At 41.9% G+C, this 56,600-nt stretch carries 64 protein-coding genes, 2 tRNA genes and 2 pseudogenes (1 of these 68 running past the window's edge); 35 read left to right on the top strand and 33 right to left on the bottom strand.

Translation table 11 applies throughout. The annotated features are described in order from the left end of the window. On the bottom strand, positions 1 to 985 hold the 5' portion of the coding sequence (locus NWE91_00865; GenBank protein ID MCW3984954.1) for a hypothetical protein. Its footprint begins 17 nt before the window's first position; only the first 985 of its 1,002 coding nucleotides appear in the window; the start codon lies at positions 983 to 985; its stop codon lies off the left edge, out of view. A gap of 100 nt (positions 986 to 1,085) precedes the next feature. Between NWE91_00865 and NWE91_00860 the strand changes: the two genes are divergently transcribed. After that, positions 1,086 to 1,469 (top strand): transcriptional regulator, encoded by a 384-nt coding sequence (locus tag NWE91_00860; protein ID MCW3984953.1) that lies wholly within the window; start codon positions 1,086 to 1,088, stop codon positions 1,467 to 1,469. A 19-nt stretch (positions 1,470 to 1,488) separates the two neighbouring features. Here the strand turns inward: NWE91_00860 and NWE91_00855 are convergent, their stop codons facing one another. The 3 genes from NWE91_00855 to NWE91_00845 are packed head-to-tail and all read right to left on the bottom strand — an operon-like array spanning position 1,489 to position 5,403. Further along, positions 1,489 to 2,658, bottom strand: a complete 1,170-nt coding sequence (locus NWE91_00855) for a hypothetical protein (GenBank protein MCW3984952.1) — start codon at positions 2,656 to 2,658, stop codon at positions 1,489 to 1,491. A gap of 20 nt (positions 2,659 to 2,678) precedes the next feature. Next, positions 2,679 to 4,202: a hydroxymethylglutaryl-CoA synthase gene (locus tag NWE91_00850; GenBank protein MCW3984951.1), complete on the bottom strand. Its 1,524-nt coding sequence runs from the start codon at positions 4,200 to 4,202 to the stop codon at positions 2,679 to 2,681. A gap of 1 nt (position 4,203) precedes the next feature. Further along, the gene (locus tag NWE91_00845; GenBank protein MCW3984950.1) at positions 4,204 to 5,403 is read right to left on the bottom strand and encodes a hypothetical protein; all 1,200 of its coding nucleotides are present in this window, start codon (positions 5,401 to 5,403) and stop codon (positions 4,204 to 4,206) included. 494 nt (positions 5,404 to 5,897) lie between these two features. Here NWE91_00845 and NWE91_00840 point away from each other — a divergent pair, with 494 nt between their 5' ends. The 6 genes from NWE91_00840 to NWE91_00815 all read left to right on the top strand — a co-directional run bounded on the left by NWE91_00840 (position 5,898) and on the right by NWE91_00815 (position 13,071). After that, positions 5,898 to 6,437 (top strand): hypothetical protein, encoded by a 540-nt coding sequence (locus tag NWE91_00840; protein ID MCW3984949.1) that lies wholly within the window; start codon positions 5,898 to 5,900, stop codon positions 6,435 to 6,437. A gap of 57 nt (positions 6,438 to 6,494) precedes the next feature. Beyond that, positions 6,495 to 7,685, top strand: a complete 1,191-nt coding sequence (locus tag NWE91_00835; protein MCW3984948.1) for a nicotinate phosphoribosyltransferase — start codon at positions 6,495 to 6,497, stop codon at positions 7,683 to 7,685. Between the two features lie 138 nt (positions 7,686 to 7,823). After that, positions 7,824 to 8,351, top strand: a complete 528-nt coding sequence (locus NWE91_00830) for a universal stress protein (protein MCW3984947.1) — start codon at positions 7,824 to 7,826, stop codon at positions 8,349 to 8,351. Between the two features lie 205 nt (positions 8,352 to 8,556). Further along, positions 8,557 to 10,485: a PKD domain-containing protein gene (locus tag NWE91_00825; GenBank protein ID MCW3984946.1), complete on the top strand. Its 1,929-nt coding sequence runs from the start codon at positions 8,557 to 8,559 to the stop codon at positions 10,483 to 10,485. Between the two features lie 84 nt (positions 10,486 to 10,569). Further along, positions 10,570 to 11,856: an FAD-binding oxidoreductase gene (locus tag NWE91_00820; protein MCW3984945.1), complete on the top strand. Its 1,287-nt coding sequence runs from the start codon at positions 10,570 to 10,572 to the stop codon at positions 11,854 to 11,856. Between the two features lie 9 nt (positions 11,857 to 11,865). Beyond that, a complete protein-coding gene (locus NWE91_00815) occupies positions 11,866 to 13,071 on the top strand; it encodes an aminotransferase class I/II-fold pyridoxal phosphate-dependent enzyme (protein ID MCW3984944.1) in 1,206 nt (401 codons plus the stop codon). Between the two features lie 21 nt (positions 13,072 to 13,092). Here NWE91_00815 and ilvE read toward each other — a convergent pair whose 3' ends face one another. The 4 genes from ilvE to NWE91_00795 form a co-directional block, all read right to left on the bottom strand. After that, on the bottom strand, positions 13,093 to 13,983 hold the full coding sequence (gene ilvE, locus NWE91_00810) for a branched-chain-amino-acid transaminase (protein MCW3984943.1): 891 nt from the start codon (positions 13,981 to 13,983) through the stop codon (positions 13,093 to 13,095). A gap of 68 nt (positions 13,984 to 14,051) precedes the next feature. Then, positions 14,052 to 15,917, bottom strand: a complete 1,866-nt coding sequence (locus NWE91_00805) for a threonine--tRNA ligase (protein MCW3984942.1) — start codon at positions 15,915 to 15,917, stop codon at positions 14,052 to 14,054. A gap of 108 nt (positions 15,918 to 16,025) precedes the next feature. Beyond that, positions 16,026 to 16,238 carry a hypothetical protein gene (locus tag NWE91_00800; GenBank protein ID MCW3984941.1) on the bottom strand — a complete coding sequence of 71 codons (213 nt, stop codon included), beginning with the start codon at positions 16,236 to 16,238 and terminating at the stop codon, positions 16,026 to 16,028. Positions 16,239 to 16,251: 13 nt separating this feature from the next. Next, complete coding sequence (locus NWE91_00795) at positions 16,252 to 17,178, bottom strand: PfkB family carbohydrate kinase (protein MCW3984940.1); 927 nt, start codon at positions 17,176 to 17,178, stop codon at positions 16,252 to 16,254. A gap of 147 nt (positions 17,179 to 17,325) precedes the next feature. Between NWE91_00795 and NWE91_00790 the strand changes: the two genes are divergently transcribed. Next, on the top strand, positions 17,326 to 17,616 hold the full coding sequence (locus NWE91_00790; GenBank protein MCW3984939.1) for a 30S ribosomal protein S26e: 291 nt from the start codon (positions 17,326 to 17,328) through the stop codon (positions 17,614 to 17,616). Here the strand turns inward: NWE91_00790 and pgsA are convergent. Further along, positions 17,613 to 18,215 carry an archaetidylinositol phosphate synthase gene (gene pgsA, locus NWE91_00785; protein MCW3984938.1) on the bottom strand — a complete coding sequence of 201 codons (603 nt, stop codon included), beginning with the start codon at positions 18,213 to 18,215 and terminating at the stop codon, positions 17,613 to 17,615. The two genes, NWE91_00790 and pgsA, sit on opposite strands and share 4 nt — an antisense overlap. Positions 18,216 to 18,268: 53 nt before the next feature. Continuing rightward, positions 18,269 to 19,075, bottom strand: a complete 807-nt coding sequence (locus NWE91_00780; GenBank protein MCW3984937.1) for a hypothetical protein — start codon at positions 19,073 to 19,075, stop codon at positions 18,269 to 18,271. Between the two features lie 105 nt (positions 19,076 to 19,180). Between NWE91_00780 and NWE91_00775 the strand changes: the two genes are divergently transcribed. Next, positions 19,181 to 19,384: an AbrB/MazE/SpoVT family DNA-binding domain-containing protein gene (locus NWE91_00775; GenBank protein ID MCW3984936.1), complete on the top strand. Its 204-nt coding sequence runs from the start codon at positions 19,181 to 19,183 to the stop codon at positions 19,382 to 19,384. Positions 19,385 to 19,516: 132 nt separating this feature from the next. On the opposite strand, the gene NWE91_00770 is transcribed toward NWE91_00775, so the two are convergent. Continuing rightward, entirely contained in the window at positions 19,517 to 20,206 is a 690-nt protein-coding gene (locus tag NWE91_00770; protein ID MCW3984935.1) for a BsuPI-related putative proteinase inhibitor, read from the bottom strand. Positions 20,207 to 20,374: 168 nt separating this feature from the next. Here NWE91_00770 and NWE91_00765 point away from each other — a divergent pair, with 168 nt between their 5' ends. Beyond that, entirely contained in the window at positions 20,375 to 20,668 is a 294-nt protein-coding gene (locus NWE91_00765) for a DUF1805 domain-containing protein (protein MCW3984934.1), read from the top strand. A gap of 7 nt (positions 20,669 to 20,675) precedes the next feature. Here NWE91_00765 and proS read toward each other — a convergent pair whose 3' ends face one another. From proS to NWE91_00740, 5 genes are all read right to left on the bottom strand, one after another. Beyond that, positions 20,676 to 22,118 carry a proline--tRNA ligase gene (gene proS, locus NWE91_00760; protein ID MCW3984933.1) on the bottom strand — a complete coding sequence of 481 codons (1,443 nt, stop codon included), beginning with the start codon at positions 22,116 to 22,118 and terminating at the stop codon, positions 20,676 to 20,678. A 95-nt stretch (positions 22,119 to 22,213) separates the two neighbouring features. Then, positions 22,214 to 22,510 carry a DUF211 domain-containing protein gene (locus NWE91_00755; protein MCW3984932.1) on the bottom strand — a complete coding sequence of 99 codons (297 nt, stop codon included), beginning with the start codon at positions 22,508 to 22,510 and terminating at the stop codon, positions 22,214 to 22,216. Between the two features lie 84 nt (positions 22,511 to 22,594). Next, positions 22,595 to 22,720 (bottom strand): hypothetical protein, encoded by a 126-nt coding sequence (locus tag NWE91_00750; GenBank protein MCW3984931.1) that lies wholly within the window; start codon positions 22,718 to 22,720, stop codon positions 22,595 to 22,597. A 111-nt stretch (positions 22,721 to 22,831) separates the two neighbouring features. Then, positions 22,832 to 23,176 (bottom strand): hypothetical protein, encoded by a 345-nt coding sequence (locus tag NWE91_00745; protein ID MCW3984930.1) that lies wholly within the window; start codon positions 23,174 to 23,176, stop codon positions 22,832 to 22,834. A 172-nt stretch (positions 23,177 to 23,348) separates the two neighbouring features. Beyond that, complete coding sequence (locus NWE91_00740) at positions 23,349 to 24,020, bottom strand: HAD family hydrolase (GenBank protein ID MCW3984929.1); 672 nt, start codon at positions 24,018 to 24,020, stop codon at positions 23,349 to 23,351. A gap of 200 nt (positions 24,021 to 24,220) precedes the next feature. Here NWE91_00740 and NWE91_00735 point away from each other — a divergent pair. Next, positions 24,221 to 24,427, top strand: a pseudogene (locus tag NWE91_00735) (hypothetical protein). A gap of 308 nt (positions 24,428 to 24,735) precedes the next feature. On the opposite strand, the gene NWE91_00730 reads toward NWE91_00735, so the two are convergent. Continuing rightward, entirely contained in the window at positions 24,736 to 25,128 is a 393-nt protein-coding gene (locus tag NWE91_00730; protein MCW3984928.1) for a hypothetical protein, read from the bottom strand. Positions 25,129 to 25,289: 161 nt separating this feature from the next. Here NWE91_00730 and NWE91_00725 point away from each other — a divergent pair, with 161 nt between their 5' ends. After that, entirely contained in the window at positions 25,290 to 25,580 is a 291-nt protein-coding gene (locus NWE91_00725) for a DUF167 domain-containing protein (GenBank protein MCW3984927.1), read from the top strand. 33 nt (positions 25,581 to 25,613) lie between these two features. Here the strand turns inward: NWE91_00725 and NWE91_00720 are convergent, their stop codons facing one another. Then, positions 25,614 to 25,835 carry a hypothetical protein gene (locus NWE91_00720; protein MCW3984926.1) on the bottom strand — a complete coding sequence of 74 codons (222 nt, stop codon included), beginning with the start codon at positions 25,833 to 25,835 and terminating at the stop codon, positions 25,614 to 25,616. Positions 25,836 to 25,898: 63 nt separating this feature from the next. After that, positions 25,899 to 26,144, bottom strand: coding sequence for a hypothetical protein (locus tag NWE91_00715; protein MCW3984925.1), 246 nt, complete (start codon positions 26,142 to 26,144; stop codon positions 25,899 to 25,901). 188 nt (positions 26,145 to 26,332) lie between these two features. Between NWE91_00715 and NWE91_00710 the strand changes: the two are divergent. Beyond that, positions 26,333 to 26,734 (top strand): annotated as a pseudogene (locus NWE91_00710) (SAM-dependent chlorinase/fluorinase). Then, a complete protein-coding gene (locus NWE91_00705; GenBank protein ID MCW3984924.1) occupies positions 26,718 to 27,080 on the top strand; it encodes an SAM-dependent chlorinase/fluorinase in 363 nt (120 codons plus the stop codon). The pseudogene NWE91_00710 and the gene NWE91_00705 overlap by 17 nt, the downstream one beginning before the upstream one ends. Here the strand turns inward: NWE91_00705 and NWE91_00700 are convergent. Both NWE91_00700 and NWE91_00695 read right to left on the bottom strand, forming a co-directional pair. Next, the gene (locus NWE91_00700) at positions 27,071 to 27,598 is read right to left on the bottom strand and encodes a nicotinamide-nucleotide adenylyltransferase (GenBank protein MCW3984923.1); all 528 of its coding nucleotides are present in this window, start codon (positions 27,596 to 27,598) and stop codon (positions 27,071 to 27,073) included. The two genes, NWE91_00705 and NWE91_00700, sit on opposite strands and share 10 nt — an antisense overlap. A 211-nt stretch (positions 27,599 to 27,809) precedes the next feature. Then, positions 27,810 to 28,391: an MGMT family protein gene (locus tag NWE91_00695; GenBank protein ID MCW3984922.1), complete on the bottom strand. Its 582-nt coding sequence runs from the start codon at positions 28,389 to 28,391 to the stop codon at positions 27,810 to 27,812. A gap of 181 nt (positions 28,392 to 28,572) precedes the next feature. On the opposite strand from NWE91_00695, the gene psmB reads away from it, so the two are divergent. Next, the gene (psmB, locus tag NWE91_00690; GenBank protein ID MCW3984921.1) at positions 28,573 to 29,199 is read left to right on the top strand and encodes an archaeal proteasome endopeptidase complex subunit beta; all 627 of its coding nucleotides are present in this window, start codon (positions 28,573 to 28,575) and stop codon (positions 29,197 to 29,199) included. 87 nt (positions 29,200 to 29,286) lie between these two features. Further along, complete coding sequence (locus tag NWE91_00685) at positions 29,287 to 30,024, top strand: ECF transporter S component (protein ID MCW3984920.1); 738 nt, start codon at positions 29,287 to 29,289, stop codon at positions 30,022 to 30,024. Here the strand turns inward: NWE91_00685 and cofE are convergent. Beyond that, positions 29,992 to 30,780 (bottom strand): coenzyme F420-0:L-glutamate ligase, encoded by a 789-nt coding sequence (cofE, locus tag NWE91_00680; protein ID MCW3984919.1) that lies wholly within the window; start codon positions 30,778 to 30,780, stop codon positions 29,992 to 29,994. The two genes, NWE91_00685 and cofE, sit on opposite strands and share 33 nt — an antisense overlap. Positions 30,781 to 30,888: 108 nt before the next feature. After that, positions 30,889 to 30,991: transfer RNA gene (locus tag NWE91_00675), tRNA-Leu, on the bottom strand. A 167-nt stretch (positions 30,992 to 31,158) separates the two neighbouring features. Between NWE91_00675 and NWE91_00670 the strand changes: the two genes are divergently transcribed. The 4 genes from NWE91_00670 (at position 31,159) to NWE91_00655 (ending at position 36,878) form a co-directional block, all read left to right on the top strand. After that, entirely contained in the window at positions 31,159 to 33,267 is a 2,109-nt protein-coding gene (locus tag NWE91_00670) for an ArsR family transcriptional regulator (protein MCW3984918.1), read from the top strand. 365 nt (positions 33,268 to 33,632) lie between these two features. After that, a complete protein-coding gene (gene nrdD, locus NWE91_00665) occupies positions 33,633 to 35,603 on the top strand; it encodes an anaerobic ribonucleoside-triphosphate reductase (GenBank protein MCW3984917.1) in 1,971 nt (656 codons plus the stop codon). Positions 35,604 to 35,978: 375 nt separating this feature from the next. Then, positions 35,979 to 36,332, top strand: coding sequence for a hypothetical protein (locus tag NWE91_00660; protein ID MCW3984916.1), 354 nt, complete (start codon positions 35,979 to 35,981; stop codon positions 36,330 to 36,332). A gap of 469 nt (positions 36,333 to 36,801) precedes the next feature. Then, a tRNA-Val gene (locus tag NWE91_00655) sits at positions 36,802 to 36,878 on the top strand. Positions 36,879 to 36,998: 120 nt separating this feature from the next. On the opposite strand, the gene NWE91_00650 is transcribed toward NWE91_00655, so the two are convergent. Both NWE91_00650 and NWE91_00645 read right to left on the bottom strand, forming a co-directional pair. Continuing rightward, positions 36,999 to 37,604, bottom strand: a complete 606-nt coding sequence (locus tag NWE91_00650; GenBank protein ID MCW3984915.1) for a 50S ribosome-binding GTPase — start codon at positions 37,602 to 37,604, stop codon at positions 36,999 to 37,001. Positions 37,605 to 37,658: 54 nt separating this feature from the next. Continuing rightward, positions 37,659 to 38,003, bottom strand: a complete 345-nt coding sequence (locus tag NWE91_00645; protein MCW3984914.1) for a hypothetical protein — start codon at positions 38,001 to 38,003, stop codon at positions 37,659 to 37,661. 233 nt (positions 38,004 to 38,236) lie between these two features. On the opposite strand from NWE91_00645, the gene NWE91_00640 reads away from it, so the two are divergent. Further along, complete coding sequence (locus NWE91_00640; GenBank protein ID MCW3984913.1) at positions 38,237 to 38,791, top strand: hypothetical protein; 555 nt, start codon at positions 38,237 to 38,239, stop codon at positions 38,789 to 38,791. 129 nt (positions 38,792 to 38,920) lie between these two features. On the opposite strand, the gene NWE91_00635 is transcribed toward NWE91_00640, so the two are convergent. The 3 genes from NWE91_00635 to NWE91_00625 form a co-directional block, all read right to left on the bottom strand. Next, positions 38,921 to 39,121 (bottom strand): cold shock domain-containing protein, encoded by a 201-nt coding sequence (locus NWE91_00635; GenBank protein ID MCW3984912.1) that lies wholly within the window; start codon positions 39,119 to 39,121, stop codon positions 38,921 to 38,923. A 206-nt stretch (positions 39,122 to 39,327) separates the two neighbouring features. Continuing rightward, a complete protein-coding gene (locus tag NWE91_00630) occupies positions 39,328 to 41,508 on the bottom strand; it encodes a right-handed parallel beta-helix repeat-containing protein (protein ID MCW3984911.1) in 2,181 nt (726 codons plus the stop codon). A gap of 324 nt (positions 41,509 to 41,832) precedes the next feature. Then, on the bottom strand, positions 41,833 to 42,024 hold the full coding sequence (locus NWE91_00625; GenBank protein ID MCW3984910.1) for a hypothetical protein: 192 nt from the start codon (positions 42,022 to 42,024) through the stop codon (positions 41,833 to 41,835). A gap of 532 nt (positions 42,025 to 42,556) precedes the next feature. Between NWE91_00625 and NWE91_00620 the strand changes: the two genes are divergently transcribed. Next, a complete protein-coding gene (locus NWE91_00620; GenBank protein MCW3984909.1) occupies positions 42,557 to 42,880 on the top strand; it encodes a hypothetical protein in 324 nt (107 codons plus the stop codon). Positions 42,881 to 42,984: 104 nt separating this feature from the next. On the opposite strand, the gene NWE91_00615 is transcribed toward NWE91_00620, so the two are convergent. Together NWE91_00615 and NWE91_00610 are read right to left on the bottom strand one after the other, a co-directional pair. Further along, on the bottom strand, positions 42,985 to 45,246 hold the full coding sequence (locus NWE91_00615) for a right-handed parallel beta-helix repeat-containing protein (GenBank protein ID MCW3984908.1): 2,262 nt from the start codon (positions 45,244 to 45,246) through the stop codon (positions 42,985 to 42,987). Positions 45,247 to 45,281: 35 nt separating this feature from the next. Then, complete coding sequence (locus NWE91_00610; protein ID MCW3984907.1) at positions 45,282 to 45,470, bottom strand: hypothetical protein; 189 nt, start codon at positions 45,468 to 45,470, stop codon at positions 45,282 to 45,284. A gap of 272 nt (positions 45,471 to 45,742) precedes the next feature. On the opposite strand from NWE91_00610, the gene NWE91_00605 reads away from it, so the two are divergent. The 3 genes from NWE91_00605 (at position 45,743) to NWE91_00595 (ending at position 47,505) form a co-directional block, all read left to right on the top strand. Continuing rightward, entirely contained in the window at positions 45,743 to 46,297 is a 555-nt protein-coding gene (locus tag NWE91_00605) for a nitroreductase family protein (protein ID MCW3984906.1), read from the top strand. 201 nt (positions 46,298 to 46,498) lie between these two features. Next, positions 46,499 to 47,215 carry a hypothetical protein gene (locus NWE91_00600; protein MCW3984905.1) on the top strand — a complete coding sequence of 239 codons (717 nt, stop codon included), beginning with the start codon at positions 46,499 to 46,501 and terminating at the stop codon, positions 47,213 to 47,215. Between the two features lie 131 nt (positions 47,216 to 47,346). Beyond that, positions 47,347 to 47,505 carry a hypothetical protein gene (locus NWE91_00595; protein ID MCW3984904.1) on the top strand — a complete coding sequence of 53 codons (159 nt, stop codon included), beginning with the start codon at positions 47,347 to 47,349 and terminating at the stop codon, positions 47,503 to 47,505. A gap of 162 nt (positions 47,506 to 47,667) precedes the next feature. Here the strand turns inward: NWE91_00595 and NWE91_00590 are convergent, their stop codons facing one another. Next, positions 47,668 to 48,165: an emp24/gp25L/p24 family protein gene (locus NWE91_00590; GenBank protein ID MCW3984903.1), complete on the bottom strand. Its 498-nt coding sequence runs from the start codon at positions 48,163 to 48,165 to the stop codon at positions 47,668 to 47,670. A 515-nt stretch (positions 48,166 to 48,680) separates the two neighbouring features. Here NWE91_00590 and NWE91_00585 point away from each other — a divergent pair. The 5 genes from NWE91_00585 to NWE91_00565 all read left to right on the top strand — a co-directional run bounded on the left by NWE91_00585 (position 48,681) and on the right by NWE91_00565 (position 52,764). Continuing rightward, on the top strand, positions 48,681 to 49,403 hold the full coding sequence (locus NWE91_00585; protein MCW3984902.1) for a lactate utilization protein: 723 nt from the start codon (positions 48,681 to 48,683) through the stop codon (positions 49,401 to 49,403). 11 nt (positions 49,404 to 49,414) lie between these two features. Then, a complete protein-coding gene (locus tag NWE91_00580; protein MCW3984901.1) occupies positions 49,415 to 49,930 on the top strand; it encodes a GNAT family N-acetyltransferase in 516 nt (171 codons plus the stop codon). A gap of 137 nt (positions 49,931 to 50,067) precedes the next feature. Then, the gene (locus NWE91_00575; protein ID MCW3984900.1) at positions 50,068 to 50,343 is read left to right on the top strand and encodes a hypothetical protein; all 276 of its coding nucleotides are present in this window, start codon (positions 50,068 to 50,070) and stop codon (positions 50,341 to 50,343) included. A gap of 15 nt (positions 50,344 to 50,358) precedes the next feature. Next, entirely contained in the window at positions 50,359 to 50,673 is a 315-nt protein-coding gene (locus NWE91_00570) for a uracil-DNA glycosylase family protein (protein MCW3984899.1), read from the top strand. 240 nt (positions 50,674 to 50,913) lie between these two features. Then, on the top strand, positions 50,914 to 52,764 hold the full coding sequence (locus NWE91_00565) for a hypothetical protein (GenBank protein MCW3984898.1): 1,851 nt from the start codon (positions 50,914 to 50,916) through the stop codon (positions 52,762 to 52,764). 202 nt (positions 52,765 to 52,966) lie between these two features. Here the strand turns inward: NWE91_00565 and NWE91_00560 are convergent, their stop codons facing one another. Further along, positions 52,967 to 53,989 (bottom strand): hypothetical protein, encoded by a 1,023-nt coding sequence (locus tag NWE91_00560; GenBank protein ID MCW3984897.1) that lies wholly within the window; start codon positions 53,987 to 53,989, stop codon positions 52,967 to 52,969. 202 nt (positions 53,990 to 54,191) lie between these two features. Here NWE91_00560 and NWE91_00555 point away from each other — a divergent pair, with 202 nt between their 5' ends. From NWE91_00555 to NWE91_00535, 5 genes are read left to right on the top strand one after another with little or no spacing between them, the layout of a single operon-like run. Continuing rightward, positions 54,192 to 54,326: a hypothetical protein gene (locus NWE91_00555; protein ID MCW3984896.1), complete on the top strand. Its 135-nt coding sequence runs from the start codon at positions 54,192 to 54,194 to the stop codon at positions 54,324 to 54,326. Further along, entirely contained in the window at positions 54,301 to 54,681 is a 381-nt protein-coding gene (locus NWE91_00550) for a hypothetical protein (protein MCW3984895.1), read from the top strand. The genes NWE91_00555 and NWE91_00550 overlap by 26 nt, the downstream gene beginning before the upstream one ends. Further along, positions 54,678 to 54,836, top strand: coding sequence for a hypothetical protein (locus tag NWE91_00545; GenBank protein MCW3984894.1), 159 nt, complete (start codon positions 54,678 to 54,680; stop codon positions 54,834 to 54,836). The genes NWE91_00550 and NWE91_00545 overlap by 4 nt, the downstream gene beginning before the upstream one ends. Further along, complete coding sequence (locus NWE91_00540) at positions 54,836 to 55,054, top strand: hypothetical protein (GenBank protein MCW3984893.1); 219 nt, start codon at positions 54,836 to 54,838, stop codon at positions 55,052 to 55,054. The genes NWE91_00545 and NWE91_00540 overlap by 1 nt, the downstream gene beginning before the upstream one ends. Beyond that, positions 55,051 to 55,179, top strand: coding sequence for a hypothetical protein (locus NWE91_00535; GenBank protein ID MCW3984892.1), 129 nt, complete (start codon positions 55,051 to 55,053; stop codon positions 55,177 to 55,179). Before NWE91_00540 ends, NWE91_00535 begins: the two co-directional genes overlap by 4 nt. 371 nt (positions 55,180 to 55,550) lie before the next feature. Here the strand turns inward: NWE91_00535 and NWE91_00530 are convergent, their stop codons facing one another. Beyond that, positions 55,551 to 56,474 (bottom strand): SPFH domain-containing protein, encoded by a 924-nt coding sequence (locus NWE91_00530; GenBank protein ID MCW3984891.1) that lies wholly within the window; start codon positions 56,472 to 56,474, stop codon positions 55,551 to 55,553. Positions 56,475 to 56,600 lie beyond the last annotated feature (126 nt).

The following is a 56,600-nucleotide window of genomic DNA, read 5'->3' as shown; positions in this document are numbered from 1 at the left end:
TTTCTTCCAAAAACTCGGCTATTGCCCTTCCCTTCATCGTTAACTCATATCTAATCGGCACACACCGTCTGAAAACCAATTTCTTCCCCCTCAAACTTCGCAAATACTTGTATGTTCTACGTAAATTAATACAAACAACTTTAGATAAGTGGTGGGCAGAAATGCCGGCTTGCGGAATCGCGTCGCAAATTCTCTTCTGCGTTGACGAAAGCCGCTCTAAAGACAACGCCCTCTTCGTACGGAAGTAGAAAACGCGATCTGAAGGAGAATTATTAAATATCAGCTCACGCTCCTGTAGACGCTTCAAAGTCCTGGATAAGCTCTTCGTAGAAGCAACATCGAATAACTCGCCACGAGTCTTCGCGCAATCAATAAGACTTCTGAGTATTTCTTCCTCATAACCGCCAGAGTGGATTGGCAGTTGTCCTGAAAAACAATGTCTAACCATGGCATCGTGAATCTTTCCACCATACAATGTAAGCCCAAGGCGTTTGTTTCTTTCTTTCACTAGGCATGCTTTAAATAAAGGTTTTAAATAGTCATCAATTGTCTTCTGACTGTGATGGAATCCATGGTTTCTAAGTTTTTTCTGTAGATCATCAAGCGATAAGGATCGTTCACGAAGAATGCCAAGTATTGCGAGTCTTCTCTGGTTTTTAATGGCATTCAGCAACTTAAGCTCATGATTGTTCTCTGATAGAACCTTGTTGGTTTCCCGAAGCTCTTTCTTCACTTTCCAAGTTTCACAATGTTCTACACATGACAATGGTGAAATAACACTGCAGCTTTTACATCGTTCCTCCATCATCTGTAACGTCTGTTCCAAGCTACAACCGTCATCAACCATTTTCCTTGATAGCCATAACGAATCTCCAACAAGCTTTCGGCTCTCCATATGCCCTTTGTGGGGGACGTATGTCACAGGAGCTTGGTCATTGTGACGAGTGTTCCTTTGGGGGGAGAAAGGAGAAGAGGTTTTTTTCAAAAGAAGTTTCCTCCATTGTTTCTATGACACACGTCATATATTATGACATGCGTCATATTTATATACATTTTCCTCACAACACTATAAACGGAGCAAAACAATGAAACTTCCATGCGAAGTCGCAGTAAAATCAGTCGTCCCCGCAATACGCGCCCTCCTTGCAAAAGAGCTCATTAAAACCTACGGAATGAAACAAAGAGAAGCAGCCAACCTACTTGGCATAACCCAAACAGCTGTAAGCAAATATGCTCACCATGTAAGAGGAAGAATTCTGTTGATAGAAAAAGAAAAGAAAGTTGAAACACTAATTACGAAAACTGCTGCCTTACTAGCTAACGGCAACTTGAACAGAACAGCGCTTGCACTACAAATCTGCACTACATGCAAGCTTGTACGAAAAAAGGGTCTTATGTGCGAGCTGTGCAAACGCGTGGATCCAACTTTAGACATACAACAATGCAAAGTATGCCTTTTCCTCACGTGATTGTTCAACGTCAACTGGCTTAAAGGAACACGTTGAGCAAAAAGGAACTGAATAATAAGCTCATTACAACAGCTCCTAAACCTATCAAAAAGGCTTTGTTCCAAGAGAGTTCATGTATCTTTTTCAAAGCAATAGCACAAAGAATGGTAGTCCATCCATAAGCAAACAAGCTTAGAAAAGTAATTGGTGTGCCCCAACTGCCTTGGTAGATGTCAAGATATTCCAAGTAGGTAGTGTTATAGGGAAGGAAGATAGGCGGTAGAAGAATAAATAGCAGCGCAAGAGCTCCCAAATAAACGATAGAGGCTGAATACACATATCCAAAGGTGGATAACAAGTTTTTCCATAAACCATTCCAATCTGAGAAGCTCCTTAAAGCTAACAAAACTATTCCAGAGAGAATTAGCCATTCCAACAAAAAATTGATGCCGCCTCGTATAGACGAATATGTAAGTTGCAAGTCAAAGGTGTTGGAGGATGAAATGGCAGTATACTTTCCGAAAAACAAGTCATCGATTTTTAGAACAAGGTTTGCTGTATTAGCCCATGTTAACAGAAAACTGATCCCAGTTATGTTTGTCCAATTTGCTGATTTCTCTGATGCTCCTACCCAATTGTCGGTGGCAAGATTAACAGTAATATTTGCCCAGACGTTAGTGTTGTTGGCTATGATGTCTCCTATATCCAACTCGATTTTTTTGCTTTCATTGTTGAACGAAAATAACTGCAAGATTGCGGTTGGAGCATCATCTGCTTCATTAATCCATTTTGTTCTAAACGATAAGCGGCTATATTCCTCTTTAGAGCAATTGAAACTTCCTATGTTTGTTAAACGTATCCAGATTAGTGAACTATTAGTCAAAGAAGTAGAAACACTATAATTGCCTATAATGAAGTCGCGGCTATCAAGAGTCACATTGTCGTTGGAGTTCCATAAGAACGACGTTGAGTTCCCAACAGATTCTGTCCATAAATCGTTTTCAGGTGTTGGGGTCTCTAAGAAAAATTTGGTCCCGCTTACATATTGTCCGCCTAAAATTAAGGGCAACGTTATCAATAGGATTAATACTGGACCTTTAATGTTCGGTTTCTCCACTATCTCTTCAAACGTCTTCATTGGAGAGTATAGCACCCTGAATATCCATTTTACAAACTGCCACGGTTGCTTTTTTTCTTGTTCTTCTTCCAAAGAGTGGGGCTCATCGATTGTCAAGTTGCGTGCATTCCTTGCTTAATTCTTCTGTAAGTGGCGTAATCTACATAATCTATGAATTTATTTTCAGCCTGATATCTTACAGTGAATTTCTGTCTAGGTCTCTTATCCATTAACTGGTTTGTGGTAACAAAAGAGTAAGCATCGCTCCCTGCCCCAGAACCATAACCCGCTACTAATATTCTATCGTTCGGTTTTGCTATGTCAAGGACAGCGGCTAAACCGATGGGCGAGCATCCAGAGTACGTATTTCCGAATTTCGCAACCTGAAGCCCGGGTAGAAATTGTTCTTCTTTAAAACCCAAACTTTTCGCAACACGTGTCGGAAAAGCAGCGTTAGGCTGATGGGCCACAAAATAGTTTATGTCACGGGGTTCAAGCTTCAATCGTTCCATAAGCTTTTTGACGGTTTTTGTTACGTGTTTGAAGTAAGCTGGTTTACCCGTAAATCTACCACCGTGACTTGGGTAAGGTTGTGTGTCCCTTCTCCAAAAATCTGGCGTGTCTGACGTAGTTGAAACCCAGCCTTCAAACTGAGCTATTACATCATGCATACCAAAAATGAAAGCGGCGCCTCCATAGCCTACAAACAAGTCTAGTTCACCTCCTGGCTCGTCTCTTGGGGCAGATTGAGAATTGTCTGCTCCGATTACCATGGCATAAGATTCTTCTGAATCGGGGTAATATACTAGAGAAGCAGCGTCCTTAAACATGCTAGTTGCTGCTTTACATGCAAACTCCGTGTCTATGGCGTCTACACATTGGATACCTTCTGCTCGGTACTCTTCGCCAAGCTTCAGAACCTGAGCTACTTTAGAAGCGATCGGCTTGACAGCGTAAGGATTAGACTCTGATCCTACGTACACCTTACCAATCAACCTATGATCGACACCTGAATGAATAAGTGCAATTTTTCCAGCTTCAACGGCTGCTGTTATAGCGTCTTCATCTAGAAAGGGGACAGCGCGCTCTATTCTACCTTCTCTAATTCTGAACTTAGAAGAATAGACACCATAACCCACTATTCCTGGCTTCTCGTATTCCTTCGAAGGCTTAACTATTTTATACTCTTGGTAAGGGTAGTATTCATCAGTAAAGGAAAAAGTCAGAGATATTGTTGGGATTATTCCACTGGCGTCTACAGCGTGTCTTCTCCTAAAGCGCGGGACAACCCTTCTTCCTTCCAAATCATCGAGCCTTAGTTCCTCCTCATCTCTGATAATACGATCAGTTAATCTACCTGGAAAACGTACTTTGCCATTGTGGAACGAAAATATTCCATAGAGGTATGGCCCTAATTTTGTGAACTTGTTTGTAGGTTTATTTACAAGGGTGCAAATTTCCAGCGTTCCTTCTTCGTAAAAGAAGTCAATACGCTCCATTTTGCCAAAGCTTTCCCTTCCGCAAGCGCCGCAGTAATCTTTGAGTTTGAAATATTCTTTTCCGCATATGCTGCAACGACTACCGCGTAGCCTATCGCCTATATAGGCCACCCGTCTCTCAATTGGCTCGCTGCTCATGTCAGTTCCTTCCTAGAATGTAGATATATGCTTTGGTTCCAAAACCTTCCAACTCGTGAACACAACCGCATCTGAGTTCACCATCTGCCTTTACCTGCCTTTCACCAGCCTCATGTCTTAACTGTTGAAATACCTCGAAAATCTCTGCACCACCTGTGGCGCCCAAAGGATTTCCATCGGCCTTAAGTCCACCATTCACGTTCACGAATAGCCTCTTACCATTAAGCTCGTAATAGTCTTCATTCTCTTGACAACTTCTGTAAATGTCTATCCACGCCTTACCCCTCTCGCAGAACCCTAAATCCTCTAAAGACACCATCCCCATCATCGTAGATTGATCGTAAAGCTCCAAAATCGAAATGTCGTCCAATTCGATATCCGCTGTCTTAAGGATATCCTTCATTGCAAGTCTAGTGGACAAAAAACCAGTCAGGTTGTTCCGCGAAGGGAAGGTAATATAATCTGTGGCTAGAGAGTAGCCTAGAATGTAAACTGGTTTGCTAGTATAAGATTCAGCAAGTTCTGAATTTGTTAGTATTAGAGCAGAGGCGCCGTCAGATATTGGTGCAAAATCGAACAAGCCTAAAGGTCTTCTTGCCTTGGCTCTTGCCTTCATAACTGTGTCAACGGAGATTTCTTTATGAAACTGAGCGTACTTGTTTTTCATGGCCATGTGGTGATTTCTCACTGAGAAGCCAGCTAACGCTTTTTCTAAAATGTCAAGTTGTTCACCGGCAATCCCGAATTTTTTAATGTATGCTCTAAGCATAAGCTCATGGTTCGCCTCTGGAGTACATCCAGCATAATAGCTCCATGGGTCCTCTAGAAGCATGAGGTCATCTCTAATCTTGTCCCACCGGTCCGTCATTTTTTCCATTCCACCCACAAGCATGAGTTCATACTTTCCTGCCAGAACGGCGTTGCAGGCATTTGCGAGGGCGGAGCTGAAGGACCGCGTGATTTCCATGGGGACGTTTAACTCTAAGAGTTCAGATAGAAAGCCTTCTTCAAGTCCCAATTTGTTGGTTATAGGAAGAAAATAGTCTGCAAAGTGACACGCGTCAACGTCTCCACGCTCAATTTTTGCAGAGTCTAAAGCTGTCAGTCCAGCCTCCTCAACCAAATTGTTAGGCTCTCTTTCATAATGCTCTCCAAACTCGGTCCTGCCCACGCTGATTATAGCCGGGCATTTCGTTTTCATGACAAATATTAACTCCTCTCTCTGCAGAGCTTTATCCACTTATATAAAGGTCTTTTTTAAGTGTTTTCTATCTTACGCAGAATCTGCCTTAAGTAGTTAAGTTTAGATACGACAAGGTGATAAGGCATCTGCGAAACAGGTTGAAAGATCCTTTTTGTCAAGTCAAGGAAATTCGTGGAAAATGTTGCGTATTCATAGTCAAGGACAAAATAGCCTCCAATGAACCATAAGTATCTTGGACGAGATAGATGCTTTATGTATTCACGCGTTGGGTTCAATGCTATCCATGTTTGTTGCATTGAATAGAGGAATGAGCTCCAAAGAATTAAATTTGATGTATGACGAAGAGAATGTGGGTTATATTCAACGTCTCGATCTAGGTTCTCCACACACTTCTGGTTGAACAGCAGTTTTTAAAATTAGGCGCGAATTGAAAAGTCAGGCAATGTTTTTATTCACTTACTCGCGAACACATAGGACCTGTGGTTCTTACAATGGCTTCGAAGAAGAGAACGTTGTTACTTGGCGTCACTTTGCTGATTTTCTTAGCGTTGGCATATGTTGAAAATAGGGCTTTCTTTGAATATTCTGGAAACTTGTTCGCTAATCCTCCAATTGCTGTGTTAGTGGTCTTTGTCCACAATGTCTTGGTGGTCTCTCTTATTCTGCTTGCTATGACTTTCTACGTCGAACTAGTTCTTTCTTTTTTCAAGCCGAAAAAGTATGACTATGTTGTGCTTCAACACCCCCGCCCTTTTGCTTTAATGTTCACTCTCATGATTATTCTTTTGAGCATTTTTAGAGCTAGCATGATTGTTTTTGGCACCGTAGCTCTGGGTAACTTAGCTATGTTTGTTCTGCTGAGTCTGCCCAATGGCATAATTGAAGGGTATGGAATTTATTTAACAATACGGAAAACATTAAGCAGAAGCATGACCATAAGAGCTCTTGTAATAATTTATTTATTATTTTTTATAGCTGCAGTAATTGAGGTTGGATTCATTCAGCTACTTCTATTCGTAAGCAATGCTTGAACCTTTAAATAAATATCGCTATACTTCATTGAAGCAAGAGCTGTGGAGAGAATTTAGATGCGTCTTTTTCATGTTGCTTCCGACGAAGAGATTAAACGAGCAGAAACCACGGATATTTACTTTGTCCGCACAAAACAGATTTTAGAAGCTAAAGGTAGGGAAAAAACCCGTGTGATAGCGGAAGTTACTTCTGGTAGCCTTCCAGAAAATCGGCCCTGGGGCATTCTGTGCGGCATTGAAGAATTAGCCCATTTGTTCAAAGGTATTCCCGTTGATGTCTATTCGATGTCTGAAGGAACCGTTTTCTATGCTGGTGATCACCAAGGTTTCCGTGAGCCTGTTGTACGGATTGAAGGTTCTTATGGAGACTTTTGTCTCTATGAAACTCCTCTTCTAGGTCTTATTTGTCAAGCCTCTGGAATAGCCACTCGAGCAGCGAGAATAAGAAAAGTTGCCAAAAACAAACGCCTTATTTCTTTTGGTATCCGTCGCATGCACCCGTCTCTTTCACCAATGATAGACCGTGCGGCGTTCATTGGTGGGTTTGACGCAGTTAGCTGTCTGACGGGCGCCAAGGCAGTAGAGACCGAGCCCGTGGGAACTATGCCCCACGCCCTCATAATAGTTATGGGCGACCAGGTTAAAGCATGGAAAGCTTTTGACAGCATAGTTGAAGAAGATGTGCCTCGCGTTGCCTTAGTAGATACATACTCGGATGAAAAGATGGAAGCAATTATGGCTGTAAAGGCTTTGAAAAAATTAAAGGCAGTACGACTTGACACACCATCATCTCGTAAAGGTAATTTCGCAGAAATTGTGCGAGAGGTACGATGGGAACTGAACATTCGCGGCTGCAAACATGTCCAAATCTTCGTTTCTGGAGGTTTGAACGAAGAATCAGTCAGACAACTAAGTGAAGCTGGTGCAGACGCGTTTGGTGTAGGCACACATGTGAGTAACTCGCCTACTATAAACTTCGCCATGGATATAGTTGAGATAGACGGAAAGCTATGTGCAAAGCGAGGTAAGCTTGGGGGGAAAAAGGAGGTGTGGCGATGCCCAAAATGCCTAGTCGACGTAGTTTTGTCCTATAATGAACCTCAACCAACATGCCTAAAATGCCGAGGCAAAACAGATCGAATGTTGAAACCACTTGTAAAAAACGGGAATGTGGTGGCAAAGTTGCCTAAGCCAAAAGAAATTCGTGAATATGTATTAGAGCAGTTGGAAAAACTTTCTCTTGAATAAAGTCGCTAAGCACGGGCAACCGTAGTTTTTCGAGAGGAAACAAAATAAATGTCTATCAGCTTTCTACTAACAGATCGGAGCTTTAACGCTTATATTAAATGTCAACCTAGCAGAATAGTTGAAATATGGTGAAACAGTTTGCCATACTGTCCAAAATGTGGAAATGAAGTTTCCGAAGAAATGAAGTATTGCCCAAAATGTGGAGCTTCACTTAAGGCTGAAGCAGCTCCCAGAGAGACTTACGAAAAGCACGAGAAACATGAGAAACACGAAAAACATGAAAAGGAAGAAAAAGCTGAGCTTATCGCTGTTCATGTGATGCACTTACCCGCTTATGCTTTTGCGCCTACCCCTATAGAAGTTGCGCCAGCCTCCACAGTAACTCCTATTCCGATAACAATCTCCAGAGAAAAAAGAAAGATGGTAGAAGAATATCTAAAAAAAGTAGAGAAAATGGCAAAGAAAGTAGGAGTCACAGTTGAGACAAAAGTCATCGAAAATCACATGTCAATTGTTCACGCAATAACAGAGATCGCCAACAAAGAAGGCTGCGACCTTATTGTTATGGGAACTAAAGGCAGAACCGGAATCAAAAAATTCCTTCTAGGAAGCGTAGCCAACGGAGTAGTAACATACGCACCATGCCCCGTACTAATAGTGAGATAATTCAGAGGCACAAAGAAACACGAATACGGCTTGAAAAATGCTTCATTCCACAACCGAATACTTATTTACTCCCTTCACAAATCAGAATAACCATCACGCTAAAAACGAGGAACGAAGCATGCACACTATGTTAAGAAGTACAAAGGGGATTTCAACACTTTCTTTGTTAATTTTGCTTTTAGCATCGGCGATAGTAGGCGCTGTGTTGTCATACTTGTGGACTGTGGGCTATTATGTGGAAATAGGATTTAAGGTTCCCGAAGGTGTCACCACGATAACAATCACGAATGTTACATTTCCCATCGAAGACAGCACCTATTTTAAAGTGACTGTTCTAAATCCATCCTATTCGAAAGCTGATGCAAACATAATTAGTATTACCATAGTTACTATCATAGATGATGTGGAAACGATTTATAGCATCCCGGCGGAATCCATAGGACCATCAATCCCATATCCTCTTAGAAAAAGCGAAGCCATAACTTTTAGGTGCAACAGCAGCTGGGGAGAATTCGCGGGTCAAACCATCCGTGTTGTTGTATTCCTGCAAGATGACTCGGGCGCAACATTTCCCTTTAAAGCAGGTAAAGTGAAGTTAGAAATTGTCAAAGCAGAATTTGACACCACAGTAACTGTCGAGCGTTTTAATGTGACTATCAGAAATTCAGCAGAATCGCTCATACCATTAAATGTAACAGAAATACTATTTGATTCTACCAGCATTCCACCTCAAAACATGACAATCCACGATGAAAACGCCACACTTCCACAGCAACTTCAACCAGGCCAAAACAAGACCTTCACATGTTACTGGAACCTATGGGAAAAGGGTTCTCTTGGTTCTTCTCATAATATTACTGCCAAAACTTCACAAGGTTATTCAGCAGTATCCAAAACAGCTTCCTTGCCTCCCTCCGTATCGCTTAATATAACAGATTTAACTTTCACTGCACTACCTGACACCAGTGGATTTAATGTAACAGTCTCGAATCTACCGTCATCGCCACATTTTGTCAACATCAACAGAGTAGCAATCACAAATGGGACTCAAATTTTCGAGAACATAACAACAATAGGTGACATAACACAGAGGCTCATGCCCGGCGATAACCTTACCCTTCAATGCTTGTGGAATTGGACAGAGTTCAAAGGTCAAGAAATAAAAGTAACAGTTTATACGGCGCAAGGCTTCTTCACACAGGAATATACCCGCATCGAACTACCTGTTGCTTCTTTCACCTACCTCCCCACGGCTCCTGACACAGGCGAAACTGTAACCTTTGATGCATCTGAAAGTTATGACCCCAACGGCACAATAGTCAGATACCTCTGGGATTTTGGTGACGGGACGAATGAAACTGGCGAGGTTACAACCCACACCTACGCTAACAACGGAAACTACACAGTTACACTTATCGTGACCGACAACAATGGACTAACCGACAAAACCTCCGCCGACATCAAGGTGCTCAACAAGCTGCCCATAGTGTCATTCACCGAGTCAGCGACGTCTGTACTTACGGACGAAAATATTTACTTCAACGCTACTGAAAGCTATGATCCCGATGGGTCGATTGTTGGCTATTTCTGGGATTTTGGTGACGGGACAAACACTACAGGCTTGACCGTGGAACACGCGTACTCAGACGATGGAAATTACACAGTAACTCTTACAGCAACTGATGATGATGGCGACACTGCGTCAACAACCGCCACGAAGACCGTTCTGAACAGGCCTCCGGTATCGATTTTCACGGAATCCGCGGAAACCGTCTATACGAGTGAGGTCATCACGTTCAACGCTTCCGGAAGCTACGATCCCGACGGCACCATTGTTAGCTACTTCTGGGACTTTAGTGACGGAACCAATGCGTCAGGGGCTATTGTAGAACATACTTATATTGACAACGGAAACTACACTGTAACTTTGACTGTCACCGACGACGATGGCGCAACCGCCTCAATCAACGCCACTAAGACTGTTCTTCCAAGTCCGCCCCTTGTCGCTTTGTTCACGGAATCCGCTGAAATCGTCTATGCCTGGAAAGCTGTTGAGTTCAACGCTAACAACAGCTACGATCCTAAACGTTTCCAGATGAAAAAAAACCGTAAATTCAACTTCTTCCAATCCTAAACGTGAGCCTAGCGAAGCGTTAATCTTTAACCTCTTATCTACTGATAGCTTCCAAACAAAAACTGGAAAGCGAGATGAAGCAAAATGACAGAATATGACGCTGTTATTGTAGGCGCAGGCATAATCGGACTGGCAACCGCTTATCACGTGAAAAAACAACGACCCAACGACAGAATTCTAGTCATAGATAAGATGAGCACAGCTGGCCAAGGAAATACGGCCAAGAGTGCTGCCATGTTTAGATGTTTCTTCTATTCTCGCACAAACCTCACTCTGGTGGACACCACAGTTGAATTCTTTAAGCATGTTCAAACCCAACTAGGGGTAGATTTGAGGTTGAGATGGGCTGGCTATTTGTGGCTGTTCTCAAAAGAGCATTACAGAATAATAGAGCCTCTTCTCAAATCGATGGCGGAAAGCGGTCTTGAATATGAAGTGTATGAAAAAGAAGACTTGACGAAACGGCTTAATCTCAGAACAGAAGTAGCAAAGGATGAGGAAGCACAAATGATGAGATTGGCAGATGTGGAAAAAGGAGTGTTTGTTCCCAAAGCAGGGTCGATCGACATAGACTTGCTAGTTCAGTTCTACGAAGCAGAGTTCAAAAAACTCGGCGGAGAAATTCAATACAACACAATAGCAGAGAAGATACTAGTAGACCCGGAAGAGCCGTTAGGCATGCCGGACGAACCCTTTTTCTGGCAAAAATCAAGAGCCGCTGGAGTCAACACCAACAAAGGCACAATAAAAGCTAAGAAAACAATTATTGCTGCCGGCGTATGGGCGAACACACTGCTTCATCAAATTGGAGTTTACGCGCCGATGGAACCTATAAAGCGCCAACTTTTTTCTGTACAAGCATCAACAACAGAATTAAGACAACTATTAAATGTAGAAGGCTTCAATGCAGAAAACTGTATGCCTTTCACAATCTTGCCAGAACCTGCAGTCTACATAAAACCAGCTTTAGAGGAAAACGCTTTCTGGCTAAGCTATGGCGACCACTTTCCACGGGCTTTCAAATTAGAAGATGACCCGCAACCTGAAGAAAACTTCTACCGCTATGGAATATATCAGGTAGTCACAAAATATTTCCCTCAGTTTTTGGGAGCTCAACCTTATGGCTCTTGGGCAGGTCAATATGCGCTTAACACCATTGATGGACAACCTGTTATTTTCGAAGAAAACGATTTGTTGGTGGTCGGGAGTTGTAGCGGAAGTGGAAACATGAAAGGTGACGCTCTAGGCAGAATCGCTGCAGCTTTGTACATGGGTGAAGAACACGCAAACCTTTTTGGAAACAAGGAATTCAAAGTAGATGACCTTGGCATTGCAAAACGTAATGTAGAACCGGAAAAACTCATTATCTAGGTGAGCAACTTGACAATACCATTTAAAGTCACGGAAAGAGTAAGCACAATCAAATATGCGATCAGAGACGTCACAGAGTTCGCCAAAAAAATTGAAAAAACAGGAAAAAAAATAACCTACCTCAATATAGGCGACCCCGTAAAGTTCGACTTTGACACACCCAGACACATTAAACTGGCTTTGTTTGAGGCAGTGAAAGCTGGGGCAAACTGGTATGGTCCATCAGAGGGGCTCTTAGAGTTAAGAGAGGCAATTTGTAAAAAAGAAAAACGTGTTAACAACATAGACATTTCGCCTGAAAACGTCATAGTCACCACAGGGGTTTCCGAAGGCATATTCATGATTATGGCAGCGATAATAGACAGAGGCGACGAAATTCTAGTGCCTGGTCCAACTTACCCACCGTATGCAGCGTATGCCAAGTTTTTTGAGGGAAAGCCTATATCGTACAAGACTGTGGAAGAAAAAGGGTGGAAACCTGACGTTGAAGATATGCGATCAAAAATTTCTAGGAAGACTAGAGGTGTTGTGATAATAAATCCTAACAATCCATGCGGCGCTGTTTATGATGAGAACACGGTGAAAAGAATTGTGGATTTAGCAGCCGAAAATGACTTGTTGGTTTTGTCTGACGAAATCTATGATAGAATAGTGTATGAAGACCGGTTTGTAAGCACAGCCTGTATTGCGAAGGATTTTCCAGTCGTTGGGCTCAACGGTTTTTCTAAAGCTTATTTGGCCACTGGGTGGAGGCTAGGATACTTCTATTTCCACGACCCTGAAAGAAAGTTAGAGGCCCTGGAGGAAAGCGCCAAAAAAGAATCTCGGATTAGGTTGTGCACCAATACTCCTATTCAAAAGGCAGGTGTGGCGGCTTTGAATGGACCGCAAGAGCATATCACTGAGATGGTTGAGAAATTGCGGAAAAGAAGAGACTACGCTTGGAAGCGCTTAAATGAAATTGAAGGAATCAGTTGCACAAAGCCTAAAGGGGCTTTTTACGTCTTTCCAAGAATACATGGGATTGGGCAACGTTGGAAGACTGATTTAGAATTTGTTTTGGACGTTTTGGAAAAAACAGGTGTTCTTTTTGTACACGGTTCGGGCTTTTGTGACACATATGGTGTAGGGCACGTGAGGGGCGTGTTTTTGCCGCCTATTGAAATCTTGGAAAATGCATTCAACATGCTAGAGAAATTTATGAGTCGTAGTTAGCTAAGGTTAAGTTGCTGTTTTTCAGCGAATTAGCACGCCTTCTTCAGGGTCTCTTACTAGCTTATGATATTCTGCCATCAACCTTCGAGTGACTGGACCAGGTTTCCCGCTCCCGATTTGTCGTCCGTTTATCTCTTTTACTGGAACCACTTCTACCGCGGTTCCTGTAAAGAACACTTCATCTGCGAGGAACAGGTCTGTAGGTGTAATTTCTTTCTTAAGGACGGTGTATCCAAGCTTTCGGCCAATCTCAATGACAACATTCCTCGTTATTCCCCGCAGAGCACCTGTAGATGTCGGCGGAGTTATAATTACATCATTGGATACGGTAAATATGTTTTCTGCAACACCTTCGCATACAAAACCTTCTTTATTTAGATATATTGCTTCATCAACGTTTGCGTTGTTAGCTTCAATTTTGGCAAGTATACTGTTTAGATAGTTTAGAGATTTTATCTCATGCGTTGTTGCATCTACAGGATCCCGTTTGACCCATGAAATTATGGCTGTCAAGCCTTTTTCTTTAGCTTCTCCTCCGTGAAGTTTTATTCGGTCGGTGATGATTATTATTGTTGGTTTGGAGCATTTTCTGGGGTCAAGTCCTAAGTCGCCTACGCCTCTGGAGACAACCAGACGAATGTATGCATCGGTAAGTTTGTTTCTTTTCAGCGTTTCTATCACGGCGTTGATCATTTCTTCTTTTGTCACGGAAATTTCTAACATGATAGCGTGTGCGGATGAATATAGTCTGTCAATGTGTTCTTTCAGTTTGAATACGCTGCCGTTGTAAGCGCGTATTCCTTCAAACACACCGTCTCCATAAAGGAAGCCATGGTCGTACACTGAGATTTTCGCTTCTGACTTCGGACAGTGCTTTCCATCTATGTAAATAAGAAGCTCTTTCTGCTCCATTTCTAACATTCTCCTTTTAGAATCTCTACAGTATTGTGATTGCTTGATATACTTTTTGTAGGACGATTTTAGCCGTAGAATTGTGGGCGCAGGGACAGCTTTTTAGGTAAGGGTATTGGCTTGAACGGTTTACCTTTTGTGTCTTTCAAAATACTGTCAACCAGCTCTTGAAGTCTCATTTTCACGATTTTTCCAACAAGTCTATCCCGAACCGGCAGAATTCCTGAGTCGATTTCTCTTTGACCAATAACTACTATGTAGTTTACCCATTCAGTTTCTGCTTCTCTGATTTTCCTTTGCATGGTCAAAGGACGATCGTCAAAATCTACTCTTATTTCATATTTACCAATTTCTTCAGCAATTTTTTCAGCATCTTTGGTGAATTTGTCTGAGACGGGTACTATTCTGACCTGTGTGGGCGAAAGCCAAAGTGGAAAAATTGGGATTCCCCCTTTTTGCTGTTCTCGATACGCTTTTTCCAACATCGCATAGACACATCTTTCAATTCCACCACTTGGTGAACAATGTAGAATCAGCGGATGCTGCCTTTCACCTTTTTCATCAATGTAGGTGATATCGTATCTGCAGGCGTTTTCCACATCAAGTTGATCTGTTGATAATGCGGAGGCTTTGTCTTGGTTGTCAACGAAGTTAAATTCCCATTTTAGAACCCAATATAATGCTTTTTTCTCCAACATCTCAATCAAAACTGGTTTCGCAAATAGTCTTGCCAAGGAAACTATGAAATCCCAGTTTTTTTCGTGGAAATGCTTTGTAAACCTTATCCCCAATTCATAATCTTCTCTTCCAAATCCAAGACCCTCTAAGACTTTCATGCACAACTCGAAGCGGATGACATATTCCTTTTTCGCTTGCTCCAAGTCGGAGCAGAGGGCGTGGCAATCAGGCATCGTGAAGGCGCGTTGTCGTCGTAGTCCTGCTATTTCACCACTTTTCTCTCGCCTAAAACTGTATCTCGTCAGTTCGTAGATTCGTAATGGAAGTTGGCGGTAAGAAAACTGAGCGTCATGAAGCATGAGAAACTGGCCGAAGCATGCGGCGAATCTGAGGAATAGGTCTTTGTCTTCCGACTTGATGATGTACTGTCTTGCTGGGAATCGGTCTAGATAGTCGCTTAGGCTGGGATGATTAAAGTCGTACATAATTGGGGTTTCAACTTCCATGGCACCGTACTTCAAGATGGTGCTAGTGACGAACCGCTCAATCAAAGATTTGACTAGTCGCCCCTTAGGATACCATCTCAAGTTTCCAGGGTCGCTACCAGGCTCATAGTCGACAAGTTCAAGCCTTCTCATCAGTTTGACGTGTGGCGGCATTTGTTGACTTGCTCTCATCTTTGAGATTTCGTATTTAGCAAACTTTTCAAGGTTTTCATGTCCTGTAAAATCGAATTTTTCAACAGGTACCATGTTTCCCTCTGGTTGCAGAATATACCAAGAAGACTTCATTTTTTCTTCGGCTTTCAGAGCCTCGGAAACTTTCTCGTCCTTCCTTACTTCGCCTGGTAGAACTACTCTTGATTGTTCTGCTAAAGGGTGTCCTTTTACTGAGATGGTGAATTGTTTGTTCCAGCCAAAAGGCGCGCGAAAGGTTTCTATGCTATTTTCTTTTGCATACTTTTCCATTGCTTTAACGACTTTGAGCGCCGATGCAGGTTTTGCTAAGTTGCTACTTAGGTGTGCGTAAGGGTAGATTAGAATCTTATTGACTTTGAGTTTCCCTAGGAAATCTCGTACTTCCCTGATTGCTTGTTTTGCCGTGGTTTCGTTGTCGCCCTCTTCAATAGCGGTAAAAAGGACAACAACCTCCTCTATCTGTCTTTCCTCTTCCCCTTTCACTTCTTCAGCTAAGTCAATTTCCTTTTGTATGGGTTTGTATTTGATGTAATTTGAATGCAGTTGAAGTATACGCAAACTGATCAACCCGCTTTAATTGACTTAATCTTAGAATTAGATCAGCCTTTCTAAAAATGCTTGTGGAAAAATGACCGTTGCTTCCCGACTTCGGAACAGATCGGCCCACTAACGCGAGCCTTGATGCCTCCATTTCTCCAGCGTTCGGTCTTTCTTTGTGGCTTTCTTGAACTCTTTGTAGTGTTCCTTGCAGAGATACGCTCTTCTTTCAGTGTGGATTTTTAACCTGGCAGCGGTGACTTTGCCTGCAGCAATAGAACGAATCGCGTCTTTGACACAGCCTGAAACACTGCATTTTACGCCTTTGTCTATTCTTCCCAACAACAAGCACCTTCTAAACAATAGAGTCCTGTGGCAATGGCTTAATTCCCTTCTCATATATTTTAGTTGCCCTCTCGTAAACCTCTTTCTTTTCACCGAAACGCTGAGAGCCAACGTCTTCTATAACAAAGGATGCAGCGGCTGAACCGACACAGCAACACCACCGAGGCTCTCTGCCTTGAATACGCTCCGCTAAAAAGGCGCCGATGAAAACGTCGCCAGCGCCAGTTGGATCTTGAAGGATTTTAGGTTTGCAGGCGGGAATATGATAGAATTTATCATCAAGATACGCCAATATTCCTTTCCTGCCCATAGTAACTAAGACAGTTTTCACACCACATTTACGAACCTTTTTCATTGCAGTTCCAAGTTTAGCACATTCAGTTACTATCTTAATTTCTTTAAGTGACGATTTGAAGACGTCACAGTGTTGGAGGAAGCTTACATCACTCAATCCCTTGAGTTTCATGTAACCTGCCTCGTCGAATTCACGTAGGAATCCTTGAGGGTCGATGGATAACAAGGATGTCCTGTTTCTAAGCTTTCGAATTGCTTCCAGTGAGAGTTCGTTTGCCACTGGCGCGACATGAATTGCTTTGGCACGCAAAGAAACTGGTATATCTTTTGGAACTATTTGGGGCGCCTTATTTCCTAGTTGAAGTTTCCGCTTTCCATCGTAGTAGGTGAGCATGAAACGGGTTGTAGAAGCGTCTTCTGCAATTTGCACCATTGACAAATCTACGTTAGCTTTACGAAGCCATAAAAGCTGTTTTTGAAAGTCTTTTCCTACCTTAGATACTACGCCTACCTTTGCATCCAGTTTGTTTGCTGCTAGAGAAACAAAAGTAGCTGCACCGCCTAGAGTTACCCTTGGATGAGATATTTTTGGCGAGATTATTAGGTCCATGACGAAGTGGCCGATTGTAACTAGGTCAAACACATACTGCCCTCAGTATATCAAACTTAATATTTGCAGATCTTAACAGGATACTAATTATTTGAAAGGGCTTCTGTACCCGCTAAGGCATCAAGCATAGTATATAAGTCTCCTCTACAATTGACTACCCGCAAAAAGGACGTGGAACGTTTGCCAGTTAAGCGGAAAAGCCGTGGAAGGTCAAAAGGCAGTAAAGGAAAAAGCTCGTTAGTGCAGTGCAGTAGCTGCGGTGAGCTTGTGCCCCGTGACAAGGCTAAGCGTGTTTCGCGAAGAGTTTCAGTAGTGGATTACGCTTTAGCTAAGGAATTACGGCAAAAAGGCACCTACATCGCTGCGCCTGTGGAGACGAAGTATTACTGTGTCTCATGTGCTGTGCATCACGGCGTGGTGAAAGTGCGTTCGAAAAACGAGCGAAGACAACGCCGCCGGAAGAGATACTAACTTTCTTTTTGCTTGGATTTATTGTAAAAGTAGATTGTGCGTTGAAGCACGGTAAGATTTGTTAACACCGCAAGGACTCCTACGCTCCAATAAAGTGCGCCCAGCCAGAAGAAAGCAGCGAAACTAGCCAGTGTCAATACAAGTATTCGTTCAGCGCGCTCCGTTAAACCAACGGTCTCCATTTTGACTCCAGCAGCCTCTGCCCTTGCGCGAACATAGCTTACCAGTAAAGAGCCGACAAGCGCAATGGAACCCCAAGAAACTTCACATAGACCGCTGATTATCATTGCGACGAGAATAAATGAATCGGCGTAGCGGTCGAGCAAAGAATCTAAAAAGCCGCCGAAAGCCGTGGTTTCACCGTGAAGTCTTGCGACAACTCCGTCCAGAGCGTCGCAGAGTCCAGATAGTAGTAAAAGAATTGGTGCAACTATGAGGAGAAGACGATTATGCTGCCACGCCCAGTAAGAACAACCGGATAGAAAAGCCAACAAAATTCCCATTGCACTGATTTGGTTCGGCGTCACACCTAGATTATGTAGTAGTTTTGCCGTTGTTGCGAGCAGGGATTGAACTCGTTTCTTTAAGCGCGTTAGCATTTTGCTTCACGAAGAGTGTTTATGGTAGCAATCTTTATTTATAGACAGGTTGATCACGGGAATATTCTGCCCAGCAGTCTCTTCCTTTCATCTACTGTTGCATCTGTGAAGTTCTTGGTTTTTGCATCAATTGAGGTCACCAATACATTTTCAGCTCTTGCCTTCTTCCTTAAGACTGCTTTAACTGCCAATGCTCTAGCTTCTTCTAAATTGAGATCAGCTCTGTATTCTTCTTCCAAAATGCTTTTTGAAGCTTCTCTGCCCATACCATCAGCACACGCTCTATATTCCACAGCATATCCGTAGCTTGTCAGCAGAAACAATCTTGGCTTTCCTTCAGCGTCTAAACCTCCGAGGATAAAGGATGTTCCTAGCGGTCTAACGTCTTTTCTCTGCGTGAAGGGGTGTGTGAAGAGAAAGAGTTTTCCAGCCAGTCCTTCAATGTCTAAGCCGTTCATGACTCTCATTTGTCTTAAAGCTTCGTCTACAATGAGATATCCATCTGGGAGCAAACCGCAGAAGACCATGCCTATGGTGTTGTTTATCTTGAAGACTTTCAGGAATGGATTTGGAGTTACCATCAATGGGGTCATAATCAACTTCTTTGCTAATACTACTCCTTCGGAACAGCAAACTCCAGCGATTGTGCCGCCTCTATGTGTACATTCAGTAGCATATTCTAGCTGAAATAGACGCCCATCTGGAGAAAAGGCAGTTTCTAAATCATAGCCATGAGACATTTGCCTAGGTAAGGTCGACATGAGGTGAATGAGTGCTATTCTTGCTAGCTCCGCTTTGTTGCCAGCAAATCCTGCTTTGACTAGTCCATCTAAGGCTCTGTCGAGCTCGCTTGGAACCACTATTCTTACTTCAGGTATACATCAAACCTCCATTTATACGGATACATTTATTTCTTACCATAAGATAAATCTTTGTGGGAACTCACACGTCGAGTGGGAAAAGATTTGAAAGCTCTTGAGATGTTGGAATCTTTCTTTAAAAGCAAAGTTGACAGCAGAGGAAGAATCTACCTACCCAAAGGAGCAAGAGAGAAACTCTCAATTAAAACAGGAGATAAAATTTACTTGAAAATCCAGAATGATTGCATCATTGTCCTTACGTTAAAGGCGGTTAATATGAATAGATTCATTTTTGATTGGACTCCTTGAAATGCTCTAAGGGGTTGATTAGATACAACAGAGTGTTATTTCCGAATAACACCCATATACGTGGCAAAGAAAAAAATGGGAGTTTTGCGGGAGACATCTCCACTGCTTATGGAAGAATCCCAATCTGCTGAATTATGGTAAGTATTCTTCTCCGTAGCTTGAACAGATCATTACTATGTCGTAGATGTCTATGACTCCATAAGGTTCAGCTATGTCAAAGTGTGGGTTCCAATTAGGATCTAAAGGTGCAGATCCATAAGCTCCAGCAGCCAGTACCACATCGTAGATGTCAACTATAAAGTCAAAGTTAACATCTGCAAGATTCCACCAATCACCAACAATTGTAACTTCAACATAAACTTCTGGTTCTAACAAATCCCAGATATCTACATCCATTAAACAACAATAACCAGCTAAATCATAAGTTCCAGGTCTTGGCGGATAGAATTTTCCATCTGCATAATGAAACTGATAGAGATCCCAATGCAGTGTTTCAGTATAGCTCTCCCCTGGCTCCAAAGTGATTTCAACTATCACTTGAGGAAAAACTTTACCATCTGTCCAAGAGAAAAAACCTTCAGATGTGAAGTAACATACGTTAAATACTGGTGGTTGGGGAAGAGTTTTCGTGACGGTTGTATTTCCAACATTTGTCACTGTAAGCGTGATGTCAATCTCTTCTCCAATGGTTATGAGTGTCTTACTGACTTCCATTTCTAGCAAAAGATTGTCTTCTGCTTTAGATGGTTGAATGTTAAACGTTAAACCAAACATGCTTACTAGCAAGATTAAAATAATTGAAGAAGAAGCTAATCTCTTCACTTTTGCCCCCAAGAATAATATATCTTGGAAGCTATTATAATTTCTGAAAGAAAGTTCTATTTCGATGAATGCAAAACAGAAAAAATGGGAAGTTGCGGGAGACATCTCCACTGCAGCAATCTTTATTTAAAAAGTGGTTCCCAAAAATAAGGAACAAGGTGCTCTTATATGATTAGAGTTGGTCAGTTGAAAGTTGACGGGAAAACTGCGTTGGGTTTGAAAGTGGATTTGCCGGATTCTCCTCCTCTTGTTGCAGTTATTGGGGAAAAAGGGTTTGTTATGTGTGGATTCTTGAATGTGGATGTGGCTGAAAGACTTGGTGTGACAGCGGCGATGGTTAGCGGTGTTAAAACATTTGATGACATGCTTGATGCCGAAATTAGAGCGGTTACCTCTGAAGCTGAAATGAGGGGGATAAGGCAAGGAATGAAAGGGCGCGAGGCTGTAAAACTGTTGTTCTAGTTTGATTCTAGTAGGCGATTGCTGCCCTCACGAAGCTTGACGCTTTTTTGCCGCAAACAACACATTTGCCTTCAATTTTTTCTTCAAAGTCAACTGGCGTTCCTAATAGCTTGGCGCTCACAAGTTCTTCAATTTCATGACCACACCCCGCATCCCCACACCACAGGAGTTCTAAGATTCCAGCCCTTTTCTTTAACAGTTCGTCTGCCTTTTCTAGACTGTCGACTCTGTATATTCGCTTTCTCATCCATTCCCAAGCCCTCTCCCGCATTTCGATTGACATCTGATCCATTAGCTGACGTAATCGGGATGATAAGTCGCTGATCCTGCAAGCTTCTTTCTTGAAGGTGTCGCGACGTACGAAAACAACTTGTTCCTTCTTAACGTCTTTTGGACCGATCTCTATACGAATTGGGACGCCGCGGAGTTCCCAGTAGAAGAATTTGGCGCCTGGAGTTAGGTCTTCTCTCTGGTCAATTTCAGTTCTAAAGCCCATGTTTTCCAGTTTTTCTGCAACTTTCTTACATACTTCTGCAATTGATTGTGGGTTTTCTTTATGCGGTATCGGGATGATTATGACTTGGATAGGAGCGAGGCAGGGTATTAATCCGATGCCATTGTCGTCGCCGTGTACGCTGATTAGCGCACCGATTCCTCGTTCACTTATGCCATAGCAAGTTTGCCAAATGTATTGGTGTTCGCCGTCTATGGTTTCGTATTGGATATCAAATGTCTTGGAGAAGTTTTGGCCTAGATTGTGAACCGTACCTGATTGTAAGGTGCGTCCATCAGGCATAATGACGTCGAAAGAGATTGAATAGAGAGCACCAGGGAATTTATCCCAGTCTGGGCGGCGACTGATTACATAAGGGACACCGCAGGCATCGAAGAAGTTTTTGTAGATTTGAATGGCTTCCTTAATTTGGATTTCTGCATCTTCGAGGGTGGCGTGGCTTGTATGAGCTTCCTTGAATGTAGAGAGTTCACGGACTCTGATGATGGGTCTTGTAGTTTTTGTTTCGTAGCGGAACACACTGCCGATTTGGTATAGCCTTTTTGGCAGGTCGGCGTGGCTTCGTATCCAGAGTTTGAGCATGGGGTAGATTGCTGTTTCGCTGGTTGGCCTTAGTGCATATTTGATCTCTAGGGGTTTTAGACCGCCGTGGGTTATCCAGAACACCTCGTTTTCAAAGTCTTTGATATGGGCGGCTTCTTTGCGGAGATCGGTCTCGGTGACCATGATTGGGAATTGAACTTCCTCGTGTCCAGTGGCGTCGTGCAAATCCCGCAGCAATTGAGTGACTAATCTGCGTATTTTGTATCCGTATGGGAGCCAGACGCCGCAACCTTTGATTGGATAGCGGTAATCAAGTATTTCTGCATTTATCAGTACTTGGCGGAACCATTCGCCGAATTGTTTGTTTCGTTTTTCACGTTTTCCAGTTGGCATGAGTTATTCCCGCTTTTATCAGTGCTTATTGCTCCTTAGATATTTTAACGTTTTAAACATTGAAAAGAGGTCGTAAGCAATGGTTCTAACCCATCTTAAATTCGGGCATATCTATCCTGAGGGGTCCTCACTTCCTCAACAATCCTTTTTCCAGCCGCAACTTCATCAACAGAATGAATGGTAGCACCCAATTCCTCTAGTTTTCCCTTGATGCTTTCGAAGTTTATGCTTTTTCCCGCAACTATAATCTTTACGTTTTCCACTTCCTGGTCTATCTCGTAAGTAATTACGTTTACGCCTTCTATGCCTTCTATGCTACTTAGTGCTAGAGAAAGTTCAACAACGGTTGGCTTATGTGGCTTCAAAACGTCTAGGACAAGCCTTCTTAACATATTATGACGACTCGATATAGTTCTCGTGTCTAGCTTTTTAACTTTTGCTTCTCCTTATTAAGTAAAGTCGTTGTTTTGTTGAGCTCAGTCGTAAGGAGTTGGTTTGGCTTCTTGCTTATATAGTCTCTTTTCATAAGCGGATTTTGGCTTGAGCTTAATTCTGTATTGTGGCGCCATTTTTCTTCGCTCCACGTTTTTAGCTCTTGCCAAGACTTTCGCGATTCGCGTCTTCGAGGGCTTTCGAATTCTCCGATGTCTAATAGGAACTGGTGTGAAAGGTTTCTTTGCTGTTTTTCCTTTTCTACGTTTTCTTCTAGGTATCTACGCTATTCCTTCTTTTACCATTTTTTTGAAGGTCACGGTTCGTTCTTTCAAGTCTACGCTTTGAACTTTCCAGCCTGAATTCGTCCATGCGTAGCCTTGACTGGTTGTGTCGTCGTTATTCCACCAGTCTTCGCTTCTCAAAGCACCGAAAGGCAAGTCGTTTTTTATTATTCCTTCGATTCTAGAGAAGGTCAACGTGGCCAAGCTTGTGAATTTCCCTCGTCTCCACAAATACTCTCTCAGAGAACTGTATTTTGAACCGCTGCGCCGAGGGGCAATTATTCTCCTCGCACAATTCAGGTATATGAAGTCTCGTTGTTCGCTCCACAAATCCGTAGTCATACAGCTTCGGCAGTAAAGCTTCTTACATCTTGGGCAGCTCCTTAAGGAATAAAGAGATAACACTCTGCCGCATAAGGTGCATTCGCATTGAAAAACATGCTGTCGATTGAAGTTCAGCATTGAAAATAGGTTTTTCGTTTAGGAATATGAAAACTGCAGAGCAGAAAATGTCTTAAATATACTTTAGAAGGTTCGTCAAGCTTTCAATTTTCTCGATATCTTCATCTTTAATATTGCCCCTGCGGTCAATTAGCAGAGCCTTTAAGCCGCTCTTCTTGGCTCCTTTGTAGTCTTGTTCTAGCATGTCGCCAATAAAAAGGGCTTCTTGAGGTAGAACCTCCAATTTCTTCAAAGCGTGCAAAAACATTTCTCTATTTGGTTTCATTTTTCCAACAGTGTTCGAAGCAACTTCTACATCAAAGAATTCTGTCAACCCAACTTTTGGCAATATTTCTCTAACATCACTTTCTAAACCATTTGTTATGAGACCGACTTTCAATCCGCTTTGCTTGAGTAACTTCAACGTTTTTTCTGCGTCTGGGTAAAGCTCAACATTTGCATGGTGCCACCATAACTTCGTTATCTTCTCTGCTAGGAATGGCACATTTTTCCGGATTCCTACATGTTCTAAAATTTCCGCGTTCCATCTTACCCAGAACTCGTCTCCCAAAACAGGTAGCTCCTCGGTATTTGTATGCTCCTCAGCGATTTTTCTTGCTTGCTCAATTTCTTCTGTTGAACGTTCAATGTCGTAAGTTTCCAGTATCTTTTTCATGACTTCGGGGATGGATGAAGTTTTTACTAGTGTTCCTCCTAAGTCAAAGAGAACTGCCTTTATTTTCATCTTTGTTCGTCTCTAAGGGTTTTCCTGTTGAGGACTGAGTCTTGCTATTTAACATTTTCTTGCTAGGTACCGTCTAGACGTGCAGGATAAAAAGCCGCAAAGATCAAAAGCTAGGGAAAACAGAGAGAAAACTCAATTTGCCAGCGCACATGCATCTTCTTGAAAATTTAAATAGCTTTCCAGACAACTTTGACGCGGAGATGAAACGATTGAGCCTTAGAGAGTTTGTTGTTAAATATTTTGATAAAGCCTACGAGCATCTTTCTTTGAGAGAGTTGCGTGGGGTTCCTGTTTCTGCTATAAGTGGAGTCAGCGAGGCTGATGCAGCCGACTTGAAGAATGCGTTTGGAATAAAAACCGTTGGGGATTTGGCTACGAACAAAAACGTCTTGCTTGCCCAGGCGATAAATGCTTTTTCAAGATATTCTGCGAAGGTGCTTGACAAGGAGTTTGAGTCAACTGAGTTCGAGAAGCTCAGAGAGAAACCAGTCTTTGCTATCTCAGGAGTATCTGAGGGCGATGCTGCGCTGCTCAAGAAAGCCTTCGGCATTGACACAATTGGCGAGCTGGCTGAGAACAAATACGTTCAAATAGCTCAGCTAGCCACGATCCCCATGTCTCTTATGGAGCTATTAGAAGCCTCAAGCCCCTAAGATGGGACAGAATAGAACTTAAGAAAAATGCAATATGCAGAAGGATAGTTTAGAAAACATCACTAGAATAGACTGCTTAGGATTGTTTGGAGGTCAAGTATAACGAAGATAAGAGAAACTGCAGCTGCCACTCCAAACATGATAAGCATCGCTCTTGGTTCCACGGGTAGACTAATCGGCGCTTCTTCGGTCTTTTTTTCAATGGCATATTCTTTTATTTCACTAGTAACCATGTCTATTTGTACCTTAGCAAGTATTTTTTTCCCGATCTCCGCCTCGACAACGTAGCGCTGGTTTTCTATGAAAACATGTTTTGGCTTGATTCCTCTTTTATGTCCAAGTGACTTCAGGAAGGCCATGGCAATCGAGGTGACTTGCTGAGCGTTGAGGGGTTTGGCCTCTGGAGCGACTCTTTGAGGCACTGCTGGAGCTACTCTTTCACTGGCTATCGCCATTTAGCGTGTCACCTATCTCTTATACATGTTGAAAAACGGTTTGTAATAAGGAAGTGTGTGTATTTTATCTTACAAACTTTTTAGTCATAAAGACTCTAATCAACAAGTGGGAAGTTGATATTTTCACCACAAGGGTTTGAGGGCACTAAGTCGGTGAACTAATGAAGCTATTGAAGACTAAAGACGGAGTGATACTTGAAATTCAGGTGAAACCCAAATCAAAAAACTTTAGAATACGAGTTAACGACGAGCTTGTAATATTTTGCAGGCAACAGCCGGTTAAAGGAAAAGTCAATAGGGAGTTAATAAAGGAACTTTCAAAAATTTTTGGAAGAAAAGTCGAAATCGTTTCAGGTCTTCGTTCGAAGGTTAAAAAAATTTTGATAAGGAAAATAGCTGAAGAAGATGTTTCTAAAATCCTAGAATCTGTGAGAAAGGATAACATTGTTTAACGGCTTGCGGCGCTTCTCGTTGTCCTAATGCTATTAACGTTTCAAAATCGAGAGAACAGCGATGGCGATAAAAGCGATACCTGCATACACCTCACTTTGAGTAATCAACCAAACCACCAAAGCTATGATAGCTGCAGGCAAAATGAACAAGATAATTTTCACAATGACGATGATTATTATTAAGCCTATTACTAAAAGGGCTAATAGCACAAGCCAACCAAACGGGCCTAGACTGAGGAGTAGATCTGGAAACATTGCTTCTCCATCTTTGGTAAAATATCTATGTACATCAAAATCTTTTCATCGAACATTTTGGTTCTATTTCTCTTGATGTGCAATTCTTTCAAGCGCATGCATGTAGTCTAATCTTTGAAATTCATAGTGGACGCTTAGAAATAGTCCCGCAAACAGCAACGAAAAACCTACAATTGTAAGTAGAAGAATGTTCAAAAATAGCCCAGCGATAGAAATGGATGAACCTAATGCCCAGACGATTTCCCCGACAAGTCTGGCAAGGCGGACCTCAGCAATCTTTTTTTTCAGGTAGTCTGTTATTTCCAACAAGAGTTTGACCACCAGCTTCTTCTAGATGAAAATCCATAGAGCAATATATAAGTGCTGACTAGAGAAGCCTAGGTCATTGCGAAGTTAAAATATACCCTGCTCAAGTGTTCTACAGGGAGAAAGTCATGCAGCAAGCAATAGTAACGCTTCTTTCAGATTTCGGGTTGAAAGACCCTTATGTTGCAGAAATGAAAGCCGTTATATTAAGTAAATGTCCCGAAGCAAAAATTGTTGACGTCAGCCACGAGATTGACAAATTCAACATACGCATGGGTGCTTTCATACTCACATCTGCAACACCATAATTTCCAAAAGGAACAGTGCACGTAGCCGTTGTAGACCCCGGCGTTGGAACTAAACGTCGCCCAATAATCGTAGGAACCAAACATAGCCATTTTGTCGGACCAGATAATGGACTGCTTATGTTGGCCGCTTTAAAAGAAAGCCTGCGGCACATCTATACTGTTGAAAATCGGAAATACATGCTTTCGAAAGTTTCGAGAACCTTTCACGGCCGAGACATTTTTGCGATTGTTGCCGCCTATCTAGCGAGGGGGGTCAAGGTGTCTGAGTTTGGACAAAAAAATTAAAGACTACGTTGTGCCGGATTTTGCGAAACCACGTTTGAAGGAGAATGTTGTGTTTGGCGAGGTATTGCACGTTGACGATTTTGGCAACGTCATTACAAACATTTCGTCGGAAATCATAAAAAAACTAGCTACTCGCGAAAACGAATTCGTCAAGATTGAAATGGGTGGAAAGGCTGCCGCTTTGAAGCTGTGTTCTGCTTATGGCGACGTTTCCTTGAGTAGCGCTCTTGCAATAGTTGGTGGTCATGATTTCCTAGAGGTTTCAGTAAATCAAGGCAGTGCCACGAAACGACTTAAGGTAAAAAGTGGTGATTCTATCCGTGTTCGGCGGCAGGGCTATTGTTGAACTTTGTCGGTTTTAGCTAGGTCTTGTAGTCTTTCTACGCCGTCAATCTTTCTAATATATTCGGTAACGCTGTTGGGCACGAGTGTTGTCCAGTTTTTGTTTTCCAACATTTTCTTCCTTATTCCTGTAGCTAGGTAGAGATGACGTTTGTTGAAGGGTATCGGTTTAACGGGGAACCCGGCTTCCAGAAACAGTCGTCGTGTAAGGGGTTCATTTGAATAGACGTGTTCAAACTTGGGCGTGTAGCCTTTGACTTCTGCAACCCACATCATGTGAACGTGCATGTCACGAATGGGTATAATCCAATATTTTGAGGGTGATATTTTGGCTTCGTCTAAAGCTTTACGGATCATAGTGACTCGTTCGCCTGCTGTGAAGGGATTATCCAATCGGTGGCTGTATTGGGCGCTGCCAATCACTATCACCACCTCATCGACTTCAGATAAAACAGTTTTTATTGCGTGAAGATGCCCTAAATGGAAGGGTTGAAACCGACCGATGTAAAGTCCTCGTGGCATATGAAAGTCCTCTCTAACGGCATAGTATGTGCATGAACTTAATATTTGTTAAACTTAACTATAATGTGTGTGCATTTCCACTTTGGATGTGAACTCTAACGATTTCTAGAGTAATTACCACGTGATTGTTTGTTAGTTTGTTCATAATTTAAGTGCAGAATATAGAGCTCAGAAGTCTCAAATCAAGTAGGAACTTCCAATTTTCATATTGTTATTTGCTAGGTTTAAGCATGCCAACTGGAAATAATCGTAATGCTTTGCCGTTGATTTTAGCCTCAATTACCTTTCCATATTTTCGGTTTTCTCTCTGTAAAATATCCCACTTTGTCTTTAAGCCATCGCCGTAGCCGCCTAAGGTCATATCTGCAGCTACAACTCTGTGACAGGGAATTAAAGGCGCGAAAGGGTTAGTCGCCATCACCCGCCCAACAGATCTAGGGCTCCCACCAGCAGCCTTTGCTAGAGCGCCATAAGTCGTCACGTAGCCCGTGGGAATAAGTGAAGTTAACCTCAACACTCTCTGACCATAATCGGTTAAGCGAGTCAAGGCGAATTGGAAACTGAAAGAAACATCTTCGCCGTAAAAAGTGGCTTTTATCGCCCCTAAAGCTACCTCAGCAAGCGCGTTCAATTTTAGGGCAACTTGAAAAATTGTGTTATAAGGCAATTCTCTCAGTAGGCATCTAAAAGCGTCTCTCTCACTTAAGGCAAATGATGTTGCAAAGATTTTGTCGTCTTCAAGAGCAACACCGCACCATAACTCGTCGATTTCTTGAATGTAAAGGTTGATCATTAGTATTCATCCATCCAAAACCAGCGGGTTACAGAATAATGTTTTGCTTTGTCGCCGATTTCCTCGTGAGATCGTTTAATTATTCCATTATCTCAACTCTCTGCGAGCATTAAAGATTTTTATGATTAAGTTTAAATTTGGGGGTCGTCTATAGTCAACAGACATTTAGGGGGACAATACTTTGGTTGAGCAAAATCAGCAACATCCTTACTTTTTGATGCCGGGCGCCACAACATTAGGCATAGTGTTTTCTGAAGGTGTTTTACTTGCCTCTGAAAAACGGGTGACCTATGGCTATTTCGTCATGAGCAAAGCTGGAAAGAAAGTTTTCAAGATAACAGACCACATAGGTGCAGCGTGTGCGGGACTGGTTTCTGACATGCAAGTTCTTGTAAGGGAGGCTGAAGCTCATGCGAACCTTTTCAAATTGGACAGTGGCAGAAGGATATCCGTGAGGTCGGCAGCTAAAGTCATGTCTAACCTTCTTTTTGGTAGGCGGTTGTTTCCGTTAATCACGCAGACTATTATTGGTGGCGTGGATGATGATGGTGCTTCGATTTATGTTTTGGACGTTTTAGGATCTGTGATCCCAGACAAGTACGCTGCGGTGGGTACTGGCGCGGAGATAGCGGTTGGCGTTCTCGAGGAAAATTACAGAGAAGACATGGGCTTGGAAGAGGTTAAGGAGATGGCGCTTCGTGCTATGAAGTCGGCGATTAGTCGGGATTCCATGAGTGGAAACGGGATTGACTTTTTGATTTTCACAAAAGAAGGGATTATCGAAGAGTCGATGAAGTTCCAATCTTAATCATTTTGCGAAGCTTTTCGATAGCTGGAATCTTCAGGTCATGTGCTTTTTAATAATGGGAAAAGTGTTAATGCTTAAAGGGCAGAAATGAAAACAAATACATTAGCATTGTCAACAAAGAGTATGACTCTGGCAATTGTTTTTGCGTCGTTTTACACAGTTTTTTCTTCTTGGAATCTATTTCCGTTGATTGGTGGGCAAGGCAACTTCATTAAAGCAGGAGTTGTAATGGCTTTAGTAATTGGAATTATACTTGGTCCTTGGCTCGGAGTTTTTGCAGTAACGATTGGTGGAGTTATTGGGACCTTTATTTGGCAAGTTGGCCCTTTTGGACCACTTAGCTTTTTGCCTCACGTTGCTGCGGCGTTGTTTGCAGGATTACTTTACAACAATAAAAGATGGTTTTGCGGTGTTACGTATCTTCTTTTGCTGCTTATTTTCGCTTTCTACCCAGTTGTGGGGCCTGCTTGGTTGTGGCCTCCCCTTTTGTGGTTGCATGTTGCTGGCTTAGCTTTCTTGTTTTCTCCATTGCAGCCAAAGATTGGTGAGTTTCTGCGTGAGGATAGGGACGCGTTTAAGCTTGCTTTTGGAGTTGGGGTAACGTTGTTTTTAGCAACTCTTTTTGGCCATGTTGTAGGCAGTTTGATGTTTGAAGCTATTTACTGGCCTAGTTTCATTTCCGAGGTTGGTGTTTGGAAAGCTGACTGGCAACTTCTTACGTGGCTGTATCCTATAGAACGGCTGTTCATAGCCATAGCTGCGACGTTGATTGGAACTGGGTTGGTGAAAGCTTTAAGGATTTACGGTTTCAAGGTTGGCGGCTGAAATCTTAAAGGCAGATGCATAAACGCATTTATCGGATGAAATCTCCGTTTCTTCCGGAGAAACTTTTTCATCTGTAAATGTGACAGGTGCATCTCTGATGAGGACAAAAGGCGTTTTCTCGCTTGTTTCGCCCATTAGCAAATGAGCTAAGGATGCGAGATCATCTGCTATTGCGTGTCGAGTGATTAACAAAGGTTTTTGGAAGAGATCTTTTTCGTCTCGACAATCTTTTACTGGTTCGAAGCCCGTTACCGCTACAGCTAAACCTCTGGTACCCATTCTCAAAGGCGCCACATCACTGTCTACCACTAAAACCCCCACCCTTTTTCCAGCTTTTTGTCTTATTTCGTTTCGAATATTTTCGACGTGTTGTTGAGGATCTAGCGGCCATAGCACAACATGGCCTGAGGGCGCATTTTTACGGTCGATGCCTGCATTTACAGTTAGTATTCCATTTTTCAGTGTAAGAACCGCTTTTTCAACTCCCCCGTAGATTTGTTCAGCTTCTTGTATTATTAGTTCGGCGAATTGTGGTTGCAAAGAATGTTTTTCGGCTAAGGCTCTTGCCTCCTTGGAAGGTGTAACTTGGTGTAGTTCAACTATTCGTCCTTGTGCCATCGCTACGGCTTTTGATGATATTGCTATGACATCTTTATCTTCCAGTTTCAAGTTTCGCCTCTTTACTGCTTGGATAAGCATACTGACTATGTTATCCTTTGGTTTGATGAGCGATGTTTCGAGGGAAAAAGCTTGCATAAACAACCCTCGGCTCTAATTAGCGTCTAAACTAATAAGCCATAACAAAAAGCACGATTTTGCAAGGTTGGATTACCAGTAGAACCAGCTGTGAGAGAAACATGAACTTGGTGCGGCGGGCCGGATTCGAACCGGCGAACCCCTACGGGAAAGGATCTTGAGTCCTTCGCCTATGGCCAACAGTTTTTTGACCTGGCTTGGCTACCGCCGCCCTACAACCTCAAAAAAAGAATGCACACTAATAATTTAAGCGTTCCCAAATATGTTTGCCGCTTAATAGATCAGTCGAATCTAAGCATTGAGTACACACGTACAATCTCTCCCCAACCTTTAAACTATACAAACTCTAAGGAAATATCCCGCAAAAGGCGCATCACCATGCCTAACCCAAAACTTCGCAGCATCCACAAGGCCGGCATCCAAGTACTTAAAGCAATATCAGCACAAATACGTATACAAATCTTAAACTTACTCTTGGAACATGGTCCCTTATCCTACACAGAGATCATGAATTACCTAAAACTTGATGCCACCCGCGACGCTGGACGCTTCGCCTACCACCTCAAATCCCTCTTAAAAGCCGACCTAATTGAACCCGACGTGGAAACCAAAAACTACCGCCTGACAGACCTTGGCAGACGCATCATCGAAATCACCGACGAAATAGAAGATAAAACATACAAACGCAGAAAAATGCTCATCCGCACATCCCGCCTTTCCATAGAAGAATTCGACAGAAACAAAATCACCAAATCCCTAATCAAGGAGGCTAATGTTCCAACAGATATCGCCCAAAAAATCGCCCGAGAAACAGAAAAACGCCTCCAACAATTCAAGACCAAATACTTGACAGCGCCCCTCATCCGTGAAATCGTCAACACAATTCTCCTAGAAAAACACCACGAAGACTACCGCCACAAACTCACACGCCTAGGCCTACCCGTGCACGAAGTTACTCGGCTAATCGATGCGCCACGACCAAACGTAGAAGCAGTTCACAAAGCGGCAGGCAACGCAGTTATAGAAGAATATACGCTTCTAAACATCCTACCTCGCAACATCTCGGACGCTCATCTAAGCGGCAAACTACACCTCTACAACCTCGGAACATGGATACTAAAACCAAACGAAATCACTCACAGCCTTCCATACTTCTTTCACGCCTTCAAGCCAAAAACCCTTGAAGCAGCCCTCAACGTCACAACAAACATCATCCAAAACAGTGCGACAGAAATAACAGGGCTACAGAGCTTAGACGATTTCAACATCTACTTAGCCCCTTACACAAAGGATGTAGCCTCTAATAAAATCAAAGAACTTCTACGTCTCTTCATCAAGAACCTAAACCAAACAACTCCAACACCTACAACAATATGCCTAGAGCTTTCGGCAGAAAAGAGCACTCTGTACGCCAACGAAACTCAACAACTCGCCCTCTTATTGCTAGAAACATTAGCTGAAGAAAACAAGACGTATCCTTTGCAGAACCCGAAAATAATTATAAAAACACGACAAGAAACCCTCAAAAACGCCGAAGCAGAGAGTTTGCTTCATGGAGCACACAAGCTCGCCGCAACAAGCGTTCTCATATACTTTGCCAACCTGTGCCCCGACAACCAAAAAAACGCTACGTACACGGCTTCTGGTTTGAGACTGGCAGATGAATGGCTCCAAGACTGGGAACTCGACACTCAACGAGCAGGAAATCTAGATCTCGTTAGCATTAATCTACCTAGAGTTTCCTATGACGCCAGAGGAGATGAAGACAAATTCCTTGAACTCCTGAACGAGCAACTTGACTTGGTTAGCCAAGCCTTAGAAATCAAATATCAAACGGTTAAGAAGCGGACCGAGCAAAATCTCCTGCCTTATCTGATGCAGAAAACAAATGGTGACCAATACTTCAGACTGGAAAATACAACACGAACAATAGTATTGATAGGGCTAAACGAAGCAGTTCGAACATTAATTGGCAAAGAATTGGCTGAAGATTACGGGAAAGCTTTTGTAGTGACGGAAAGAATTTTGAAGCACATCAACTCCTACACGAAGAAACATGCTAAAAAACCAAAAACTCGATTGACGACAGCCATTATCCCCAACAGAAAGGCGGCAAAGAGGCTTGCGAGACTAGACGTAGAGGAATATGGGTGGGGGGTTGTCAAAACCCTAGGCACTAAGGAACAACCTTACTACTCAGACACAAACACGCTTTTCCTCATCGAAGAAGAACAACTCAGCCTAGAAGAACGAATACATCAACTAACCCCCGGCGGTCACTTGGCCCTTATAGAAACTGAAGATGAGCAACTCTATGCAGAGGAGCTTCTGATTAAAACAAAGCAACTCGTTACAAAGGACATAGGTTTCTTCGCCTATCACCTCTCTCTCACACATTGTCACCACTGCAAAACTACATCACACGGAACCCATCTAAAATGCCCAAACTGTAGCTCAACAAGCATCATCACTTTAACACATTACTAGCGAAACCATTAAATCAGCGGTTTTTATGTCTTTATGTCAAACACCGAGCATGTCAATTTTGAAGGATGAAACTACAGCATTTTATACAGCCTTATCTAAAAATCTTAAGTAATCTGCGAAGTGTGAAAAATTTATATCTTTATGTATATAGAGACCATGGCCTATGCAATCCACACCGTCTGTTTTTTAGCTGAAATGTATATTGAAAATTCTAAGAGTCTGAAAGCAGTACTGTGTTTCGCTGCGGAGGTTTTTCCACGAGCCAACAAGAATATACTGTAGATTCGCTCAAATATTTCCCACGAGTTAGAACATCCAAAATAATGTTCGAGGACTTTAATCCACAGAGAATAAGAGATTCTCTAATGAAAGAAACAGGGCTTTCAGACGAAGTTGCAGATAAAATAGCCCTAGACATTGCAGATCGGATAAACACCTTAGATCTAGAGTTTTTGTCTGGTCCGCTAATTCGAGAGTTTGTCTGCGTAGCATTATTAGAGAACAATTTTGAACGACCCAGAGCTAGATACACCAGACTCGGTATTCCACTGTTTGATGTCGAAAAACTCATCCGCGCTGGTGACAAAGAGAATGCTAATCTCCAACACAATCCGGAAACAATTCACAAGCTTGCCGCCGACGCCATTTTTGACCAATACGCGTTGTTAAACTGTTTGCCACCGCATTTGGCAGACGCTCACATTGCCGGCGCCATTCACATCCATGATCTTGAGTACTTCGCAACTAGGCCCTTCTGCCAAGAGCATGACCTACGCTTCTTTCTTAGAAAAGGTTTGATTGTCGACGGTGAAGGCGTGCATACGGCTGTGGCTGGTCCTGCGAAGCATGCGGAGGTGGCAATTTTGCACGCAGCCAAGGCTTTAGCGGCGGCACAAACGAATTGGGCGGGCGGACAAGGCTATGACTTTTTCAACGTATGGCTTGCACCATTCGTGAGAGGTTTGTCATATGATCGTATGAAGCAGCTAGCGCAGATGTACATCTACGAGATGTCACAGATGTACGTCGCACGGGGTGGCCAGACGGTTTTTTCTTCCATTGCTTTAGAGTGTGCAGTGCCCAAGATTATTTGGGATGTGCCTGTGCTTTTGCCCGGTGGAAAAGTCAGTGGATCGGAGACCTACCTTGACTATTATGACGAGGCTAATGCCTTCTTTAATGCTATCCTCGACGTTTACATGGGCGGAGACTATTTGGGGAAACCGTTCAACTTCCCCAAGTGTGAAGTGAAGTTGCGACGAGAATATTTGGATAAGTTTGAAGATGAATATATTAAAGTGGCTGCATTGGCGTCCAAGTTTGGAACCCCGTACTTCCTCAACCTTTGCCCTGACTATATGCCTGACATTGTGAATAGTCAATGTTGCAGGTTGATCTTTACGCCTGACAGTGACGAGTTGAAAGACTTTCATAAGGGCGCTATGCGGATGGGGAGCTTGCAGGTTGTGACTGTTAATTTGCCGAGGTTGGCTTATGAGGCTGGGGGAAATGATGATCGGTTGTTTGAGCTTTTAGATGAACGTATGGACATGGCTAAGGATGTACTTTTCATTAAGCGGGACGTTGTTAAAGATAGACTGGAGGGAGGTACGCTGCCGTTTTGTGCCATGGACTGCTTTGGCGAGCCCTATCTAAACGTGGACAAACAAGTGTTGAACGTGGGCTTTGTAGGTTTGAATGAGCTGTTAAAGGCACATTTGGGTGCGGAGATGCATGAAGACCCTAACGCGTGGCGTTTTGGATTGCGAGTAATTAGGCACATGGCTGAGCGGGTGAACGACTATGCGGAAGAGACAGGTTATCGGTTTGGATGTATTCAAACCCCCGCAGAAAGTTGTGCGCACAGGTTAGCTTTGGTTGATCGTAGGCTGTTTGGAGAAAAGGCAGTTGTGCAGGGCGATGTTGGCAATGGGGGCATTTACTATACCAATAGTTCTCATATTCGACCGTCAGCTAGGATTCCACTATTGGAGCGGATTAGGGTTGAGTCGAGTTTTCATCCATTGACTAAAGGCGGCGCGATCTTGCATGTTTTTCTCGGGGAGAGCAACCCATCGCCCAAGGCGGTTTGGAGCTTGATTAGGCGGATTGCAACAGAGTCGTTGGCAGCTTATTTTGCCTTCACCCGAGATATGACGATTTGCCGGAAGTGCAATAATGTGGAGGCTAATTTGCAGGTTAGATGCAAGCGTTGCGGGGCAGAGGGTAATGATTTGGAGCATTGGTCCAGGATTACAGGGTATTATCAGCAGCTGCGGGGTTGGAATGCGGGCAAGGTGCAAGAGTTCAAAGACAGACACAGATACGTAGTATAGCCATAAGAATTGAACTGGGAAACAGCCGAAGATTTGATGTGCACACTAGATGCAGTATCGGAGATATCGTAAGCCAAAAATCGCGATTGTTCCCACTTTTGCGAGACGAAGATGTTGAATCAGAGACGATTCGATACCATGAGAGATCTGTACGTTTCGGGCAGCCTTTGTATCAAATTTTTAATGTCAATCAAAGCAAAAACTCTAGTTGATATAGCACTATGGTGCATGTAAGTTCGGATTCAGTATAGTTATTACAATTTCATAACGATTATAACGTAAGAAAACCTTTTCAAAACTGTGATTCACTTGTACACAGAAATAAGAAATCATAGATTAGGCGCATTTGTCTATGGCTTTATGAGTGGTTTAGGTTTGATTATGATTATGTGGGGACTCGTTTCTGTAATCGCACTGCCCACAAGAAGCTCAAACATATATGTTGGTCTCATTTCGTTTGGGGCGCTTTTGTTTGCCGGTGGTAGTTGCCGCGAAGCTTACTTACAGGGCGGTTTATCAGTACGACCAAGCATTCGCGAGAAAACTCCTGCACCACGAGTCAAGCCTGCAACGTCTTTGAAACCGGCTGGACGATCACAAACTGGAACAACAGCTCAGTCAGTACATCAGGAAGCAACTGATTTGAATTCATTGACAACAGAACAAATAAGAGAATGCCCAGTTGGAATGCAAACACACGAAAGTACTGTTTACGATAAAGAACAGTAAACATAGACTTGGAACACCAGTACTTATGCGCGCAGCAAATCTAAAAATTCAGAAGTTTGTGAGTTTCAATTTTGTCATAAATTAGAAAGTTTGAAATCCTGCAGTTATTAAATCCATCAGTTTGCTTTCTAAACAGAATAGTTGAGTGGCGTTCCGTTAGTGATTATCAAATTGGAAGGTGAGTTGAACATGAATCATAAGAAGTTCAGAGAAAAAGAATGGAAACGGAGAGAAAACATATGGTGAGTTTCTTGGTCTGCCCTAATACTCTTGCAGATCATTATAGGCTTTATTCTCTTCAACTCGTCTGGTATCGCTGCGTGAGCGCATGTTGCATTTGAGAACGGTAGACGGTGTATAAGCACCATAAAATTGATAATTCTCTAATCGGTAGTCCTGAGTATAAATGGGTATAAAGATCTAGGTATAAATAAAACATATTTAGGTTTTAGTCCTAAGAAGAACACAAGGGCCGGTCGTCTAGCATGGTAGGACATCTGCCTGACACGCAGAAGGTCGCCGGTTCAAGTCCGGCCCGGCCCACCATCTTTTGGGTCTGGAACCATCACCTTTATAAGGTTTGAAATTGCGCGCGCAAATTATTGGTATTTACAAGATAACCGCAGAGTATACTCCAAGATTCTACGATATTACTAAAGCTCGAATTCATCGCACTTTAAACGGCGTTCTATACCCCTTTGCTACCAACTTCTCGTGAATCGCGCTCTTTAAGGCGCTTAATCCTTCTCCAGTCTTTGCACTCACTGGGAACACTTTATCCGCAACAGCTGAGATATGTCCGTTGCTGATCCTGTGCATGAACTCTTTTAGGTTAGCATCTATTTCCTTCTTATCGGTCTTATCTATTTTGTTAGCCGCCACCAAGGGAAACTCACGTAACGTCTTAGCTAGAAACTGGATCATCTCAACATCTATCGAGATTATCCCCTTCTTTTCCAAACGCCATGATATTTCTAGGAACGTGGATATGTCGAGAACGTGGATAGCTAAGGCTATGTTTTGAGCGTTAGACTCTAAGAAATCGATGATCCGATTCTTCCTCATATTCTCTAAGCGCTTAGAGACACCCATGATCCTGCCAAAACCAGGCATGTCCACAAGAACTAGGCCACTGTTTAAAGGGTGCTTCGATATTTTTCGTGTTGTTCCCGGACGCTTTCCGGTTACTACATCTAAGCCTACAATTTCTCTGATGATGCTGCTCTTACCTGCATTAGGTCTTCCAGTGAAAACTAAATACTCCTCAAGCATACTAATTATTATAGGGAAGGAGTCTGATTTGCTTATCCCATTCACACATATATTTTACATGCATGCATCGAGGCTTGCGGTGGCAACGATGTTCTTTATTCCTATTTCAAGTTTGCCATTGATTATTATTCCGCCCTTATTCAAGGTTTTAACAACCTTCTTCAGAGCTCTCACTGCATCCCTCCCGGATCGGGCTCCTGTGCAAACCATCTTGCCAGTGCTGAAAATCAGGGTAGTTGTTCTCGGCCTCTTCAGCTTAAAGACCAGCCCGGGAAATCGTTTTGGCTGATAATTAACCACTGGAAAAGCCTTCACCACCGCACTTAAGTCGATCCCATGCTTCAGGGCGGCGCAGGCAACGACGTTCTCGATCTTAACAACAGGCTTAACCAGCGGCATAAAAAAACTCTAGCAAACTAAAGTCATCGTGTTTTAAATATGTTCCACACATGTTCTCAAAATTAAGCGCACGCGAATGTCGAAGACATCCCCGGCGATATAAAAGAAACACTTAGAAGGTTTTTACACATTCATTCCTTACTGTTTGATGGAGAGGCCGCATATATGGTCGGCAGATAAACATAAACGGCTTGAAAAGAGTCAATTTGTTGAAGATCTTGGTGACGTAGGTTATGGAGTTGGATCGGTTTCTGTCTAGAAAGGAGATTTTGATAGATGATGCTGGATGGGGAGACCTTATTTTAGGCGTGGTAATCGGCGCCCTCAAACTTCCAGAACGCAGGTACATGGAACGCAGAATCTCGGTCTCCTGCTTCCAGCCGCCCAACTTCGAAAATAAACAGTACTTGGATGACGCCGTGAAGATTGCCGAGGAGATCGTTGAGGTGATGCAGCCTGACAGGGAAACCCGTTTCAAGGTCTGCTCAGGATATGTTCTCTCCGGCATACGTAGACACCTGCGAGACCGGGGATTCAACGTGGAAGAAGTACAAATCGCTGGCGACCTCCAAGAGTTGGTTGAGAGAAGCTACGTAGAATGGTGCAAAGAAGTGGGAGTGTCAACAGAAAGACTGGGAGACAAGAGACGTTTCTGGACGCTTCTAGAATGGGTTGCGGAAAAACCCAAAATCAGAGAAAAGCTGGTAAAGACGGGATGGAAGAGTTGGGAAGAAAAGTGGCGAGAAAAAGCATTCAAAAAGAGGTTTCAAAAGGAAACCTCGAGATAACAAGACGGATTGTTGAAAGGTTTTCAGTGCGCGCTTTAGGGAAAGGTAGAACCAGTCTACAAATCAGAAGAAAAACTTAAACCCCGATAATTTAAGCCGATTTTTGAATCTTCGACAAATGTTCTCGATTTATTCAGAAATCGGTTTAACTTTGACGGCTCTCGGTCCTCTACCTGTGTCTGTCACTTCGAACTCTACTTTTTCTCCTTCTCTGAGGCTGCTTTTGCCCTGGATATCCGAGTTATGAACAAAGATTTCTTTGCCATCTTCGCATTTAATGAACCCGTAGCCTCTCCCGTCGAGCCATCTCACCACTGTACCCTCTGTCACGTATTTCACCTCTTTTGTTCGTTTTGGCTTTACTTTCTCATTGGGCTATATATAACTTGCATTTGTACGCATTTGTTGATGTCTTTCAAGGAAGAGCATCAAAGAACGTGTTGGCTAAGCATTATACAGGAAAGGGTCTTGAGAGACTAAAGAGGATATATGATATAGTCGGCTTGAAAGTTCTGAGTTAAGAGGCATTTGATGTCTTAAGGATTGTATTCTTCTCCATAACTTCCAGCTATCATAACAATATCGTAAATGTCTATGATTTCATAAGGTTCTGCAATGTCACAGTGTGGGTTCCAGTGTGGGTCTGAAGGAGTAGAAGCATAGGCACTACAAGCCAAAACAACATCATAAATATCTACTTTCAAGTCATGGTTGATATCTGCTGGATTCCAGTAAAGGTTCATCAAAGGATAATTGTCTACTTCTTCCCAAGGAAGATACGTGTCACCTATCCCATCTCCGTCTAAGTCAGTGCCGCTATAGTTGCTCCAGTAGTTGCCTTCATATCCGTTATCCCAATGATTGTCGCCTGTGTCATCGTAACCTTGTTGACCCAAATTGTCAATAATATTATTGTGGTAAATCCAATTTTCATTGCATGACCATAATATAATTCCATCCCAGTTTGAAGAAATGAGGTTTCCTGTGAAGTTGTTGTTAGATGCCTCGATCATAATAATACCTTGTACACGTGAATGTGAAATTACATTGTCTGCAAAAACATTGTTGGATGACAAAAGAACTTCAATACCATGTCCATGGCTGACGCCTTGAATTCCGCTTAGTCGTATGTTATTGTCTATGACGGTGTTGTTGATGCAGTCATACCACAGTAGTATCCCAGAGTGTTCGCTTTCGGATATGCCATTTCCCTCTAGGTTGTTCCTTGAAGAAAACATTAACCTAATGCCATCAAGTACGCTCACTTTCGATATATTGTTATTTACTATGTTATTGTCAGACGAAGAGTGAAGTCCAATACTTGAGCCAACGTGTGAATAGAAATCGTTTTCAATAATGTCAATGTAGGATGAATTCCATAGGCTTATCCCAAACATATTGAAGGACAGTTGGTTGTTAGTCAGATCAATGTTTTTGGAAGCTCTAAGTAAAATTCCAATGCTAAAATCATCGCTAGAATTGTTGTGGTGAATTTTATTAGTATAAAAGATGCTATCCGTCAAATTCCCACCAATGATGCCTCCTACATTTCGAGTCACATCGTTCATACGTATCATCACGCTCGAACAAGATTGGATATACAACCCTGCATAGTTTTCTGTAATCAGGTTCTCTGAGAAAACATTATTGGAAGAATTGTGAACCCCTATTCCATAGCCTTTAAACTTTATTATCTCCCTGTCAAAGTGCCCAGGATCTCCTGTCACATTATTTCCTCGAACTTTGATAATGTACCGACCTTTTGGAGGATCAAAAAGATAGGCCCAGGCTTCATGACCTCGACTTGCAAATCCAGTAAATTCATGGAGCTGTGGGACACCGTCTTCGTTCTCATCGTGGAAGAGTCCAAGTAAAAGCTCCACTACGTCAGAATGGCCAGAGGCTTTCACACCGATGATAGGAGTCTCAGTTGTCAATTCTATGAACTCAGTGTAACTCCCGTTAATTAGGTCGTACAAGAACCTCCAAACAGGAGATGCTGGTGCATCTTGATGAATCTCCAAATCAGTTATTATGTCTGTTTCTTGTAGACCATGAGACCTAAACTTATTGGAGGCTACTGTGTTATTATTGCTGTTCAGGTCCAAACCAACTTCTCCGCTCTGGATTGTAAATCCTTTGATAGTCACATTATCCTCTGTTACTCTAACAACGGTCCCAGTTTGGTCACCATCAATTATTGTGGTGTTTTTGTCTTCCCCAATCAATGAAACGCTCTTGTTCACCACCACATTTTCGTAGTATGTTCCTGAAGAAACATAAATTGTGTCTCCTCCATCTGCACTGTTTATAGCTTCTTGGATGGAAGAGTATTTGACGTATATTGGGTATCCCGCATCTATCCATGCTGTTATTCCTCCTAGCATGTTGAAGACCTGAGAGAAGCCATTTTCCGCAAGAATCTGACTTGCAGTGGCACTTCTTCCTCCAGACCTACAGTAAACCAAAATTTCATCAGCAGTCTCTAACTCGTCTAATCTCCCTTCTAATTCTCCAACTGGGATATGCTTTGCATTTCTGATGTGTCCAGAATCGTACTCACTCTGAGTTCTAACATCTAACACCACTAAAGAAGGATTGGAGTCAATCATGTTTTTTGCTGCTGAAACTGTAACATTAGAGTAACCAGTAATCGACACCGCAACAGGCAAAGATAAGAACAAAATCAGAATCGCAATTAGAGCTACTCTTCTCATTTCTTTCCCCAAATACAATATACCTTGGAAACTATTATCGTTTTTGAAGGACCCTTCTATTAACATTCAAAGCTGAATGCGCGCGCGCATTTCAATTCTCAAAAAAATTTCGCCATATGTAGTTTGGGTTCTAGGAAGTCATGCCTTTGTCGAATTTATGTTATGGTTAAGTTGACTCAGTTAATCAATTGTTTAAATTTTGGAAGCCAAGATTTTCATATGCTCTTCCCCATTCTAGGATTAGTTTACTAGATAGACTAGAGCTCTTCGCTGCGTAATCGATGTGATGGAAAGAAGAGGGAGCATTCTCATCATGGGATGCCCTTAACTTTGCAACCCCTTGATGTGCTCCTCGACTGCGGTGAGTTCCTTCCTTAGCTCTTCTGCGTAGCTCTTCAACTTCTCAGCCTTTTCCGCCTTGGTAAAGAATCGTCTACGATGCCCATGTCCATATCCATGTCCATGCCCTTGCTTCCACTCACGATAAGGTGGACCACAACAACATTCTCTACACATTTTCTTCTTCACCTCCATTTCTTGAACTCAATCTAATTCCTCGCCAAGTCAACTAAACCAGCCAAGATTTAAGCCTTATCGTATCCTTCTAGCGGTTTAATCAGCTGATTAAAATTTCAAGGCTTGGTTTTCCCGAACTTTTCTCGGTTGTTCCAGAGTTTCCATCCCTAATCATTCTGGCACTATTCATGATTGCAACACTACTAGCAGTCATAGTATCCAGAAGAAAGAGCAAAGTTTGAAGGCAATGAAGAGTTGACCAGTTCGAATCAAATTACTTCATGATACGTGTTCCTAAAATCTTAAAAATGGACCGTATGATATAGGAAGCAGAGATGCCTTGAACTTCCAATCTAGAGATTGTTTCTTTATATCATTAGTGTTTTTCGTTTCGTTCTTGGTAATTCTGGCAACAAGTGCGATAGCTTTCTTTATCCACCCCTGGACTAGTAAGAGCATAATTAATGTGTTTGCCTTTCTAAGACAAAACTTTCATGTTTATCCGCTTCTTCCCCTAAGCATAGGTTTTTTCTTGCTTGGAGTTGAACGAAAGGATGAAGAGGATAAAGGGGTGATAGAAAAAGGGAGAAATCTTAGATGGGTTATCGTAATTTCGTTGTTTATGTTTTACTCAAGTTTTCTACTTTTTCCCTATTATTATTATCAAGAGGATGAGTTCAAGAGAATTCTACGTGCTCTCACGATTGTGGCTCTAATGGTTACGATTACTTCTTCTACACTGTTTGCATCGGGGTATGGGAACAAGGAAGTTGTCTACAAAGTCTCAATTTACTCTTTCGTGGCTTCAATGATGATGTTTCTATTATCATACGGAGTGACACAAAGCCTTTGGTAATAGCAGTGGACTCTTACCAAAGGTAGAATCAGCAAAAGGAAAACTAAGAATTAATATCTTTCTAGGAAGTTCACAAAAGAGTTTATTGGAATTAGAAAGGCTAGTTAAAGGTTGTATTCTTCTCCATAGCTCGTGCAGATCATCACTATGTCGTAAATGTCTATGATGCCATATGGTTCAGCTATGTCACAGTGTGGGTTCCAGTGTGGGTCTGAAGGTGTAGAACCATAAGCACCAGCAGCTATTACAATGTCAAAGATGTCAACATCCAAATCGTGATCTATATCTGCTAGATCCCAGTAAGGTTTCATCAAGGGATAGTTGTCTGTGTTGTTCACATCAATAACATATGGTGTGTCTCCTATCCCGTCACCGTCCAAGTCAGTTCCGTTGTAGTCGCTCCAGTAGTTGCCTTCACAGCCGTTGTCCCAAATGTTCGTCAAGTTGTGACTATGAGCTTGATTGCTGTTGTTGAGGAAGTTGTTGTGGTGAATTATGTTATCGGTGCTATAATAGCTCGACCAGAGTCCATAGCTTGGAGCATGCGGTGGACCTGCAGTTGCGTTGAGAATGGTATTGTAGGCGATAAGGTTGCCATGCGACCAACCAAGCCTGATTCCGTATTTGCCCTTAGCGAAGATCATGTTATCCATGATCTTGCTGTTATAAGAGCCTTTTATGGTGATTGCCCAGCCGCCTGAAACATCGTTGCCAGAGATGATGCAGCTGTTTGACCAATGAATGTAAATTCCAAGGTCAGCCCAATTGTGCCCGATTACGATGTTGTCGGTTAAAGTGCTATTATTGGAGTAGTAGACCCTAATTCCATATGAGCTATTATCAATAATGTTATGGCTCAAAGTAGTGCCTGTTGAATTTTGCACGAACACGGCAGAGGGGTACCAATGATATCCAGCATTTCGTATGGTAAATCCAGTCAAACTGACATCGTTAGTTTTTGTTATCTTCACAACGCTTCCACTGTAGTTTCCGTCAATTATTGTGTTTTGTTTGTCCTCTCCAACAAGTGACACAGTCTTGTTTACCAGTGGTCTTTCATAGTAAGTTCCAGCCTTGACAAAGATGGTATCCCCTTCATTTGCATTGTTAATAGCTTCTTGAATTGTTGGATAGTCATCTGGAACAGTAATTGTTTGTTTTTGCGTGACGCCATACTCCTGAAAACTGTGTCTTACAGAACCAGTCATGTTTACCATAGTGGCATTTACTGTTACGTCTGTGACATTTACAACCACATAATGGTATTCACTATATTTCACTGTTCCCAAACCATTTGTTGTCGGATATAAAGGTGCTCCTGCCCCACCTGTAATCACATATGTCATTCCCGATGCAGTAGTGTTATAGCAATAATAGTGGTTGTGTCCAGCAAAAGCGATTGTTACATTGTTGTCGCTGAACATTTGGTCTAACATTGCTGAGTCTGCAGGATAACTACCAGATACAGTTCCCGACCTAGTCGTGCCACATATTGGTCTATGGAAGAAGACAAACTTATGTGTATATCCTCTTTTTCGCAGAGTGTTGTTTAACCAAGTCAACTGATTTGATTGTATCCTTGGTGAAAAGGATGGCTCTTCTGTACTGGTGAAAATGAACAAAGAATTCCCAAACTCTTGCCAGAATGTGACTTCATCATAATATCCGCTTTCTCCGTCACCATTATGTGGGTGCATCCAGATTTCTTGATATCTTAATAAAGCATTAGGTGTTGATGCAGTTACATGTTCATGATTTCCCAGTGCATTGAAGATTGGTATGTGGTCGGAAATGCTTACTACTTGGTCTGTATATGTTTTCCAGGCTTGCTTTATCGTGTTGTAATCGTTACCACTAGTTGTAACTACATCGCCTGTCATAATTATGAATCTTGGATTGTAATTGTTGACAGCGTGATTTATCAGAGTTGGAAACTCGTTAGTGTCCACACCATCACCAGAATCTGCTCTCGAATCTCCTAGAACAGCAAATACGAAATTTGACGCAGAAGTTCCACCATCGACAGCTGTTGTGAAAGTTGAATCATAACTGCTGGTTTGACCATCTGGACTCTTGATAGTTACATTATAATAATACAAAGTGTTTGGCAACAACCCAGTTATGTTTATTTCATGCATGATATCTAGAGTGCCTCTGCTTACAATGTGTCCATATGATGCGGTTGTGCCATAGTCTATGGTGAAGTTTGCGTTCACATTGGTTTCAAATCTTATTGTTTCGGTAGCTGAGTTCGCAAACATTACATAAGGGGTTAAAGAGAACGACAGACTTGGTATCTCTCCGCTTCCAAATGGAAACATACTAATTAGAAGTAAGCTCAGTGTTGGCAGAACTACACTTTTCATACTATCTCCCAAATACAACATGTCTCGGAGACTATTTATCGTTTTTGAAAGAATCTCCTACTCGACGCTACGTCATATGCGTACGCATCTGTAGATATCTTAAGGAAGAGCTCCAAGGAATGTCCTTGCAAAGCATTGTACTGGTAAAGGTCAAGCAACTTGCCAGCAATCTTGATGGCTTTCAAATCGTCAATGGCAAAATCGGTCTCGACCGTCTTCTTCATCTTCATCTTCCCTGTCTAGTTCCTCATCAAACCAGAAAAACCGTTCATCCTCTTCTTCAGACGTTACTATCACCCAAAATAGAAATTGCACAACAGCAACATTTCAATCTTGTCTGAGAATCGAACAAAATCGAAATCTATCCATGAACTCCTTAGAATGTTTGTAGCGAACTCGAACTTGCTAGTAGTTGAAAGTAATCCACGAAACTGAAGGAGAGACATGTACATAAAATCTAATTAACATGTTTGTTATTGGTAGAGAGCCGAGGTAAATGCAAATGGATTTGGATCAAGCTTTAGAGGGTAGAAGAAGTATTCGAAGTTACCTTAGCAAGGGTGTGCCAGGAGAACTGATAAGACAAATCGTCAAAGCTGCAACCTTTGCTCCTTCAGCAAAGAATGGTCAACAATGGCGCTTCACTGTGCTTACTGGTCAGGTAAAGAAGGAGTTAACTGACTTGTTTAAACATGAGCTGGAAATGGAATCTAAGAGAATCGGCGAAAGGAAAATGGGTTCTTCCTTTTCATCTTGTTCCATTATGGAAGAAGCTCCAGTTGTAATTATGGTTTGGAATACGGCTGAAAGAGGTTGGGAGACTGAAAATCATAGTGTGGCAGCTGCAATTCAAAACATGCTTCTCAAAGCTTATTCTTTAGGACTTGGAACTTTATGGATTGGCGACATTTTCTGCACACTAGAAGCTTTGAAGAAATATCTTGGAAAGCCTTGGAAGTTAATGGCTGCTGTCGCACTTGGATGGCCTTCGGAAAACCCAAAGCCAAGACCCAGAAAATCGGTCGATGAAGTCACTGAATTCCTAAACTAATTCATGTGCGCGCCAAGAGTCAATCCACAGAAGCTAACAGAGAGACCAGATGGAGATGCCTCAAGACTCGCAGTTTTATAATTTTCTAAATTTCTAATCATCAAGAAAACCAGAATTTCTAAAAAATTAAACTGGATTAGAAATTATAAATTTGTAAAACTCCTTTGACTTAGTATAGCTTGACAATCTGAGGTTGTGAATATGGTTGTAGAACTGCCGTCAAAGTTTTTGAAATGGAATTTTTTCTCGAGACGTGACTCAATCAAGGCTTTTCTAGAAGGCAAACACGAGAGAGACATGAACCTTTTCTTCCTTGAAAGCACAAGACACAATCCAGCTTTATGTACAGCATTTGCTGAACCAAGTGGAAAAATCCACCTAAATGCAAAGATAGTTGGCATGGGATATGTACTAAAAGAAGAGTTCTTTTCTGAAGCGACAAATGCGTTTAATCGACACGCAGTATCTGCTGATAGGAAGTTTGAGAGAGCTCAAGCCAGCGAAGAAAAAGCCAAGATAATGGAAGACTATCAAAGAGATGGAATGAGGTTGCTTCTGGAGTATCTCTATTTTGAACCTCAAAAGGCTAAGCGCAAGGTTGATTTCACCAAAATGTCCACCATTGAACTAGCAAAAAGCAAGCCACATTCGTCTAAACATACGTGGAAGATAGTTCAGCAAAATAAGACTGCTTGTCTGCTCTTCTATAGACCATCAAATTTAAGCTTCGAGCTTCATGGATGGCTGGACATTCACCAAGAAGGCTTATACTACGAGTTTGTAAACGCTGTTCATGATTCTTTCCATTATATTCCACTTGAGAAACGTCGATTAGATAGACCTGTCTATCTCTTCAATGTGCAAGAGGTGTATAACAACAGTCCTATGCCACAAGGCTTTGGGACAAGAATAGCATGATACCTAATGTCCATTGGTTTTGAAAACTTGCGGCTTCCAGAAACTCGCTGTAATCTAATGTTTCAATGGAAGAGTCTTTTAGGATTTTAGTGTGGTTCAGCTTAGTCCTTTCACATATTTGATTGATGAATATGAAAAAAGAAGATTTAGAAAGAAAGTTGAAGAGAGAAAGAGTTGAAGTTTGTCTAAATTGTGAGAAGTTCTTGAATTGTGAGGATATTGGGAAGTTTGAGGAGTGTGCTGATTTTGTGGAAGTTGAAAACGAAATTTGGGTGATAAAGAGAATTTAATCAGTCTCTACGGTTGCTTTCTGGAATGGCGCATAAAAGCAAATATGTTTTCAACACACTTTTTGCTTTGAGAGATTTTGTGGGAGTCTCGGATATTGAGAGTTTAGGGCCTTATGTTAAGACTCAATGGAGAGAATATGCAGAAAAATTGCTTAAGGAGAACTAATGCGTGTGCGTTATAATCCATAACCCTCTCACACCATAAGTCGAAATAGCAAAACCTACAAACATTATTGATAAGCCTATAATGTCAAAAATTGTAAGTCTAGGTTCATATGGTGAACGAAATCTTACTTTAACAATCTTTTCACTAGAGTTTTCTTGATTCTCAAAATAGAACCTGTATATCCCCGAATTTGCTGCTGTAAAACCAGTATCAACCCGTGTTTTCACAACCCCAGCATCGTATATTACTACTCCATAAGGATCTTTGACGTAGAATTTTATCTCTTCGTTTCCACCGCCGACTGTGATCCTTCCTTCAGTTCTATCATTCGTTTCAAGATACCATGAGAGTTCAAGCGTAGCTCCTCCTGCAATATTATAATCACCTATTCCTCCTTTCATCCAAAAGAAGGTAAGATAAACCCCAGAAACAAAGATAGTTGATCCAGCAAACATTAACAAGCCTAATGCATATTTCTTTTTGAAGAACATCATTTTACATTATTCCACTATTGTAGAATAAGTGTTGCTCGTTTTAAAATCAGTTTGTCGTGTTCCCATTCTTCGCTTATGTTTCTTCTTTACCTCGTTGTACATAACCTCCAAGACTGTTCAAAACGCATATTTACAAATTTTGATTTTCTAATTTCTATTTTCTAAATGAATAAAATAATTAGAAATTCTAAATAATATACGAGTTAGAATTTAGAAATTAGAAAAACTCAGAAACGTTACCTAAGAAAACACCTGCAAACACGTAACAACATACATGCATGTACCCCGCCCACCCCACCCCCACCACCACCTAAGATTGAATATGCATGCATGAATAGTGATAGCAGTTGAGAAGTCAACCTGCATAAAGTAGGGAGGCTGAAGAGAACTAAGAGGCTTGAGAGAGGTAGACTAGAGCGCGAAGCGCTCGCATTAATATTTAAAGTAGAAACCGAGAAACTTACATGCGTGCATTTGTGCACATGATGAAGTATTCAATGCGGTGTTGAATGGGGATGCAAACAGAAGAGGCATTAAGAAATCTTCGAGCAAACAATTTCGATGCGCATTTTGTAAAGAGCAGCGGAGTTGCAAAGGAAACGATTCTTGGCATGATTTCAAAGGATGCTGTAGTTGGTGTTGGAGATTCTGCAACCGTTCGGCAGATTGGAATCTTCAAAGAGTTAGAAAAGAGAGGAACAAGGATTCTGAACCCTTTCTCTAGGAAGTTGACAACTGACCCAAGCAAACGTGAAGTGCGTCATGAAATGTCAAAAAGAATTTTCAGATGCGACGTACTTATTACTGGAACTAATGCCATTACTGCAGATGGGAAACTTGTCAACATAGACGCTGTTGGAAATCGTGTTGCTGCAATGATTTTTGGGCCAAAGAAAGTTATTATCGTTGTAGGTAGAAACAAAATAGTAAAGGATGTTAAGGAAGCTCTTCACCGTATAAAGAATGTTATAGCACCCTATCATGCAAAAGCCAAAGATTTCGCAACACCTTGTGTTCAGACTGGGAAGTGTAGCGATTGCAGTTCAAATCATAGAATCTGCAATGTTACTACTGTTATCGAGAAAAAACCTTGGCGAACTGACATAACAATTATGCTTATTGACAAAGATTTAGGATTGAGTTGGGATGAAAAATGGGCCGCTGAACGCATCAGCCAGATAAAATCAAACTATGAAAAGGCCACATGGATTTTTGCCAGTTCGCAGACACCTGATTAAAGGTTGATTAAATGTGGGAAATGGAATTGAAAGACAAGAGGGAAGTAACCCTCAGATTCCTTAAGGTAGATGATAAGAATGGACTCTACCATTTGTTCTCTTCTATGTCTGATGAGGCTCTTGAGTGGAGTATGGCTCCTTACACAATCGAATGTATTCAAAGATGGATTAACAACATACAAAATCTGATCCCTCTTGTAGCTGAATACAAAAACAAAATTGTTGGCTATGCATCCATCTACAAGTTTCCACATCCGAGGAGGAAAGGAGTTGGCGACTTAGCAATTTATTTGCATCAAGATTTCCAGAATGTTGGATTGGGAACAGCTATGACCAAAAAACTCCTTCAGCTTGCAAAAAGAGAGAAAATGCATAAAATAGAACTACAAGCGGTAGCAGATAACAAGATTGCAATACATCTCTACGAAAAATTTGATTTCAAAACTGAAGGAATAAGTGAAGACTCGTTCTTAGGTCACGACAGAAAATACCATGACATGATCCACTTGGGCTTGATACTGGAATAATTTGCCGGTGCAAGGAAATGTGAAAAGGAATGTGTTCTACATAATTTTCTAATTTATAATTTCTAACTAAGGAAAAATCTTAGAATCTTATATTTCCTAGACTAGGCTAGAAAGTAGAAAAGAGTGAGAATCTTATTATGACTATGTCTGATGAAATTCGGAAATGTACTAGATGCATAGATCTGAAATTAGTTAGTTATGATAAACTCAATGCTGATCAGAAGCCCTACGTTCAATTTGATGTGGAGAGAAGTTGGAAACCTGGAAAAGTGGATGTTCTCTTCGTCGCTGAATCTCCGCCATGGAATGGCAAACAACGCTATTTCTATACTCCAGTTGCTGAGAAGCGGATTAATCTAAGAACAGAAGTTCTGTCAAGGCTGAACTTGAACAAGCTGGAGGTCTTCAACTAGAGAGGCTATTTTCTTATTGACACAATCAAATGTAGGTTAAATAAATCAATAAAAAAGAAGGTACTGTATAGGATTGCCAAAACCTGTTCAAAAAGATTCTTGTTGAAAGAAATCAAGCAGCTGAAACCTAACACTGTTTTCATACTTGGAAATACAGCCAAATATGCGCTTGAGCAAACTGCTGATTTCGAAGAATTGGTCCAACACAGAATAACACAAAACTATGACACAAGCTTATCAGGCTATCGTGTAATAGTATGTCCCTTTCCTGGAGGACTAACCAGAAAGTGGACCAATGAGATAGATAGCGCTTTCATGAAAATTCGATGAATCTCTTCTGTCTCCTCTGTGCCTCTCCTCAGCCTCTCAGTTCCCTCTAGTCTTTCTATAGTGATTGGTTGAACACACCTGAATGCTGTATGATGGAACCTTTATCCACAAATGTTATTTTTGAAAAATAGTGCGCGCGTTAACCAATTGAAATGATGTTAGAAGTTTTTTCCATAAGGACTAAAAGTGAGAAACTGCAATTATTCTGCTAGTTCATCAGGGTCTTACGTGGGTATGGGAATGGGGGAAATGGACAAAAAAGCTGTTTCTGGAATTGTGTTGACGTTCCTGTTGATAGGTGTGTTAACGTCGGCATTTAACATTCAACCAGTTAAATCGAAGTCTAGAGCTTGGACTATTGATGGCTGGGCTGTCCTGTTGGAGATGAACGAGTTTCCTGAAGGCTATACCGACATGCCGGTTGGCTTTATCAATTCTGAAAGAATGCAAACGGCTTTGTTCAGCTTAGGCTGGCAAAGTGATCATGTGCATGTTATACACGATAATCTTACCATCTCGGTTGTACAGGAAGCAGTTGGATGGTTAGTTAATAACACAGGCTATGGTGAAATCGCTTTGTTATACATATTTACACATGGAACGTGGATGCGTAACGTTCTTCTGTGGAATGATTGGTTTCCTGTTGAATGGGAAAAACTGAATACGTCAAAAAAGGTTCTTATGGTTGATACTTGTACAGCAGAAGCATTTATTGAGCCCATTAGAAATGATTCATCCCCCCACATCTCCTTAGCCCATTGTTCTGCACATGAGGTTGGTTGGGCTGGTGTTGAAGAAGAAGGGCTTCCAATAATAGGAAGTGTTTGGAACTACTATTTCTGTAATGCATTGTTGAATTCATCTGCAAATTTAAATGATGATGGATACGTCTCAATTGAGGAAGCCTTCAACTTTTCAACACCATTACAACAACGATACATGAATGAAACCGTTTTTGCAGTACCAGAGTTCTTGGAGATGTTCCATGACATTGGCATTTACCCAGAAAACTATGACGCTTATCCTCATCCTGTAATGGATGACCAATATCCTGAACAACTCAACTTGGACTTGCGCCCACACTGGACAACAAGCTTCATAGAATCAGGTGGATATCCAGTTGTGGATTTCACTGTATACAACGAAACCTTGTATGTAACTTCTGACAATAAGCTGTACATGTATGACGGTGGCAGTTGGAACATGATTGATGCACCGACCTATATCCTTTCACTGGAACCTTACCAAGATAAACTCGTTATCGGAGGAAAAGGCGGATTATACTATTACGACGGCGCAAACTTCACGTTGGTTTTCACAGTTTCCAATTATATCAAACCGTTAGGAGTTTACAATAATACCTTGTATGCGGGAACAGTGTTGGATAAATCTCCAACTTTGTACTATTGCAATGGTTCAGTTGTGAATCCTGCTAACTGGCACGTAGACACAGATTATGCAACTATTCTGAATTTCCCTGGTCCTTTCGGCAGTATTGACTCTTTCGCAGCGTACAATGATAACCTGTATGTAGCCTCTGGAGACACCGTGTATTCTTACGATGGAGCTGATTGGACCATTGCAAAGACATTCGATGATGTCAACGCTTTTCTTGATATGGAGGTTTACAACAACAGGCTTTACTTGGCTACGAGAGATCAAGGCTGGAGGAAACCGATCTATCAAGGATACTCAGGCTTCAGTGGAAGAGCAATTGAGTTTGATGGAAATAATTGGACCACTGTGTTTGATCATGACTATTGGATTTACTCGCTAGAAACCTATGACAATAAGCTATATGTTGGAACTGCTAATAAAATCTACATTTTTGATGGCACAGACTGGGAAATTTCTTTCAACGCTACTGAGGATGCATTCTACGCTATCTCCATGGTTACTTTTAACAACTCGATTTATGTCGGTATGGGCAATGGATACATCTTCGCTGATCCTTCTACAGACGTACTAAATGAGACTATAGTTATTCCAGAGTTTCCATCACTAATCGTCCTGCCACTATTCATGACCATAACACTACTGACAGCAATAATCTATAGTAAACACAGAAGAAAAAAAGATTATCGCAATTAATTTGATAAAGGACATTCAGTGTACAAATCCCCGCCCACCCCGCCCCCACCATTATCTTTCGTCTTTATTCACTGCCTGTAATTCCTTTTTCCTTTAACTCGGCCACAAAACTCGCAAACTGAGACTGCTTGGCGCGCGTGTGTGTAATTCTCTCTCTCAAGCTTCAGCTCTACGCGGCTCATTCGAATAATATTTGGTGATGCTAAGTAGACAGCGACCTGAGCTTTTTGGCATATGTGCTCTTGATGTTTGTAATCTCTTTAATTCGGGGTTGTATAATTCTTTCCACCAAAAAGGCAAAGGAGCGTGGCAATACCTTAGAATATAAAAATGGCATAGCACCAGATTCGTATATAGCCAACATGGTGAATGGGTTGTGTTCTTTCAAGTTGAATCTAGACTTGAAATAGCTTCGAAGTAGGTTAGTCTTTATTTCTGGAATTCCCTGTAACATGCATTCCCAGAATCGTCTAAGGTCACTTTGTGGCATCTTTTCCACATAGTCACCAATCAGGTCAGAAAGCCACTGCAAGCCATCTTTCATACAGGTCGTCTTTCCTTTACAATCGCCACACATCACTATACCTTCTTCAGAATCTACTGGTCCATTAGAAAAAGTCCAGTCAACCAAGGTAATTGTTAGATCTTCTAGCAAAAGAGGCGTATTGAGAATTTGCTTTTGTTTCCATGCATCGGCCTTTCTCTTGAAAATCTTCATTTCCTTCTCCGACGTGTCTATAACAGGCTTATTGGTTACCCAGCCGCAATATAGCATCAAGAAATCGTAGCAGCCAAAATCCCCACCCTCAAGGTTCTTGACTGTAGCCTTACAAAAGGCTTCACACAAATCACAATATTTCCTAGCTACGGGTATATAGACCGGTTCAAATATCGAGTAGAATTCAACTGCCAACTGCTTATATAAACAGGTGCTTTTAGATATGAATTCAGGTAGTCCAACATCTCCTGGAGGACAAGTGGCTTTCAAGGTGTAGTATTTGTATTGAACATTTCTAATTGGATCTCTTACAATATTTGAGTATATTATCCCTCTTTCTTCCAAAGATTTGAGATGCTTCTTTAGCCAGGCTCTGGAAACACCCCCCTTCCTTAGGCCTCCCTCTTTTGCCATCTGGGTCAAAGTGCATTTCACTTGAGGTTGTTCCTTTATATAGTCCTTAATCTGATCATCTATTCCCTTATGAACAGCCTTCGTTTTAACCAAATGAATTACCCCCTTGATTATTCTTGGTAACTACATATAACCATTGCCGATGCTTATCCCTAAGAGGACATTGTTCGGGATAAATTTATACTCCGGAGGACAACTGTACACGGAAATATTAGAGACTTTCCCTTTCTCTTTTTTGCCGCTTTCGGTGTGTTCGGGCCTACTGGGGGCGGACAAACTCTCGGAGGTGGTATGTGTGGCCCATAGAAGAGAACGTGAGTATCCGGGAGGAGTTTTCGTCCTTCCAGAGAGAAGTAAAGAAGAAAAATCAAGAGTAAAGGAGGCAAAAAGAGGAGGGTTGCTAGGTGCTGACAGAGCAGGAACATACTAGAAAACTACTGGAACTTAACCGAAAAATTCGATTAGCTGAACACGGAATGCTGAGGATCGTTGTTGTGGGGCTTTCTATGCAGCAACGAAAAGATGTATTGGATGAGTGGTTTAGATATCATCTCTGTTGCGTTGATGGAAAAGGACACAGATGGGGAATCCAACGTTGGCTGCCTGAGCCTAAAGCTTGGCTTGGGGGACCTTGCGAGAAATGTGGTCTCTTTCGATTAACCCAGACTACTGGAAACACAATAGCGTGGTATCTTGGTGAACATAGCGCAGAGGCTCTGGTTATGAATGAAGACTTTGGAAAGCTTGAACATGGTCTAACTGAGCTTTGGAGGTTTCAATATTGACTCGAAGGAAACCAAAATGGAAAAGATTCGAAGAATACGTCGAGAAGAGATTGAAAATACTACATCCTAACGAGCGATGCATTCCTCAAAAACGTTCAACAACTACAGGGTACGTAGTAGACAATTACTGTATTTGTACAAAGAAGGTGGAATAATGACCAGAAAATGTAGAGTTGTAAGAGAGACAAAATGCGTCAAGGTCTTGACTACTAGGCACATCAAGGAGACTGTGAGCAAATATTGCTACCCCTTCTACCCAAACAGCTATGAAATCATCATTCCAGGACGCCGATATACAAAGGTTCCAACAAAAACACGTGAATGCGCAAAAAAGAAGAAAGTAAAGATTCGCAGGTTTTGGGGGTTCAAATGACCACTCGAAAACAGAAACCGAGGCAAACGCGGAATGCGGAAGAGAAACTGGAATCCTACGAATTGCTTCTCTATGAAGAAGCTCTCAAACTCGACAAAAAGCGGAAGACTCTGTATATCCAGTGATGAAATTCGAATTCCGCTGTCGTCTGTGCCCGCATTTGGGTTTGGGGGTTCAAATCCCACCCCGCCCTCCCCCACCACCCCCTGAGATTGAATTACATGCATAAACAGTTGGAGGCAGCTGAAAAAGACAACAATAAAGTCTTCCTTCTGTCTCCTCTGTGCCTCTCCTCAGCCTCTCAGTTCTCTCTAGTCTCTTTATGGTGATGGTTTGAACATATCTTTTTATGCACTGTTTTTTTGAAATAAACAGATTTACAAGGTTTCTTCATACGCCTTTCTGATTATTTCTAAAGCATGCATGCACTTAATCTGAGAAGCTTTCAAGAGTATGTGCAATACAAAATAAAAAAGGGGAGTAATGTGTCTGAGTTTTAGGGTGTTGTTGTCGAATTCGTTGGAATCAACACGGGTATTCCATCTGCACCTACTATTAGTATTTCCACGTCTGGTGCAATTCTCTGTAAAGCTTGGACCCAGAGATAGAGCTCTGCAATTCTTGTCTGATTTCCACTTTGACCAACCGACGCCAAAACCAGTTCAATGGCTACTTTTGTTGCGTTAGCTTCTATGACTTTGGCTTCAGCTTCACCTGTTGCCGTGATGATGATTTCTTGAGCTGTTGCGTTAGCCAGTATTAATATTTTTTCTCTCTCAAATTCTGCCTGAATCTTCTGCTGTTGTGCCACGAGTTTATCTTCTATGGCCGAAGTGTATTTTTCCGGATAGCCAATGTTCTTCAGGTCTAGTTCAAAACGCATCAAGGCACCTGCTAGTGATGGTTCTGTGTTCAACTCTTGAATAACAGTTGCTTCCACTTGATCTCTTACAACATCTCTGAACTCTATAGTTTCCAAAGCAGTGTAGTTTTTGGTTATTAGCCGTATGGTTTCTTCCATGATTGACTCGATGGCCTTTTCTTTGTAGTTCAGATTTGGATAATTGTTGTAGAGATCCCTAATTTTCTCAGGGTCAAGTGACCATCTCACTAGAACTTCAATTTCCATCTCAAGTTGATCCGAAGAGAAACTAGGAATTGTGTCTTCAAATGTGTCTGTAGCATAGTAAATGTCAACAGCAGTAACCCAAGGCGCTTTAATTGTGTACGTTGGACCTAGTATTGGATCACTAGTTGATCTTGCAATAGGGTCTACAAGTATTACAGCATGTCCCACGCCAACTTGAACTACCATAACCAATCCGAAGCCTATCATGAATATGAAAAAGAATGCTAGCACTGAAATCAACGCTATTACCTTAAGAGAGACACCTGTTTGGGTTCTTTCATCTTCTCCCAATACGTTCACCATGTTTTGTCAATTTTTTATTTGCCAATTGTTCAGTAGACAGCCACTACATAAATATTGCGTGTTTGCGCGCGCTCTAGAATTTTCCTAATTTTGTTTAGATCCTGTTCTTTGATG

This window comes from Candidatus Bathyarchaeota archaeon, assembly GCA_026014805.1.
GTDB lineage: Archaea > Thermoproteota > Bathyarchaeia > Bathyarchaeales > SOJC01 > JAGLZW01.
This window is presented reverse-complemented; position numbering and strand designations above follow the sequence as displayed.

Bases quoted from the DNA above. Each gene is read 5' to 3' on its own strand.
- NWE91_00605 (MCW3984906.1), top strand. From the start codon at position 45,743: ATGCAAATGGATTTGGATCAAGCTTTAGAGGGTAGAAGAAGTATTCGA.
- proS (MCW3984933.1), bottom strand. From the start codon at position 22,118: ATGCCAACTGGAAAACGTGAAAAACGAAACAAACAATTCGGCGAATGG.
- NWE91_00670 (MCW3984918.1), top strand. From the start codon at position 31,159: ATGCCTAACCCAAAACTTCGCAGCATCCACAAGGCCGGCATCCAAGTA.
- NWE91_00590 (MCW3984903.1), bottom strand. From the start codon at position 48,165: ATGATGTTCTTCAAAAAGAAATATGCATTAGGCTTGTTAATGTTTGCT.
- NWE91_00535 (MCW3984892.1), top strand. From the start codon at position 55,051: ATGACCACTCGAAAACAGAAACCGAGGCAAACGCGGAATGCGGAAGAG.
- cofE (MCW3984919.1), bottom strand. From the start codon at position 30,780: ATGCAAGCTTTTTCCCTCGAAACATCGCTCATCAAACCAAAGGATAAC.
- NWE91_00845 (MCW3984950.1), bottom strand. From the start codon at position 5,403: ATGAAAACGAAATGCCCGGCTATAATCAGCGTGGGCAGGACCGAGTTT.
- NWE91_00625 (MCW3984910.1), bottom strand. From the start codon at position 42,024: ATGTGTAGAGAATGTTGTTGTGGTCCACCTTATCGTGAGTGGAAGCAA.
- NWE91_00565 (MCW3984898.1), top strand. From the start codon at position 50,914: ATGGGGGAAATGGACAAAAAAGCTGTTTCTGGAATTGTGTTGACGTTC.
- NWE91_00595 (MCW3984904.1), top strand. From the start codon at position 47,347: ATGAAAAAAGAAGATTTAGAAAGAAAGTTGAAGAGAGAAAGAGTTGAA.
- NWE91_00700 (MCW3984923.1), bottom strand. From the start codon at position 27,598: ATGCCACGAGGACTTTACATCGGTCGGTTTCAACCCTTCCATTTAGGG.
- NWE91_00765 (MCW3984934.1), top strand. From the start codon at position 20,375: ATGATTAGAGTTGGTCAGTTGAAAGTTGACGGGAAAACTGCGTTGGGT.
- NWE91_00725 (MCW3984927.1), top strand. From the start codon at position 25,290: ATGAAGCTATTGAAGACTAAAGACGGAGTGATACTTGAAATTCAGGTG.
- NWE91_00695 (MCW3984922.1), bottom strand. From the start codon at position 28,391: ATGATCAACCTTTACATTCAAGAAATCGACGAGTTATGGTGCGGTGTT.
- ilvE (MCW3984943.1), bottom strand. From the start codon at position 13,983: ATGGAGCAGAAAGAGCTTCTTATTTACATAGATGGAAAGCACTGTCCG.
- NWE91_00615 (MCW3984908.1), bottom strand. From the start codon at position 45,246: ATGAAAAGTGTAGTTCTGCCAACACTGAGCTTACTTCTAATTAGTATG.
- NWE91_00645 (MCW3984914.1), bottom strand. From the start codon at position 38,003: ATGCCGCTGGTTAAGCCTGTTGTTAAGATCGAGAACGTCGTTGCCTGC.
- NWE91_00860 (MCW3984953.1), top strand. From the start codon at position 1,086: ATGAAACTTCCATGCGAAGTCGCAGTAAAATCAGTCGTCCCCGCAATA.
- NWE91_00730 (MCW3984928.1), bottom strand. From the start codon at position 25,128: ATGGCGATAGCCAGTGAAAGAGTAGCTCCAGCAGTGCCTCAAAGAGTC.
- NWE91_00740 (MCW3984929.1), bottom strand. From the start codon at position 24,020: ATGAAAATAAAGGCAGTTCTCTTTGACTTAGGAGGAACACTAGTAAAA.
- NWE91_00720 (MCW3984926.1), bottom strand. From the start codon at position 25,835: ATGTTTCCAGATCTACTCCTCAGTCTAGGCCCGTTTGGTTGGCTTGTG.
- NWE91_00575 (MCW3984900.1), top strand. From the start codon at position 50,068: ATGACTATGTCTGATGAAATTCGGAAATGTACTAGATGCATAGATCTG.
- NWE91_00540 (MCW3984893.1), top strand. From the start codon at position 54,836: ATGACCAGAAAATGTAGAGTTGTAAGAGAGACAAAATGCGTCAAGGTC.
- NWE91_00835 (MCW3984948.1), top strand. From the start codon at position 6,495: ATGCGTCTTTTTCATGTTGCTTCCGACGAAGAGATTAAACGAGCAGAA.
- NWE91_00685 (MCW3984920.1), top strand. From the start codon at position 29,287: ATGAAAACAAATACATTAGCATTGTCAACAAAGAGTATGACTCTGGCA.
- NWE91_00610 (MCW3984907.1), bottom strand. From the start codon at position 45,470: ATGAAGAAGACGGTCGAGACCGATTTTGCCATTGACGATTTGAAAGCC.
- NWE91_00820 (MCW3984945.1), top strand. From the start codon at position 10,570: ATGACAGAATATGACGCTGTTATTGTAGGCGCAGGCATAATCGGACTG.
- NWE91_00755 (MCW3984932.1), bottom strand. From the start codon at position 22,510: ATGTTAAGAAGGCTTGTCCTAGACGTTTTGAAGCCACATAAGCCAACC.
- NWE91_00650 (MCW3984915.1), bottom strand. From the start codon at position 37,604: ATGCTTGAGGAGTATTTAGTTTTCACTGGAAGACCTAATGCAGGTAAG.
- NWE91_00850 (MCW3984951.1), bottom strand. From the start codon at position 4,202: ATGAGCAGCGAGCCAATTGAGAGACGGGTGGCCTATATAGGCGATAGG.
- NWE91_00745 (MCW3984930.1), bottom strand. From the start codon at position 23,176: ATGACTACGGATTTGTGGAGCGAACAACGAGACTTCATATACCTGAAT.
- NWE91_00640 (MCW3984913.1), top strand. From the start codon at position 38,237: ATGGAGTTGGATCGGTTTCTGTCTAGAAAGGAGATTTTGATAGATGAT.
- NWE91_00580 (MCW3984901.1), top strand. From the start codon at position 49,415: ATGTGGGAAATGGAATTGAAAGACAAGAGGGAAGTAACCCTCAGATTC.
- NWE91_00585 (MCW3984902.1), top strand. From the start codon at position 48,681: ATGCAAACAGAAGAGGCATTAAGAAATCTTCGAGCAAACAATTTCGAT.
- pgsA (MCW3984938.1), bottom strand. From the start codon at position 18,215: ATGCTAACGCGCTTAAAGAAACGAGTTCAATCCCTGCTCGCAACAACG.
- NWE91_00840 (MCW3984949.1), top strand. From the start codon at position 5,898: ATGGCTTCGAAGAAGAGAACGTTGTTACTTGGCGTCACTTTGCTGATT.
- nrdD (MCW3984917.1), top strand. From the start codon at position 33,633: ATGAAAGAAACAGGGCTTTCAGACGAAGTTGCAGATAAAATAGCCCTA.
- NWE91_00600 (MCW3984905.1), top strand. From the start codon at position 46,499: ATGGTTGTAGAACTGCCGTCAAAGTTTTTGAAATGGAATTTTTTCTCG.
- NWE91_00630 (MCW3984911.1), bottom strand. From the start codon at position 41,508: ATGAGAAGAGTAGCTCTAATTGCGATTCTGATTTTGTTCTTATCTTTG.